Raw genomic sequence first — 57,671 nt, 5'->3', positions numbered from 1 at the left:
TCGACATTGAAGTGGTATCAATTTCAAAAGCATCAGATGCTTTTTTTAATGGGGATATCTTTCGATGGGAATCCTTATAATCCCGTTCCTCAATATCTTTTTTAAGTTTATTGAGACTAACCGAAATTCCCTTTGCTTGATCCTCTTTATATCTCCGCTCAGCTCGCTCCGTAACACTGGCAATTAAAAAGACCTTTACATCTGCCTTTGGTAGAACCGTCGTGCCAATGTCTCTACCATCCATAACGATTCCACCATCTTTTGCCAAATCCTGTTGTCTTTTAACTAATTCGAAACGAATTGATCCAAGTGCTGAAACTGCTGAAACATTGCTAGTTACCTGAGGACTGCGAATATCATTTGTAACTTCTTTACCGTCAACAAAGACCTTTTGAACTGGATCACCCGGTTCAAAAGTAATCGTGGTTTTTTTTAAAAGATCAAGAAGGGTCTTCTCATCATTTAAATCTAATCCTAGTCTAATTGCTTTTAACGTAATTGATCGATACATTGCACCGGTATCACAATATATGTAATGAAATTTTTTTGCAACTAGTTTAGCTACCGTGCTTTTACCCGCTGAAGCAGGCCCATCGATTGCAACTTGTAAGCCGTTCTTACCCAAATGTAATCAATCCTTATCATTTATTTGTAATTATTTAACCCTTAAACTTTGTCCTGGATGAATCTGGCTGGATGAACTAAGTCCATTTAATTTTAATAACTGTTGCATACTAATACCCGCATTAGTAGCTACGCGATAAACTCCCTGACCTTTTTGAACCTTAACGTAATCATTACTACCAGCATTATCAGTGCCATTCGTTGTTTGGGCTGGTTTTTGTTGCTGCGAGTTATTAGCAGTAGATGATGAATCCCTACTTGGAGTCGTACTACTTTGGTTACTTCCCATTTCGTTTTGAACGGATGAAGATGAAGCCTCTTCAGATCCAGCACCAGATGAAACAGTATTATCATTTGTAGTATCCTCACTTTGAACACTACTTGAGTTTGCTTTCGGTTTCTTTGATTTCTGATCTTTATTCTTTTTGGGTTTTTCGTGGTGCATCTTACTACTCTGTGTCTTTTGACTGGCACTCCCATTTCCAACCGCACGTTCCTTAGAAAGCCCAAAAACAAGTGCAACAAGGGCAATAATTACAATAACAGAAACCAGCATAATCACGACTAATGAATTACTACGATGGTGCTTACGATACTCGGTTCTTGAAAGATTTCCATCTGGATCGGTATCATCTGAAAATGAATCATCCCATGGATCATTTTTTTTGTTATCTTTATGTTTGTCGTCCCTCATAAATACATCCCTCCAAAACTTCTATGGTGATTATATCATTTTTTGCGCCTAATTATTATTAAAAAAGTTTGTCCAAAATCTCATACCAAGTACCAGCTAAATTGGACTTTTCACTATTAACGTCTTTTAACAAACCAAGACTCATTAAATCAAACTTTTCACTTCCAAAGTCACAACAATCATCAGTGTGGTCATCAAAGTTCACATCAAATAAAGAAAGCAGAAGTTTTCGCCGACAGCCAGTATGATTAATGTACCGGACAACTTGCTTTAAACTTTGATCCTTTTTAAGGGTGACCTCAGAAAAAATCTGTTTGACGTCATCATTACCATACCCATGATTTAAATAGAACTGAAGGAGTCTCTTATTCTGCTCGCTCATTTTAGCTTTGGGATTTGAAAAGAAATTATCAATCTGTTGATCATTAGGAATGGACCTAACAATTAAGCTCTGTGCAATTTGTTCATCACCATTAGAGTAAAGTAACACTGCGATACTCTGTTTACCGTCTCTTCCAGCTCTGCCAATTTCTTGAACATAACTTTCCATATCAGTCGGCATATGATAATGGACTACAAATCGGATGTCTGATTTGTCAATCCCCATTCCAAAGGCGCTGGTTGCACAGATGACCTGAAGCTCATTATCCATAAATTGATGCTGAATCCGATACCGATCATCGTTACTAAGACCGGCATGATAAGCTGCCACTTTGATATCAGTTTGTTCTCTAAGTTTAAAAGCAACTTTCGAAGCCTTATCTCGGCTAGAGAAATAAATTATACCGGGATACTTGAGTTTCTCAATTAAATTAAAAAGATAGGCTTGCTTATCTTTTTCACTTGAACTTTTATGAACCGCAAGGAAAACGTTAGGCCGATCCACATTTTCAATTATTTCTTGAACGTCAGTTAACTTCAAATAATTAATGATATCTCTTTGAACTTTTTTTGAAGCAGTTGCCGTTAGCATTAGCGTTTGCGGATGTCCTAACGTACGAATCACCTGTCTTAATGACAGGTAATCAGGACGAAAATCAAGCCCCCACTTAGAGATACAATGTGCTTCATCAATCACCAATAAGCCAATTTTCAATTGCTTAATGCGGTTAAGCACATCAGAATTAGATAATAGTTCTGGAGAAACAAAAATATAACGAAACTGATCAAGATGATTCAATAGCCGGTGTCGCTTCGACCAATCGTTCATTGAATTTAAAGCACACACCCGCTTTTCTCCCATAAAGTTCATTCGACCAACCTGATCTTCCATAAGAGAAATAAGTGGCGAAACAATCACAACCGGCCGCTTAACTAAATACCCATATAACTGGTATATTAATGATTTACCTGCCCCAGTTGGCATGACTGAAAGAACATTTGCGCCATTTAATAGTGCAGAAATGGTCTTATCTTGACCAGGCTTAAAATCACTAAAGCCAAACTTGTTTTTTAATATTTGTTTAGCAAGTTTCATCTTGTTCATTATTAATTCCCTGTTTTGTCCGTTTGATTTCAAGTAATCTAAATTGAAAAAAACTAAACTGCTCTAAAACATCAGTTGGTAATTGATGATAGTCCCAGTCATCGACGTCCGTTCCAAGTAGAATACGCCTAACTTTTCTTTCCATTTGAAGGGAAATGAAATTTCGATAAGGAAACTTGTCATAATCAACGTAAATTGCAACTTCCAGAAGATGTTCTAGGACAGTTGACTCTCGTAGATTTCGCAGTTGTTCAACCTTTTTTATATTACCCAATCGTTCATATTCATCAAAAGTCCTTTTAGCACTACCAGAAATTGGATTTTTGAAAAGACCATTAAGTAATGGAACCATTACAGATTGATCACTTTGCTCAACAAAGTTCGCCAATTTTGCATAATTGATAAAATCAGCAATATAACTTTTGACTAACGATTGGTTTAAATTATGTGCAATCTGCTGGATTGTGAATCCATTAGTACTAAATCCAACTAATCCTTGAGCAAATAAATCAGCGTCATTTAGATCGAGTAAGGATAAAAATCGTTTCAACTCTTTCTTTAAATCTGTGCCAACTTGCTTGCGATCAATCAGTCGATAATATTTTTTAATAAAATCTTTATTCACTCCATCAACATTGACTGGATAATAGTGTCTAACGTTATGGACATGCTCTGAGATAATCTGAACAAACAACTGCAATCGTTGCTTAAAACTAACTAAATCAATCCTTTGAAAAGTATGTAATGAAAAAGAAAGATTAGAATCATCAATCATTTTAACTAATTCTGCTCTTTCTTTTTCTCCTTCAGACGTTAATTTAAACTGACCATGTTCAACTTCTTCCAGCAAGTTCGCACTAATCAGAGACTTAACATCTAATTCGTTTTTATTAAAATATCGTCCAACTCCAAGAAGGTCTAAAAGACCATATCTCATCGCCCAGTATAAGGTGGCTACCGTTTTCTTGCCTAACAGTAAGTTTTCAATTAATCGAGCCCTCCGTTTTTGGGTTGCACTAAAAACGAAAAGACCAAGAGCTTCATTTGTATTATTAATCATTTTTGATAAGATCGCTTATTAATCCATTTCTGCATTTGTTTTGCAATAATCACAAAAATCAATCCAATCACAATACCCTTGATTAAGTTAAAGGGAACTACTCCGTAAAGAATCGTTTTGGCAAGCGAAAAATCTAACTTTAAATTTGTTAGTTTCACATACAGTGGAGTACTAATGAACAAATTGGTAATACTCATGACAATTGTTAACGCCAGCGTTTCAACCAAAACAATCAAAAAGTCAATCCAGTGACTTTTAAATAAATATTTTCTCAAAAAGTAAAACACCAAAATCATTGTTAATGAGGCTAAAAGAGAGGTGGTCAACCCAATTAACTCAAGTGGTGAAAAACCCATCACCATCCAGTAAATAAATAGTTTAAGTATCACAGCTTCAATGGCTGCACCCGGTCCCAATAATAACAAACAAATCAAAATTGGAATATCCGAAAAATCCAATTTCAAATAACTCATGTATGGGATGATTGGAAATGAAATCAACATTAACAAAAATGAGATCGCACCAATCACGGCAGTTATAGTAATTCTTTTAATTCGATCGTTTTTAGCTATCATCACAATTCCTCCAATTAAACGTTCTTCAAAGTCAATTAGGGTAAATTGCGCCATAAAAAAACTCATCTTCTTTATACCAGACTTTACTGTCGGCAATGGGATTTCACCATCTCAACCAATTTTCATTGGGTAGTGGGCTGTAACCACCGATTGGGAATTTCACCCGACCTTGAAGACGTTTTATTAATTATTTAGTTAAAGCATACAAATCTCGTATTTCTCTTTTTCGGAGCCTACGAAACTCACCAGGTTGTAAGTTTTCTAAACCGATCCCAGCAAACTCTTCCCGTTTTAATTTTTCAACAGGATGACCAACTGCTTTCAGCATATCTTTAACTTCATGATTCTTACCCTCGTGAATCGTCAAACGTAGCACCGAATTATTCTTTGAATTACCAGCCTTATAAATCACCTCAACTTCCGCGGGTGCACTCTTATACTTGCCATTAATTAAAACACCCTTTCGAATTTTATTCAACTCATTGTGATCGAGTTTCCCAATCACCTTAACTAAGTACGTCTTTTTTACTTCATATTTAGGATGAGTTAACTGGAAATCAAGCGTTCCGTCGTTAGTTAAAATAATTATCCCACTCGTATCATAATCTAATCGTCCAACCGGGTATATTCGTTCAGGAACCTTTTTAAAAAAGTTCAAAACGGTCTTTCGATCCCTTTCATCCCTCACAGAAGAAATTACCCCACGTGGCTTATACAGGGCAAAATATACTAGATCTTCTTTTCTTAACGATGTTCCATCCACCTCAATCTTGTCAGTGGGTTCAACTTTTATCCCTAACTGATTAACAATCTTACCATTAACCTTCACATGTCCAGTACTAATAAGTTCCTCAGACTTTCGTCTCGAAGCCACCCCATCATGCGCCATAACTTTTTGTAATCTTTCACTCATTTCGCTGATCCTCCAATGGTTTCATTTTATCATCAAACATCTGACCATAATCTTTTGGATCTCTTTCTGCGTCTAAAGCTGGTAAATCATTAATGCTTTTAAGGTTAAAAGCGTTTAAAAAAAGGTCGGTAGTAACATATAGCTTAGGTTTGCCTGGTTCATCACGCTCACCCTTGATGGTAATTAAATTTTGTGCCAAAAGATTTCTAATTGAAATCAAACTATTTACGCCCCTCACTTCATCAACCTCAACGCGCGTTATTGGCTGTTTATACGCAATAATCGTAAGCGTCTCAAGTGCCGACTGCGTTAACAACTCTTCATCGGATTTAACAAACTTTTGAATTACTTTTGAATAATCCTTTTTAGTTGTCATATGGATAATGTCACCATTTTGTAAAATGCAGATGCCAAATCGATCACTTGAATAACGCTCACTCAACGAAGCAATACAGCTCCGAATGGTGGAATCATTTGCGGAAGTTAATTTTTTCAACCGTTCAATTGTCATTCCAGACTCTCCCGAAACATACAAGAGAGCTTCAATTTCTGCCATTAAATTCATTAATTAGATTTCCTTAATAAGATTTCTCCGTCATTACTGGTTTGCACAACCATAATACGATGATGTTTAACCATTTCCAAAAGTGCCAAAAAATCGGTCACTAATTCTTCTAAAGGAGAATTGGCCTCAAATAACTTGGAAAAATAGATTTCATGACTACTAGCTCTATTTATTCGTCTCATAATTACTTCACTTTGCTCATTAACACTAAAATTCCATTCTGAAACTTGTTGAACTGGCGGTTTAGAAGTTAACTGATATCGTTTAATGATCTTATTCCATGCTTGTTCCAACAAGCTAATTTCAAACTCATTTTCACCAATTGCAATCTCCGACTTATTAAAAGAACGAATCCTAGAATGATAATGATTTCGTTCTACTTCTTTTTTTTGCAACTTTTTCGACGCTTTTTTATACCGATTATATTCAACCAACTGATCAACCAGATCATCCCGTGGATCATCATCTAATTCATCATCAGTTTCTTTAGCTAACAACATTTTAGATTTAATTCGCATCAAATTAGCCGCCATTACAAAGAAATCACCAGCAATATCAAAATTTAAACGTTTCATTTTATTTAAATATTTAAAATATTGCTCAGTAATATCCTTAATGTCAATATCATAAATATCCATCTTTGCTTGTTTGATTAGATGCAGTAAAAGCTCTAGTGGACCATCAAAGTCATTAACGTGAATCTGTAGATTGTCTCTGTTCATGACCTAACTCCCATTTACTAATGACATCTTGCGTATTAAACGTTCCCATGATTTTTTTGTCGGGATATTCATTTTCAACACTATCAAGAATTCGAAATTCATTAAAAATATTGTTAGCATCTGGCGTAAGGGTAATCCTTCTAACAACCACGTTTTTCGGGTTGGTTTCAACTCCTACAATTCCAGCCCAATTTCCAAATCGATCCTTCCAAAGAAAAATGTCACGATTGTCAGCATTTCGATACCAATTCATTTCTTCCACAAGATGTTTCGTTTTATCGTTACTTTTAGAAAGTGACAACATCCCCATCACAATCTTTTCATAATCATTTCGATACCTGAATAGCATCGACATCACCTCAATTACTTGCTGTCATTACTCCATCTCATTTTATGCTCTTGGATGATATTTATCATACACCTGACTTAACCGCTCGTGGGAAATATGAGTGTAAATTTGCGTCGTGGAAATATCAGAATGTCCAAGTAATTCCTGCACAGTTCTAAGATCGGCTCCATTTTCTAAAATGTGCGTTGCAAAAGAATGTCGTAATGTATGTGGAGTAACGTTCTTTTTAATGCCAGCTAAACTAACGTAACGTTTAATCTTTTCCCAAATGCTTTGTCGACTAATTCGTCCACCATGCGCATTCAAAAAAACGTACGGAGATGTCCGGTGCTTAAGTAACTGTAATCGACTATCATTTAAATACTTAAATAGCCAATTCTGAGCAACTTCTCCAATTGGAACAATTCGTTCCTTATCTCCCTTTCCGATGGTCTGAATCAGATTCATTTCTAAATGAAGATCAGATAACTTTAAATTAATCAATTCAGATACTCGAAGCCCAGTAGCATACATCACTTCTAAAATGGTTCGATCTCTTACCCCATACTTGGTGTTCACATCCGGCATTTTAAGTAATCGATCAACTTCATTAACGGATAAAACATCGGGTAAGTGCTTGCCCTTTTTAGGAGTATCAATCTTGTTCATGGGGTTCTTTTTAATCACCTTAAATTCCATTAAATATTGAAAAAATTTACGAAGCGTTGATACAAATCGAATGATTGTATTACGAGACTTACCACTATTTTTCATTGTTTCCATGTAATTTAAAATTGCATACTGGTCGACATCTTTAAACGAACTGATGTGATTTTTTTTTAAATCCAACTCAAATTCCCTTAAATCTTGTCGATAACTTTTAATGGTATTGTCAGATAATCCTCTTTCTACTAGTAAATAGTGGAGATAATCTTCAATTTGATCATTCACTTACTTTCATCTCGTTTCAGTTAATTTAATTCCATCTGGGGTTTCGGAAATAACATGAGCCTTTAATAAATGCCCCAGGGCTCGTTTAAACTGAGATTTGCTGATTCCAAAGTAATCCTTAATTACTTGAGGGTCACTTTTATCGTTATAAGGTAATTCATTATTAGGCTTATGCTCAAGAATTGTCTGAATCATCTTGGCGTCCTCACCAATCACTTCATAAGATCGTGGTCTAAGTGATAAATAAAGCGTTTTATTGGGTCGGATTCCAATAATCCTAGCGTTTACTTTCTCTCCTAGTCGTGGTTGTTCTTCCTCTTCTGATTTGTCAATGAACCCTAAATTATAGTGATCCGTTATTACTTGCGTTCCCATCAGTTTAGGGTTAATGACCCAAGCATTAACATCCCGATTTTTCAATTTTGGATCATTAACTGGTTGGGAAATCGCTTTATATATCTGAGGATCAGCTAATTTACCCCAGATTCGATTCTTACTATCCTTTTTTAAAGCAATTAAAAGTTGGTCACCAACTTCTGGCCATAATGACTTAATATCCGGCAAATCATCAAGAGAAACAGCAACATCCTTATCTGGTAAACCGATGTCAACAAAGATTCCCAATCCAAATTTAATTCCAATCACTTTTCCCCATGCATAGCTGTCAATTCCAACATCCGGAACGTTTCGCGTGATTTTCATTTGATGCTTTTCATTTTCGTAGACAAATCCCTTAAAATTTCCACCTAATTTAATTGGCTTTTTTAACTCGCCCTTGTTTAAAGAATAGGTAATTCCGTTATTTTGAATGAAATACTCCTTATCGTTTTCATCAGTGACTTTTCCCGTAATTACGGTTCCCAAATCTTCATTCATATTAATTCTCCATCCCAGTGCTTTTAATGAATATTATACCAAATAAAAAAAGCATCCGATAATAATCGGGTGCTTCATTCTTAATAATTATTATTTAGCTTTTGATTGGTTACCAGCGTAAACAACACCGCGACGACCATCAACAGTAACTAATTGACCATCTTTGATGTTTTCAACTGCATCAGTAGCACCAACAATTACTGGAATATTAAGGGAGATACCAACGACAGCAGCGTATGAGGTCAAACCACCGTTTTCAACCACGATTGCACTTGACTTCTTCATTGCTGGTAAGTAGTCCTTGTTTGTATCCTTAACAACTAGAACGCCACCATCAACGGCTTTATCGTTAGCTTCCTTAGCATCTTTAGCAACTACTGTCTTGCCAATGACAGTTTCACCACCAACACCTTGACCTTGAGCTAATTTAGTACCAATCAACTTAACACGAATTGTGTTAGTAGTCCCTTGATCACCTAATGGTACACCTGAAGTAATCAAGATCATGTCGCCTTCCTTAGCAAGTCCAGTTTCAACTGCCTTTTTAGCAGCCAATTCGAACATTTCATCTGGATTTGATGGTTTATCAACTAAGATTGGTTGAACACCATAGTTAACCGTCAAGCCACGACGAACACGATCGTTAAACGTTAAAGCAAGAATATCAGCGTCTGGATGATATTTTGAAATCATTCTTGCAGTGTAACCTGAACCGGTTGCAGCTACAATTGTGTGAATTCCCATATCCTTAGCAATCCGTGCAACTGCTTCACCAAGTGACTCAGTGACGTCACCAGTACCGAACTTAGGACGTGGAGTACCAAATTCAAAGAAGTGTTTGTCAGCTTCGATATCAATCTTGCTCATCATTGCAACTGACTTAACTGGGTAATCACCGTTAGCACTTTCACCTGAAAGCATAGTTGCATCAGTACCATCATAAACAGCATTAGCAACATCAGATACTTCGGCACGAGTAGGTCTTGGTTCTTCTTGCATGGAATCAAGCATTTGAGTAGCAGTGATAACTGGTTTACCTAAATCATTACAGATCTTGATTAAATGTTTTTGAACGGTTGGGACATTTTCTGGTGGAATTTCAACTCCCATGTCACCTCTGGCAACCATCAAACCATCAGATACTTTGATGATTTCGTTAAAGTTGTCGATTCCTTCTTGTGATTCAATCTTAGGAAAAATTTGAACGTCTTCCATATTCTTGCTTTCAAGTAAGGCACGGATATCTAGGACATCTTGTGGCTTTCTAACAAATGAAGCAGAGATATAGTTAATACCATGGTCACATCCGAAAAGGATATCATCAGTATCTTTTTCAGTAATACCAGGTAAGTTAATTGAAACTCCTGGAGCATTAACACCCTTACGTGAGCCCAAGACCCCGTTATTTTGGGCAGTAACCACTAACTCTTTGTTGGCATCATCTTTTTTGTCAATCTTGGTATCCAAAAGACCGTCATCAAAAAGAACATGTCCGCCAACTTTAACGTCGTCATACAAGCCTGGGTAAGAAACAGCAATCTTGTCTTTGGTTCCCTCAAGGTTCCCATCCATTGAAATTCTAAATTGATCACCAGTGTGGTATTCAATCTTTCCGTCTTTTTGTACCGTGGTTCTGATTTCAGCACCCTTAGTATCTAAGACAATTCCAACAACCTTACCAGTTTTCTTTTCCGCTTCTTTCACTTTATTCATACGGTCTAAATGTTCCGCATGGTCTCCGTGTGAAAAATTGAAACGAAAAACGTTTGCTCCTGCTTCAATAAGCTTAGTGATGGTATCAACATCAGTACTTGCAGGACCAAGTGTACTTACGATCTTTGTTCTCTTCATAAGTAAAGCCTCTCCTTTTTGCATGGCACACATCTGCGTACCAAGCATTATTTGATTTCAAGTGTATTGTATCACTTTTTATAAGGATTGTCGTTAGTTTCACAGGCAAAATTTATCATTGTGTAACAACGTTTCCCACTCCTAAAATGTCGCGTAAATCATGCATTAAATCAGAATTAATGGCCACGTTATATGCTTTATCTAATAGTTGCTTTCGATCATCGGAAGCTCGATAAAGCAAAATTGGTGTTGAACCAGGATATCTTTTTATTATCCGGATTAAATCTTGATAGATTGAATCTCGATCATGATCTAACGCAATCTTTAAATAAAGCTTTTTTTGATGATCAACTTTTTTTAAAGACTGATGAACGACATTAGCAGCTGGTTCAATTGAATTTGCCACTAATTGAAGTCCCCGTTGAACCTCAATGTTTCCAGACACCAAAACCACTATTCCACTTTTTATCCATCCACTAATTTTAGCGTAAAGATTAGGAAAAATGGTCACATCAATATCACCAAACTGATCATTACCATCTATGAAAGCCATAAGTTGCCCTTTTTTCGTTCGGATCGTCTTTACATGAGATACAAACAAAATCATTTTCACGTTTTTACTGGGCTCATGAATATCATTAGTAGTTAAAGCATGCACTTGTTCTTGTAAATCAGTATAGTGACCAACTGGATGCCCGGTTAAATAAGTTCCAAGGTACTCATTTTCCTTGTTTAGTTTCTCCCAATCAGAAAAATCATCAGTTCTTTTAATTTTGGGAGCCAACGCTTGAATTAATTCAATTGAGTTCCCACTTAATTCAGTAGAACTAATAAATTCTGGAATGGCATTAATTAATTCTTTTCGGTTATACCCAAAACCATCAAGCGCCCCTGAATAAGCAAGTGCATTTAAAAGATCAATTTTTCTAAACCTGGGATCGATTCGACTGATTAATTCCTGTAAATCATGAAAATTACCATTTTGTTTTCGTTCTTCCTCAACATTCTTAATAAAATCGGTTCGTAATCCTTTGATGGTACGAAGTCCAAACCTGATTTTACCATCCTGATAAGTATAAACATCTTTACTCTCATTGATATCAGGACGCTCAACTTGAATATCTGATTCTTTGGCTTCTTGAACGTAATTCTTGGTCTTACGTGAATTACCGATCACCGAATTTAGCAACGATGTAAAAAATGGACCAGGAAAATGAACTTTTAAATAGGCCAACTGAAACGCCATTTTGCTATATGCAACTGCGTGAGACTTATTAAATCCATAGTCGGCAAATCGTTCCATATAGTCAAACGTTGTCTTTGAAACGTCTTTAGAATATCCTTTTTTACTAGCGCCATCAATGAACTGGATCTTCATGTTATCCATTTCTTTTTTATGCTTTTTGCTCATCGCACGGCGCAAAATATCAGCTTGTCCCAGTGTAAAACCACCCATTGCCGATGCAAGTTGCATAACTTGTTCCTGATAAACAATAATGCCAAAGGTTGAACCCAAAATGTTTTTAATGGTTTCATTTGGATAGTTAACCGTCTGAGTCCCATTCTTTCTGGCAATAAACATATCAATATTCTTAATGGGACCGGGTCGATACAAAGCATTCACGGCTGCCACCATATCAAAATCATTTGGTTTTAATTTACGTAACACGTTTTGAATCCCAGATGATTCAAATTGAAAAACCCCATTAGTCTTACCAGATTGAAAAAGCTTCAAAGTATCCTGATCATTTAAATTGATGTCAGTTATTTCAAAATTACGATCAACTTTTGAATGAATAATTTCTAAAATGTTAGCCATTGTAGAGAGGTTTCTCAAACCCAAAAAATCAATCTTTAAGAGCCCCACGCTTTCAACATAATACTTGGAGTACTGGGTCATCAACAATCCATCATTTCCGGATTGAAGTGGAGCACGATCAACGATGGGATCTTCACTTAAAATTAAACCAGCAGCGTGAGTGGAAAAATGGCGTGGTAGTCCCTCTAGTTTTTCAGCAATATCAAATAGCAACCGATTGGTTTTACTATCAGCTAATAAATTTCTTAATTTCTGTGATTCTGATTCGGCCTTAGCCAGGGATTCATGAAGCTGATTTGGAATTGCAGATGACCACTTTGCCATTTGAGTTGGAGTCATTCCAAATACCCTGCCAACATCTCGAAGAGCTTGTTTGGCAGCTAACGTTCCAAAAGTCACAATTTGAGCAACATGTTCATTTCCATATTTTTGATGAACATACTGTAAAATATCATCACGCCGATTATCGGGAATATCTAAATCAATATCCGGCATCTGTGCTCGTTCTTCGTTTAAAAATCGTTCAAATAGCAAATTATACTTAATCGGATCCACATCGGTAATTTTTAAAGTGTACGCAACTAATGATCCCGCTGAAGATCCCCGACCAGGTCCAGTTATAATTCCTTGGTGATGAGCAAAATTTAAAACATCCCATACAATCAAGAAATAATCATCAAATCCCATCCGATTAATAACTTTTAGTTCAGAATCTAACCGGTCCTGATACTCACTACGATTAAGATGCGATTGATCCTTCAATCTTTCCTTTAAACCAAGTTCACATAATTGACGTAAATAGTCCTTTGAAGAAAGATTATCTGGAGCTTTAAACGTCGGTAGTTTAGGTTGCTCTTTGGGAATCGCTACGTCAACTTCATCAACCATTTTCTGGTTATTTAAAACCGCTTGATCAAGCCCTAGATTGTGATACTGAGTCTCAATATTATGACGATCCTTCAACCATTTTGTTCCAACCTGGTGCCGTTCTTCCATTGGATTTTTGATCACATCACCAGTTCCAATCGACTTTAAAACTTCATTTGAAAAATAATCATCTGCGTCAAGATATTCAACCGAATTAAGCGCCACTAAATCAACATCAGCTTGGACCCCTAGGTTCTTAAGCTCATTTATAATTATCTTAGTTCGATTTAAGCTAATTCCAACTTTTACTGCATTTGAATCGCTAACGCTCTTTACTTTAGCAATTAAGGTTTTAACCTCGCTCATTCTTCCTACTTCAATTAGTTTATTTAACTCACTATTCTCTGGAAAAATGACAAATAGATGGTGGAGTTTATCCTTGATTTTTTCAATAACATTAGTTTGATCATTACTCATCAAAAGTGATGAAATTTTCATCAAATTCTTGTACCCATCCTGATCTTTAGCAATCAAAATCAATTCGGACTTGTTTTCTTTAAAAAACATCCCGTCCAAAACTGCCGTTAAACCAATAATTGGCTTAATACCCTGCTTTTTTGCCTCATTATAAAAAGCTACCGACCCATACATCACATTCCGATCAGTTAGAGCCACACTTTGATAACCACGCGCACGAGCTTTTTCAATTAACTTAGGAACCGTATTGGTACTTTGAAGCAAACTATACGATGTGATGTTTTGTAACGGATTGTATCCCAAAATTTGTCATCTCCTTTCTTAATTCATATTCATTATAGCAAATGGACCCGATAAATTTTATTCGAAGTTTGTAATTGATTTTTTCTACTGTAGTGATAAACTACTGGTATTGAGAGGTGTTAATTATGAAGACGTTTGCTGCTAACTTAACTGGTGCTTTCTGGGGATTTGTATATGGCGAAATTATTGGTTATATTGGATCGGCCTTGGTTGGCGCACCTTATAATTGGATTCAAGTTGGAGTAATCGGCGCTGTTGTTGCCCTTATTGCCTTCAACGGAATTAAACTAATTAGTCGTTAATTAGAAATAAAAATAACCTGCAGGTTCAACCTGCAGGTTATTTTTTTAGTCTTTTGAAACATCCTCTGAAATCTTAATAATTAAATCGACAGCCTTTTCCATCGTTTGAAGCGACACATATTCAAAGCGGCCATGCATGTTTTCTGGTCCAGCAAATAGGTTGGGAGTTGGAATCCCAAGAAAAGAAATCTTAGAACCATCAGTACCACCACGAACCGGATAAATATTTGGCTTAATGTTAACTTCATTCATGGCATCCTTAGCAATGTTGACGGGTGTCATATCTTTCTTAATGATTTCCGCCATGTTGTAATATTCATCATGCATCTCAAGTTCAACTCTCCCATCACCATATTTATCATTAAACTTATTAACTAAGTTTTGAATGAATTGCTTGCGTTCGTTGAACTTACTCTTATCATGATCACGAATGATGTAATCTAATTTAGCATGATCAGTTACCCCATCAATCGCAAGCAGATAATAAAAGCCCTGACGATCTTTGGTATTTTCCGGTCGTTGGTCCTTTGGTAATTGATTATGAAAATCAATCGCAAGCTGAGAGGCATTTACCATCACACCATAGGCGTCACCAGGATGAACATCAGTTCCGTTGAATTTTATTGTGGCAGCCGCCGCATTAAACGTTTCGTACTCTAAGTCTCCAAGTGGACCACCATCAACCGTGTATGCAAAATCAGCACCAAAATCAGTAACGTCAAATTGATCGGCTCCGGTACCAATCTCCTCATCTGGTCCAAACCCAACTACGATATCGCCATGCTTAATTTCGGGATGATCAACTAAGTATTTCATTGCCGTCATAATTTCAGCCACTCCCGCCTTATCGTCAGCTCCTAAGAGAGTTGAACCATCGGTAGTAATTAAAGTTTGACCAGCATACTTTTTAAGGGTTGGAAATACGCTCGGATCCAGCTGGTATTTGCCATCTTTATCAAGTTTAATAATCGATTTTCCATCGTAATTTTTAACTACTTGTGGATTGACGTGTTCTGAATTAAAGTCTGCAGTGTCTATATGAGAGATAAATCCAATCTTAGGAACTTTTTGCTTAACATTACTTGGTAAATCAGCAAAAACATAACCACTTTTTTCATTGGTTCGTACGTTTTCCATCCCAATATCCTTTAATTCATAAGAAAGTTCGTTTAAAAAATCAACTTCTTTAGGATCAGACGGAATTGTGTCAGAATTCGGATTAGATCTCGTATTCACCTTCACATATTTCAAAAAGCGATCCAGTAACTGCTTGCTATCAGTCATAACTATTCCTCCTATATAAACTCAAACGGATCCGTGTTTAGTTGCGATGCAAATACATTGATATCCCAACGATTTTCATCAGACCAGCGCGTAAACATTTCAGCTAACTTATTTTTACATATACTTTCAATATGGTGCCCGGGATCAATCGCAGACAGACCACTTGAAAGCATCTCTTGAGAAGTATGATAATACAAATCGCCAGTAATATAAACTTGAACGCCTTGTTCAATCGCTTGTCGATAGAACTTGCCACCGTCTCCACCTAAGATAGCAATCCGCTTAACACGCTCTTGATCATCATTTGTTACTATTCGTAAACCGCTAATTCCAAACACTTGTTTACATAGTCGACCTAAATCAATGATTTTCATTGATTGTTTCAAGTTGCCAACGCGTCCCATCGAATAATTAGTAGGAAAACCATTAGTATCCAAATGGGGTACCAGTCCAACGGTATTTTGAAGACCGATCGCATCTGCTAGCCAGTCATTCATTCCACCATTTGCATTATCCAAGTTCGTATGAGCCGCATAAACGGTAATATTATGTTTCAAAATATTAGCGTACATTTGATTTTGGGGATCAGCTAAATCTAAATTCTTTGCAGGATGAAACATCACGGGATGATGGGCAAAAATAAAATCAACGTTCTTGTTGATCGCTTCATCAACCACTTCAGGTCTAACGTCTAAAGTGGTCATGACGTTTTTAATACTTCGCTTTTTAGAACCAATTTGAAATCCAGTTGGGTCTTTTGGTTCAGCAAGTGAAAGTGGTGCGAATCGTTCAAATCTAGTAATTAAGTCATTAACGGTTGTCATCTAAAATCTCCTCTAATTCTTCGTTAATCTTTTGGATGTGTTGAATTTTTTCAAGAGGTGGATTAGTAGCATTATGCAGATTATCCAAAACAATCTTATTTTTCCGCATCCGATCAGTCCATTTTGCAATAAATGCTTGTTTTTGTTGTTTTAAAAGAATCGGTCCAAACCTTAGTTCCTGATTAGAATACTTAACCGGATTCGTTGATGGAGTTGCCAAGATCATTTCATAAAAATGACCAGCATCAAAAACAATGTTTTCAATATCAATCTTATACTGATTTGTAACTAACCAACTTCTTACTCGAATTTCATCAACGTTTGGTTGCAGAATTAGGGCCGTTTGTTTAGAAAGTTTCTCTTTGCCACGTTCAAGGATCTGAGTGATTAATTCACCACCCATCCCAGCAATCACAATTGCATTCACGTGGTCACTTGATTTAATCACATTAAGTCCATCTCCCAACCGGGTCACCATTTTATCACCTAAGTGTTGTTCTTCCATTTCCGATGTTGCGTTATGCAGTGGTCCAGGAGCAACCTCACCGGCAATCGCAAACTTAATCAAATTCCGTTTTAACAAATAAGCCGGAACATAAGCGTGATCCGAACCGATATCAGCTATTGTTGCCCCATTAGGAACTAAATCAGAAACTGCTTGTAAACGTGGCGATAACTTTTTTGCCGTCATCGTTTCCCTCCTAATCCAATAAAAAAGCAGCGATCCAGTTGGATCTCTGCCACATCTTTAATCTAAGAAATCTTTTAATTGTTTACTGCGTGATGGATGTCTCAGTTTTCTTAATGCTTTAGCTTCAATCTGTCGAATTCGTTCTCTAGTGACACCAAAGACTTTTCCAACCTCTTCTAAGGTTCGAGTTCTTCCATCATCTAACCCAAACCTAAGTCGTAAAACGTTCTCTTCACGGTCAGTTAACGTATCTAGGACACTTTCAAGTTGTTCTTTTAAAAGCTCATAAGCAGCATGATCAGCAGGACTAGTGGCATCTTCATCTTCAATAAAGTCACCTAAGTGGGAGTCATCTTCTTCACCAATTGGAGTTTCAAGTGAAACTGGTTCCTGAGCAATCTTAAGGATCTCTCTAACCTTTGAAGTTGGCATATCCATCTCAGCACCAATCTCAGATGGTAACGGTTCTCTGCCAAGGTCTTGGAGTAATTGACGCTGAATTCGAATCAGTTTATTGATGGTTTCAACCATATGAACGGGAATTCGAATGGTTCGAGCCTGATCCGCAATGGCTCGAGTAATTGCTTGTCTAATCCACCACGTAGCGTACGTTGAAAACTTAAATCCTTTACGGTAATCAAACTTCTCAACGGCCTTCATTAAACCCATGTTCCCTTCTTGAATCAAATCAAGAAATTGCATGCCACGGCCAACGTAACGCTTGGCAATTGAAACAACTAATCGCAAGTTTGCTTCAGCTAATTCTTGTTTAGCTGTTTCATCACCCTGCTCGATTCTGAGAGCTAATTGTACCTCTTGATCAGCGGTAAGTAATGGAACTCGACCAATTTCCTTTAGGTACATTCTGACCGGATCATTAATTTTAACTCCCTTTGAACTGGAAGCATTTTTTAGTTCTTTTTGAGTAACTTTTTTAGCTGCTTTTAAAGCTCTGGGATCTGGTTCGCCACTTTCATCAACAATACTTATTCCTGAGTCTTCAACCTTTTCCATCAATTCGTTCATTTGTTTTTTATTCAAACTAAATGGAACCTGGAGTTCTTCCTCTAAGACCCCATAGGTGATGTGACCAACCTTCTTGTGCTTCTTTACAACGGCGTCAAAAACCTTCTTATATCCAGTTTTATCAAATTTTTCTTTACTCGTTGTCTTCTTTGCTCTAGTTGCCTTAGTTTTAGTCGTTTTCTTTGCAGTAGTCTTTTTAGTGCTCTTATTTTTAGGAGCACCGCTCTTTTTGGGAGCTGCTTTCGCAGTCTTATTTGTGGAATTTACTTCATTTTTCTTAATGTCTTTTTCTGCCATAAAAATTGCCTCCCATTACTGTATTCTTATTGATACTTCTTTTGCAGGTCCTGGTATTCTTTACCCAATTGGGCAGCCTTATCAGTATCACCAAGTTTAACTGCATCTAACATTTCTTGATACTTTGATTTAAGGGATACCCCACCAGTTAAAGCCTGCTTTATTATTTTAACACAATCGTCAACTTCTTTTTCACTTGGCTCATTAGATAAAGCAGCCATTTCAATATTAGCGAAAGTTGATTGCAAATCAGATTCCTTCAAAAAGTCACTAAATTCAGCAGGAACGTACTCGTCATGCGACTGAAAATAATGTTGTGCAAGTAAATAAATCGTTTGATACCCATCATGAACAAAACTAAAATCAGGATCATCGGTCACCTTTAGCCAAACATCATGATTATTCAACATTCGTGACAAAAGTAACCGCTCCGCACTTTCAACTTTAGTAATCTTCTTTGGATTTCGATTCAAAACTTCAGGAGATGAGTCAGTCTTCAACCTACGAATTTGTTTTCTTTGCTGTTTATTGATGAAGGTCGAACGAATTTGTTTACATTGAACCGACAAAGCATTGATATCCAAGTCAAACTCATCAGCTAAATGTTTTAAATAAACACTACGTTCAACGGGTTTGTCAATTTTTGCAATCACATTAACGGCTTCATCTACATAATTTAGTTTTTCTTCATCATTACTTAAATCATACTGCGTTTTAAGAAAATGCAATTCAAAGGAAGTTGTGGTTTCTCGAGCACTTTTGATAGCATCTTTAAACTTGTCATTTCCATTTTTTCGTCGATACTCATCAGGATCAACCCCGTTGGGCATTTGAATCACGCCAACTTTAAACTTACCTTCACTACTTAAAAGGCTAATCGCTCGCTTAGTAGCCTTCTGTCCAGGTTCATCGCCATCATAACAAACGTATATCTGATTCGTTAACTGATTGAACTGATAAATTTGTTCGTTCGTCAAACTCGTTCCCATTGAAGCAACGCCGTTTTTAACCCCGGCCTGAAAAGCAGAAATAACGTCCATAAAACCCTCAAACAGAATTAAATTTTGCTCATTTCGAATACTAGACTTGGCAAGATCGAGATTATAAATAATCCTTCGTTTATTAAAGATGCTAGTTTCAGGACTATTTAAATATTTTGGAAGATCAGGATCTCGATGTAAGATTCTACCGGAAAATCCAATGGTCTTAGAATTAGGATCCCTGATAGGATACATGATCCGATTCGAAAATCGATCATTCAATTCACCACTCGAATTTTCAACAAACAATCCCGATTTTCGTAAAAGTTGAAAATCAGTTTTTTTGTTCTTAAAGAACGGTTTTAAGAGTCTTTGGCTAGGGGCAAATCCTAAGTTAAAAGTTTCAATCATTTCATCCGTTATTTTTCGTTCATGCAGATATTTTAATGCGGGAACTCCAAGCTCAGTGTTAACCAATACATGATGATAGAGTTTACTGGCTTCCTCATGAAGATTAATGAGGCTGTTCTTTTCTGAATTTACTGGAGATTTACTATTATCATTTTGAACTGAGTCAGGAAGAGTAATTCCCTCATCTTCTGCCACAGCAATAACAGCTTCTGGAAAGGAAATTCCTTGCAAATCCATGAGGAATTTAAAAACATTTCCACCGCGTCCACAACTAAAACAATGAAAAATCTGTTTACTTTCTGACACAGAAAAGGATGGTGTTCTTTCCTCATGGAACGGACACAAACCGAATAAATTATTTCCTGACTTCTTTAGATTGACATACTTACTAACAACGTCAGTAATGTTAGTCTTACTTAAGACATCATCAATTACCGTTTCAGGAATTTTTGCCATGAGATCACCATCCTTTCTCGGAAATCTATTCTAATATTAATTTTTTTATTTAACAATTATTTCGTCGACATCAGCAAAGTGATCAATCATTCTTGCTAAATTAGCCAATTCTGCCAGACGATTATTGCGAACTTTCGTGTCGTCTGCCATTACCATGGTTTTATCAAAATATTCATCAATGAGTGGCTTTAAAGAAGTTAATTCATTAAAAGCTTGGTTAGCATTCAATTCATTAAAGTTTGGGCTGATAAGTTTGATTTTATCATTAAGGACTTTCTCTGAATCATTTTCAAACAACTTTTCATCAACTTTAACACTACCAGCTGGAAAATGACCTTTTTGAGCAATCCGAACCACTCGTGTCAGTGCTTCAATTGATTCTTTAAAATTAGGATCATCTTTATGATCATTTAATGTCATTGCGGTTTCAACGTTAAAGTAAATATCACTGTCAGTTGATCCCACCGCCGCATCAATTAGATCATAGCGAATATCTTTCGACTTGAGTTGTCGTTTAATTCTTTCTTTAATAAACGCAACCACGTCAGAAACAATCTTAGTTTGATCTACTTTTGGTAAGACCGCTTTAGCTTTCTCTTCAGCAATCACTTGATTCATTAATGGCATAAGTGGTACTCGCCACTTTTCACTAACAACAATTCTAACAATTCCAGCTGCCTGCCTTCTTAATGCATACGGATCATTTGAACCACTAGGAATCATATCTGCAGCAAAGAAGGTCATCACACTGTCAAGTTTATCTGCCACTGACAAAGCAGCACCTACTTTAGTTTTGGGAAGTTCCCCGTCGGATGAAATGGGAAGATAATGTTCACGAATTGCAGTAGCAACTTCTGGATCTTCACCCGCAAGCAATGCGTATTTTTCACCCATTACTCCTTGTAATTCAGCAAACTCTCCAACCATCCCGGTAACTAAATCAAATTTATAAATTTCTGAAGCACGTTGTAAGTGTTTTAATTGAGTTTCATCTAATCCAACATCTTTCCCAATTATCTGGGAAATAACTTGAACCCGTTGCATTTTATCGTATTCAGAAGAAATCTTATCGTGAAAGCTAACTGTTTTGAGCTTATTAACATAATCGTCAATTGATTGCTGTTGATCCTCATTATAGAAGAAATCAGCATCATCAAGTCTAGCAGTCAAAACTTTCTCGTTTCCGGCAACCACGTTATCAAGATGATTCTCATCCCCATTTCTAACGGAGACAAAATAAGGTAAAAGATTACCATCCTGATCTTCAACGTAGAAGAATCGTTGGTGGTTTCTCATTGAAGTAATCAATACTTCACGTGGAATTTTTAAGAAACGGTCGTCAAATTTTCCAGCAAAACTAGTTGGCCATTCCACTAAATTATTAACCTCTTCAAGAAGATCATTATCAATATTGACCTTCCAATTGTTCTTTTTAGCAATTGCTTCAATCTGTTTACGAATTAAATCTTTTCGCTTGTTAGCATCGGCAATCACGTGTTGGCTGGTTAAAGCTTCTTCATAATCATCGGCATTTTTTAACTCGACGTCTTTTCCAAGAAAGCGGTGTCCCCAGGTGGTCCGTCCAGAATGAACATCAACAATCTGCATTGGGATCACTTCATCGTCCAGTAAAGCCACAATCCATTTAATGGGGCGAATAAATTCAAACTTGTTGGTTCCCCACTTCATTAACGTTGGAAAAGTCATTGATTTTACAACATCATTAAGACCACTTAATACTTCTTGAACTGGTTTTCCCGCTACGTGTTTTTCAACAAAAGCATACTTAGTTCCCTTAACATCCTTAAAGACGATATCATCAGGCGTTAATCCTTGTCCTTTAGTAAAACCAATTGCCGCCTTACTCCAATTGCCATCTTTGTCCTTTGCAATCTTTTCGGCCGGACCTCGAACCTCTTTATCAACATCTGGTTGTTTGTTAACTAAGCCAGTAATTTGAATTGCCAGTCTTCTAGGAGTAGAGAATTTTTTAATTTGGTCATAAGAAATTCTTTGATCTTTTAAATACTGAGCCGCTTTTTCTGCCAATTGATTAACACTTGGCGTCACGACATGAGCGGGCATTTCTTCTAATCCAATCTCCAACAAAAATGTCTTAGCCATCTACTTATCCCCCTTGCCATCATGATGCTTTTTGTTTTTCTTCTTACTATTTTTTGAATCATCTTTTAAAAGCTCTTGTCGTTTTTGCTCATCCTTAATAAGTGGAAAACCACGCTTTTTACGCTCAGCAACAAATGCTTTGGCGATCGCGTGTGCCATTTTTCGAATTCGTGAAAGGTAACCAGCACGTTCAGTGACAGATACGGCTCCTCTTGCATCTAGTAGATTAAAAGTATGACTACATTTCAAAATATAATCATAGGCTGGGTGAACTAGTCCAAGTGATATTAATCGTTTGGCCTCTTTCTCGTAAGCATCAAACATTTCGTGCAACATTTTTTGGTCTGATTCTTCAAAACTATACTTAGAATGCTCATATTCGGGCTCTTTAAAGATGTCACCATACTTAACTCCGTTACCCCATTCCAGGTCAAAAACATTGTTGACGTCTTGAATGTACGAAGAAAGCCGTTCCAATCCATAGGTGATTTCAACCGCAACTGGATCCATGGTTAATCCACCGACAACCTGAAAATAAGTAAACTGGGTTACTTCCATGCCATCAAGCCATACTTCCCATCCAACACCGGCACATCCCATTGATGGATTTTCCCAGTTATCCTCAACAAACCGAATATCATGTTCAAGTGGATTAATTCCTAGTTGTTCAAGCGAATTAATGTACAATTCCTGGATGTTGTCCGGAGATGGCTTCATTAATACCTGAAACTGATGATGCTGATAAAGCCGATTAGGATTTTCTCCATACCTACCATCAGCTGGACGTCTTGATGGTTCAACGTAACAAACATTCCATGGCTCTGGTCCAATCGCACGCAAAAAAGTGTACGGACTCATTGTTCCCGCACCTTTCTCAGTATCATATGATTGCATCCGCATGCAACCAAGCGAACTCCAATATGACTCTAGAGTACTGATAATATCTTGGACTGATAGTTTTTCTGTCATTAACTTCTCCTCCTAATCAACAAGCAAATAAAAAAACCTATGCAAAAGTACAATGACTTTCACATAGGGACGATTTATTCGCGGTTCCACCCTACTTCTGAACTTAATCAGCAACTCGAGATTAAATGGCTCCGAAAGTGCCAATTTATACCCACATTAACCATTTCCCACTAACATGGTTTCACTGAAATGTGATAAGCATAAAACTTCTTTCATCAACACCAATTATTTAACTACTATGATTATAAAATCATCACACAAAACAGTCAACGGTTAACCATCAATTAAGGTTGATTTTCCAATTGTTCATCTGATCTAAAAATTTTTTACTCTTTAAATTTAGTCCAACAGAACTATCGTAAATTTTATCAATCACACTGCGAATTTTCTTTTTAGTTTTGCTATTAACCTGAATGTTACCAATCTTTTTTAAGTTAACCGCAGAAAATAAGCGAAGATAGTAAATTGTTTTTTGATCGAGATGCATTCGATGAGGATCAAGATGAAAATGATCCTCACAAATAATTCCTCCATACTCTTCTGAATAATCAAACTTTTTATTGGTTTGATGACAAATAACACAGGATTTAAATTCAGGTGCTACCCCAAAAGCAGGAAGAAGTTGAATCTCAATGATATTGGTAATTACTTCAGCATCAAAACCACTGTTAATCATATTTAAAGCATAGTATAAACGATTAAACCAATCGTTTATCTTAACTCCCTCAGGAAATGCCGCATCCACTAACGTCATAATGTAAGTAGCATATGCATCTAAATAAATATCATTTGCAATCTGTTCAAAATGCTTAACCTCATTACCACTACTAATGTACGACAATCCTTCTGATTTGAGCGTGCCCTCATACGTACCAAAGCTAAATGGCAAAATATCACCTGCCATTTTAAAGTTCGCTTTATTGGCTCCTCTAATAAAAAACATTTTGAGCCCAGCTTCTGCCGTCAAAAATTTCACCAACATATCGTGCTCGCGATAGTTCTTACGATACAATAAAATTCCATGAAAAGTTTGACTCCTTGGATTTACTGACAAAATATCACCTAGTAACTATCTTTTCGGTATCCTAATTGTCTTAAAGCTGATTCTTTTTCACGCCAACTTGGTTGAATTTTTACCCACAATTCAAGATAAACTTTGCTTCCAAGTAGAGTTTCAATCTCTTTTCTGGCCAACGTCCCAATCCTTTTCAGCATTCCACCATTTTTTCCAATTAAAATTCCACGTTGTCCTTTTCGTTCAACAATAATATTAGCGTCAATATGAACGTTTCCATTATCTTGGGTCTTCATTTTTTCAACTTCAACTGCAACAGAATGTGGAATTTCTTGCCTCGTTAGTTCTAAAACTTTTTCGCGAATTAATTCGGAAACGATGAAACGTTCGGGATGATCGGTAATTTCATCGTCAGGATAATACTGCGGTCCTTCTGGCAACTTAGAAACCAAAGTAGTCAGTAATTCATCAACATTGTTCCCTTGAAGAGCAGAAATAGGAAACACATCACCCCATTTATAGGCTCGTTTGTACGTGTCCATGATTGGTAATAAACTGTTCGGATTGATTTCATCAATCTTATTGATAACTAAGTAAACCGGACAATCCACTTTTTTTAATTGATCGATGATGTAATTATCACCAGCACCACGAGTTTCAGTAGCACTAACCATAAAAAGGACTGCATCGACCTCCTTTAAAGAAGAGAGAGCAGCGTCGTCCATATAATCATCCAACTTGTTTTTTGGTTTATGAATTCCGGGAGTATCAATGAAAATAATTTGTGCATCATCAGTGGTATAAATTCCCTGAATTTTGTTACGAGTGGTTTGTGCCTTGTCAGACATAATCGCAACCTTTTGCCCAATCACTCGATTCAAAAAGGTTGATTTCCCAACATTTGGACGTCCTACAATTGCTACAAATCCTGACTTATACTGTGCCTTTTCTGCCATATTTTCCCCTTTAGCTCATTAATTCAATAATTTTTGGAACGAAAACAATTAAACCTACAATGATCGCAAAAATTGCCGTTAAAATAACGCCACCAGCCGCAACGTCTTTAATTACCTTAACTCGTTCGTCGTAATGATGGTCCGCCATAAAATCCATGATCCTCTCAACAACGGTGTTAAGAATCTCACCCACAAGAACTAAAATAATTGCGGTAAACAGCCACATAAATTGTTCCAAACTAATTTTCAAAAGAAACCCAATTATTAGGGTAATAATGGCACTAGTTATATCAAACTTAAAGTTTCGTTCATGAACAAAAACCCATTTAATGCCATCAAACGCATGTCCAAAAGCCTGAAATATATTTTTATTTTTCCCAGTCTGTTTATTATTTTGTAAGTCCATAAGAGTCCATAATCTTTCTTTGAAGTGGGAACATGATGGCTTCATCCTCAGGCTTCATATGGTCATAACCATTTAGATGCAAAAATCCATGTACAACTAAAAAACCAAGTTCTCGATCATTTGAATGATTTAAAAAATCAGCCTGTTCAGCAACTTTATCAACACACACAAAAATATCCCCAATATTTTCAGGAATATCTTTTTTCATTTCATCATTCATGATTACGGGAAAATCATCATCACTCTGATCTTCAATCGCAAAACTAATCACATCAGTGGCCCGATCTACACCACGGTAGTCCCGGTTAATTTCCTTGATGCGATCATTGTTGACCAAAGTAACCGACATTTCGGTATTATTCTTTAAATCAATATACTTAGCGGCATAATTTAGAATATCTCTAATCAAATCAATTTTTTGGGGGTCGACCCCATCCTTAGTTTGATCATATATTTCCAGATCCATATCTATTCCCCATTATCATTTTTTTCGTAGGCATTAATGATTTTAGCCACAACTGGATGTCTAACTACATCATCAGCACTAAAGTTTACAAAATTAATATCATCAATATTTCTCAGGATTTTAGGAGCGGTGACTAATCCACTCCGGATTCTTCCGTTTAAATCAATTTGAGAAATATCACCATTAACAATCATTTTAGAACCAAAACCCAACCGGGTTAGAAACATTTTCATCTGAGCATTAGTAGTGTTTTGAGCTTCGTCTAAAATAACAAAAGAATTATCGAGGGTCCGACCACGCATATAAGCTAATGGCGCAATTTCGATAACGCCACGATCCATTAGCCTTTCAGTGTGATCAGATCCAAGGGTCGAATTCAGTGCATCGTACAGTGGTCGTAAATATGGATCAACTTTTTCTTTTAGGTCGCCAGGTAAAAAGCCTAAACTCTCACCCGCTTCAACAGCTGGTCTGGTTAAGACAATCTTATCAACGTCACCCTTTTTTAAAGCGGCAACTGCCATTACAACTGCTAGATAAGTCTTTCCCGTCCCAGCAGGTCCGATTCCAAAGGTAACATCATTATGCTTGATGGACTGAACGTACTGACGCTGCCCAAAATTCTTAACTCGAACTGGCTTCCCCTTATTATCCTTTAAAAGGACTTGATTATATAATTCTGGGAGAAAACCTAGAGTCCCTTTCTCAGCCATCTTCATTGCCGAAACAAAATCACTACCATTCAAAGTGATCCCAGAATGAACAAGTTCAAGCATTCCATTTAAAATATCAATGGTATTTTGAACCGCTTTCTGAGTGTCACCTTCAACCGTAATCTTACCACCAGAATGGCGAATAGAAGTTTCCATCCCCTGTTCTAGAATATCTAAAAAGGCATCTTGAGCTCCAAATAAAGCTGATTCATCATTTGGATTCTTTAACGTTAATTCTTTTTTAAATTCAAAATTATCTGTCAATCAAACAGGTTCCTTTCATATCAACTCAACTTTTACTTAAAATACTAGCATATAATTTGCCACTTACAAAGTAAAAGAACAAAAAGAACCCATTGACCATTCAATGAGTTCCCTTCTTAACTAAGCGCTTTATTAACAAGTTTATTAACAGTGTTGCCATCGGCTTGTCCTTTAACTTTACCCATGACAGCACCCATTACTTTGCCAAAATCGCTCTTGTTTGCCGCACCAAGTTGCTTAACCGTTTCGTTAACAATTTTTTCAAGATCAGCTTCTGACATTTGCTTTGGGGCATAATTTTCAAGAATCTTTAGCTCATCTTCTTGCTCCTTCACCAAATCATCCCTGCCACCATCTTTAAACTCAGCAATCGAATCTTTGTGTTGTTTAACTTCTCGATTAACAACAGCCGCTTCTTCACTATCAGAAAGATCATGACCTAATTTAATCTTTTCATTCATTAAGTTCGACTTAAGCATTCTGACAATTGTCAGCTTAGTCTTATCATGATTCTTCATTGCATCTTTTAGATCATTATTTAATTCATTTGATAAAGTCATATTGGACCTCTTTTCGTCAATATAAAAAACGCTCCTGATCAGGGGCGTTTAATATTAGAAGCTGCGACGCTTCTTTTTCTTATTGTTACGTTTACGAGCTGCTTCTGATTTTAATTTACGTTTTACGCTAGGTTTTTCGTAAAATTCACGTTTACGGAATTCCTGAAGGGTACCGCTTTTTGAAACCGTGCGCTTAAAGCGTCGAAGAGCATCATCAAGAGATTCGTTTTTACGAACGACAGTTTTTGACATGATAAAATCCCTCCCTCCGAGCTTAAATGATACCGTCTGTAATCCTTAACGGTCAATATTAATTATACATTATGGCACGGAGCCCGTCAACGAGTCTGAACAAGAAATATGATAAAATGTTAACAAAGTAGGAGGTAATATTATGGCAACTAATTTTAATGCATTTATCATTTCTGATTCAAGTGGTGCCACGGCAACTTCGATCGCCCGAACCGCTGCTTCTCAATTTCCAGAAGCAAACGCTAATTTTAAACGATACCCATTTACTCAAACGCAATCCATGCTCGATGGAATACTCAAACTTGCTAAAAAACAGGACGCCATCATTTTTCACACTTTAGTTGATCCGGGCCTGAGTAAAATGGTATCTCAATTTGCACTAGAAAATAACCTGTATAGTTTTGACTGCATTCAAAAACCCATTCAAATCATTTCTAAAAAACTCCATGAATCGGCTGCAGAAGTACCTGGCCTAGTTCACAACTTAAATGAAGACTACTTCAAACGGATCTCAGCAATCGAATTTGCGGTAGCTAATGATGACGGAAAACGACCTAATGACCTCAAAAAAGCTGATATCGTTCTTTTAGGAATATCAAGAACATCTAAAACGCCATTATCGCTATACCTTGCCAATCAAAACTTCTTGGTAGCAAACGTCCCAATCGGTCCTACCATCCAATTACCAGAAGAGGTTTATCAGATCGACCACAATAAAATATTTGGTTTAACCAATTCAGTTACCAATCTAAAAAAGATTCGGCAAGAACGGATGATTGCTTATGGGTTAGACCCAAACACTCCATACTCGGACTCAAATCAAATAAAAAAAGAGCTTGACTATGCCAAGCAACTTTATCGAAAACTAAATTGTCTTCAAATTAACGTGTATAACAAGTCAATTGAAGAAACAGCTACCATCATAACTCAAAGTCTTAATATTAACGAACAAGATCATTAATCTTTTTAGCTTGATAATCTTCTTTAATATCCTCAATCATATCAGGATTAAATTTCTGTTCTTTTAACATTTTAATTTCATATTGATGAGGATTAATTTTAACATCCCCAATCTTAACAACCGGCGTCTCTAAAATCTTAGGAACTTGATCAAACTTGGGATACCGGGCTACATAATTTAAAGCATCAAATCCAATGGTCCCGAAACCAATGTTAGTATGACGGTCTTTATGGGATCCCATCGGATTTTTAGAATCATTTAAATGAATCACTTTGATTCGATTAATACCAATAACTTGATCGAACTCTTCCATAACCCCATCAAAATCATTTTTAATGTCATAACCAGCGTCGCTAGTATGACAGGTATCAAAGGTAACCGATAACTTATCATTCAAATTAACACCGTCAATAATCTCAGCAAGTTGTTCAAAAGTCGACCCGATTTCAGTCCCTTTTCCTGCCATTGTTTCAAGTGCAATTTGAATCTTTTGTTCTGGGGTGATTACTTCATTTAACCCTTTAATGATCTGCTTAATTCCGGCTTCAACGCCAGCACCAACATGTGCACCGGGATGCAAAACAATTTGATCAGCTCCCATTGCTTCAGATCGATCAATCTCTTGTTTAAGAAAATCAACCGCAAAGTGGAAACTTTGTGGCTTTTTTGTGTTACCTAAGTTAATGATGTAAGGTGCATGAACTACCACCTCACGTAAATCATGATCAGCCATGTAGTCGTGTGCTTGATCAATTTTAAGATTTGCAATCGGGGTCCTTTTTGAGCTCTGAGGAGCACCAGTGTATAACATAAAGACATTCTCACCATCGCGTTCGGCTTCTTTTGCGGATCCTAACATCATCTCTGGCTTTTTCATTGCAACATGTGAACCAATCAAAAATTCATCATTACTCATGTTTATCCCCCATTACTTTAACAACTTGATTAGAAGCATCTCCATGCTCCCAACTACAAAACTTACCATAAAATTTCTTCATTTTTTGATGATACCCAGCAAACTTACCATTTTCATTAAAATTAGACAACTCTTCATAAAAAGAATTTTGATTTTGAACAATTGGACCAGGAGCATCGCTTAGAAAATCAAAATAAAACCCACGTAGTTCATCCTTATAATGCTTTAAGTCGTAAGTATAAAATAACATTGGCCGTTTTAGATTGGCATAATCAAACATTACTGAAGAATAGTCAGTAATGAGTAAATCTGAAATTAAGTATAACTCATTAATATCACGATCAGCTTCAATGTAAACTCGCTTTTCATACCCAGAAATATCAATTTGGTCCTTGACTAAGTAATGCGGACGAATAATTAAAGTAGTGTCAATAGATACATGCTTAAAGAAACCTTTTAAAGAAAACGGTAACTCAAAGTTATAATTGCCCTTCTTTTGATAATCATCATCACGCCAAGTTGGTGCATACAAAATAACTTTAGAAGTCGAGTCACCAATAATTTTTTCTTTTAATTTTTTAATCTCACCTGAAGTATTTTTATGATATAAGACATCGTTTCTGGGATAACCAATTCGTAACGGAATATTTCTAAAATCAAAGGCGTGATCAAAGATTCGTTCTGAATACTGATTAGGCATAATTAAATAGTCCCACCGCTTGGCTTCTTTGACAAAATCATTATGGTATTGATTAGTGGAAATACCTGGTATCGCAACGTGTTTGATATCAATTCCTAATTTTTTTAACGGGGTTCCATGCCATGTTTGGATATAGGTAGTCCGCTTATTCTTTTTCCACCACTTCGGAAATCGGGAATTAAAAACCCAAAAGTCTGCCCTAGCAATGTGCCAAACCCACCTTGGAAAAAAACGCCGTAAAATCTTTATGTTGGGATACTTTTCGTGTAATTGTTTGTATTTGGAAGCTTTGACACCAAAATAGGCCTTTTTAGCATCATGAGGATGTTGCTTCACCCACGCAAGGTAAATGGCGGCTGGATTATCGTTTATATCCCTACCATTAAAACTTTCAAACATTACTTCATTTTTTTTAGTTGGTAAACAAATAAACCCATCGTTTAAAACGATGAGCCCAGTGCGAATAGTCAACTTAATCCCATTAATTAACTTGTTTTTAATTTGTTTTCCATTCATGTTATTTTTACCTATACTAAATCAACAAAATGCGATCTAAATTTAAAGTGAAGATGAGATCCAATTAAAAAGAAAAATAACGTCATCAACCAAAAAATCACGGTTAACAGTGGCTTCTCCCAAAACCAGCTACTCGATAACATTGAATCCCTGAATCCTTGAACAATATAAAAAAATGGATTCAACTCCAAAATTCTGATTAAAAATGGTGGGAATGACGCAGACGATTCAAAGTTAAATAGAACTCCTGAAATGTAGAACAGCATTCTCATAAACGATTGCAACATAACATGATAATCTCGCACCAAAACAGTAATGGTCGAATTAAAAATGCCAAAGGCAATTAACCAGGCAATCATGGCAATAAAGTAATAAATCCACTGGAACCAGAACAAACTCGGCCGAACTCCATAAAGATAACCAATTACAATTGAAAACGCCAACATTGTCCAAAAAGAACTCAAGTTACTGACTAACTTAATCGAAGGTAAGATGCTAATTGGAAACTTCATCTTTGAAACTAATCCCGCTCGTTGATAAATACTCTTAGAGGCGTCTAGTGTAACTCGGTTCATAAAAAACCAAGGAGTAATCCCAATGACCATCCATGGGAGATAACTGCCGTTGTGTCCGGTACTACCCTTTAACCCCACACCAAAGACTAACCAGTAAATTGCAATTTGAATCAGCGGATAAAGATACTCCCAGACTAAGCCCAAATAATGACTTTGATACGTAGCCTTATCTTCATACTTTGAAATTCGAAAAATAATGCCCAAATTTTCAAATTGTTCCTTAAGTAAGGCCCAAACTTCCTTCAAGCTCAGCACTCTCCCTTTTCTGTTTATCTAATTATTTTGTAAAACATACTTTTTAATAACCCGTTCGGTTGCATACCCATCATTATAAGTGTTCCAGTGTTTATTAAAATTAGTAAAATCAATTTTTTGATTATCCACAATGGCTTTATTCAACTGATCAACCTTAGTGATTGGTTTAGATGGTAACCACTGTAAGAAATCCTTTTGAATTCCTGGGTCTTTTTCGTATTGTTCTAAATCAAACATAAAGAAAATCATTGATCGTGCTTGTGGCAATAAACTAAAATCAAAGGCAACTGAAGAATAGTCCGTTACAAGTGTGTCACAAACTGAAAGTAAATCAGACGTTGAAAGTTGATTATAAAAACGAATATTTCCGTTTGAAAACTTTCTAATACGTGCTTCCTGATCCCTGAGTAAGGGATGAAGTTTAACCACTGTAATCGCATTTGGATCAGCGGTCAATGCTTCGCCAATACTTTTTGGAGGTTCAAACTCTAGACCATCCCGATATGTTGGAGCATACAAAATGACCCTTTTACCCTTTAATTCTGGAGCAACCTGATAAACACGATGTCTGGCAACTCTTCTCCAGCGTTCCTTAAACAATCGATCCGAACGTGGATAGCCTAAATATTTCATTTTACTAGGAACTTCATGATAACTGCGTTCAAAGATCTTTCCCATCGCTTTTGAAGCTACCACAAAGTCATCAAAATGATTGTATACACTTTGAAATCTAAGTCTATCGAAAAACGATCTTTTCTTGGTCGTGGGATCTTCCCATCCAAAACATTTAATGGCACCATCAGCATGCCACAATTGAACAATTCTCATCTTACTCTTTGGTCGTACTAAACCAGCCAAAAATGGGAAGTAATTATCACAGAACAAAACTCGAGCTGACATTAATTGAGGAACGGTAAATAACGCAAATTTAGCGTTTTCATTAAAGGGAATCGTCTTGATTCCAAATGCACTCAAATCAGTTGCTGCAGCTTCAATTTCGGGTTCGTATAATACGACTAATTCTTGTCCAATGGGCGTGTTAGCGGCAATCTGTTTAATCAACCTAAGGTTATTATCGAAACTCATAACATAATATATATTTTTCTTTGGTCGAAAATAAAAAATCGCAGAAACTATTTTAATTAACCATGTATACATGACTTTCACTTAAACCACCATTTTCAATAATTACAATGAGACATTATATCATAAAGAAAAAACCGGGACACTCTAACTTAATAAGCTATTTTCGCTTCTTTTCATAGAAATTCCCTAGTACCTTATCAACATCCACAACCACTCCAAATGAATCTGGATCAGATTCATTTAAAGCCGCTTCAAATTCGGTCATTTCATATCGTGAAATTGAGGTGAACAAAACCGACTTTTTTTTATGGTTATAGGCTCCCTCAGCATTATGAATAATCGTAATACCTCTCCTAAGGTGATTTTGAATACTATCAACCACCGTCTTAGGACGATCAGTAACTACCATTACTTGCACGATTTGTTGCCTTGTATATGCCAGATCCATCGCTTTCGCGTTAACTAGGACTCCAATTGCTGAATAAAAGGCATATGGCCAACCATAAAAGAATCCCGCTGATAAGATGATAAAAGTATTGAATATCAGATTAATTGTCCCAATTGATTTACCGGTTTTACGTTGGATAACAATTCCTAAGATATCTAACCCACCAGTAGAAATCCCATTTTTAAGCGACAGACCCACTCCAAATCCGTTAATGGCACCACCAAAGATAGCACAAATCAATGGATCCGTTGTCAGAGTCAGTGGCTGTAATATTTTGATCATAACACTGGCAACCACAACGGAAACGAACGTAAACATGGTAAACTGATGACCAATTTGTTTCCAAGACAAAATAAACATTGGAATGTTCAGTAAGAAAAGTCCCAAGGCAGCTGAAATTGTAAATGGAAAATACCGTTCTGTAAGAGTATCCAATAGCTGTGCAAAACCGGTAACTCCTGAAGAATAAATGTGTCCGGGAGTCCAAAAGAAATTCATCGCAATTGAAACCATGATTCCGTACACGAAGGCGGTCGAGAACTTAGATATGTACTGATGTCGCTTTAAAATTTTTTGTACGTCGTCCATTTAAGTAGCCCCTGATCATTTAGAAATTCATAACTAGTATACCATTCCAAAATTTAAAAAAAATAAAAAGTTGTGGGGTTACCACAACTTTTAGCTAATATTTAATTATCCTTTTTATCGACTGAAATGCCTAATTCATCTAACTGTTTGTCAGAAACAGGTGTAGGAGCACCAGTCAATGGTTCAACTGCCTTTGAATTCTTAGGGAAGGCAATTACATCTCGAATATTACCACGATGTGCTAATAACCTAGCAAAACGATCTAATCCAATTGCCAAACCACCATGTGGTGGAAAACCATAATCTAATGCTCTAAGGAAATACCCAAATTGATTCTCCGCACTTTCCTTAGTAAATCCGAGGGCTTTAAACATCTTTTCTTGAAGATCACGGGTATGAATACGAATTGATCCTCCACCAAGCTCCAGTCCATTCAGAATAATATCATAACTTTGAGCATGCGCTTTGTGGGGATCTTCTCCATCATTTAGGTAATGTTCGTCACCTACATTTGGCATCGTAAATGGATGGTGAGCAGCAACCCAACGCCCAGCACCCTCATCATATTCAAATAGTGGCCAATCAACAATCCAAAGGAAATTATACTTGTCTTCTGGAATCATATTTAACTCATTGGCAATGGCAACCCGGAGGTATCCTAAAGTATCAGCCACTACCTTACTCCGATCAGCAGCAAATAATAACAAGTCACCGTCTTTTGCCCCAGTGGCTTTTTTAATTTTACTTACCATTTCTGGATCTTTAAAGAATTTAGCGATTGGGCCAGAGAATCCATCATCAGTGACTTTCATCCATGCAAGTCCCTTAGCGCCAAAACGCTTTACGTATTCACCGTACTTATCAATATCTTTTCTTGAGAATTTTGCTGCACCACCAGGAATAGCAATGGCTTTAACCTGACCACCATCTTTAATTGCTGAATCAAATACCTTAAAGTCGGACCCAGTAACTACGTCCGAAAGATCCTTTAATTCCATCCCAAAGCGAGTATCCGGTTGATCTGTACCAAATCGGTCCATTGATTCCTGCCAAGTAATCCTCTCAAAGGGCAAATTAACATCAACGTCAACCGTATCTTTCATGACTTTTTTAATTAATCCTTCTGTGATTTCCTGAATTTCTTCAGCAGAAAGAAATGAAGTCTCCATATCAATCTGGGTAAATTCTGGTTGACGATCACCCCGTAAGTCTTCATCTCTGAAGCACCGTGCAATTTGATAATAGCGATCAAATCCAGCTCCCATCAGTAACTGTTTAAACTGCTGCGGAGACTGAGGTAATGCATAAAATGATCCCGGATATACTCTTGATGGGACTAGGTAGTCTCTTGCTCCCTCTGGAGTTGAAACCGTTAGATCTGGGGTTTCAATATCGATAAATCCATTCTCGTCAAAATACTTGTGAGTAGACTGTAAGATCCGATTTCGGATCAATAATCCCTTTTGCATCACTGGACGTCTAAGATCAAGATAACGATACTTTAATCTTAAGTCATCAGACGCATTGATATCATTTTTGATTTCAAATGGGGTTTGCTTGGAGGTGCTTAAAACCTTAGCGTCAGAAACATCAACTTCAACTTTTCCGGTATGGATATCCGGATTAATTTCTTTTTCTGCTCTAGCAACCACTCTTCCTTTAATCTGGATAACATACTCATTTTTAACTGATTCGGCTACTTTAAGGGCTTCTTTGCCATTTTTTTCATTAAAAACCAACTGAACGATCCCAGCACGATCACGTAAGTCAATAAAAATAAGACTTCCCAAGTTACGCTTTTTAGCAACCCATCCATCTAAGACTACTTCTTGATCTAAATAATCCTCGTTAACGTTTCCAGCATACGTTGTTCGCTTCATGTACTAATCTTCCTCTCATTTAATTGAGTCAAAAGCATAAAAAAAGCGCACCATGTAATTACAAGGGCGCAATTAGCACGGTACCACCTTTTTTAGTTTCTTTTGTTTATTCATTTTACCTCGATGCGTCTTTACCATTTTTAGGACACGCCCTCTCAGCACCTGGACGTTCTCTTCAGACCACTAAACGGTTACTATTCATCGTCAACAGTATTTTAAATCACTTTAAGACTAATAAAACCCACATAAATTGTCAAGATTCTAGTGAGTATTTTTATTATATGCTTAAACAAAAAGACAAAAAAGTTATACTATTATGAGTAATCGTATCATTAATGAGGTCGAAAAGATGAATATAAATTTATACATAAAAAATAAACGCGGTTTTTACACTACTTTGATAATTGTGGGCGTAACCTTGATTATCCTTTTAGTTATGTTAATAAAAAATAATGTCAGTATTGGCTTTAATAACCTGGACATAAAATCCGGTCCAGGGATTGAATATCGTACGGTCAAAACCATTAATCGAGGAACTAGACTTCAAATTCTAAGTGAAAAAGACAACTGGTACAGAGTTGTATATCAAAACCAAAAAATTGGTTGGGTACCTACTTGGTTAGTCAATAATCGTAAGCTTAATAAAGCCACTAAACTATCAGAAACAACCATCGTCTTAGACCCTGGTCATGGAGGAAGTGACTCGGGTGCACTATCAACCAGCGGGCAAAAAGAAAAAAACTACACCCTTAAACTAGCCCAACAAGTCGCAAATAAGCTGCGTAATCGTGGTGCGCATGTTATCATGACAAGGGATTCAGATAAGACGGTTAGTCTATACAAACGACCCGATTTTTCAACTGATAATCATGCCAATTTATTCGTGAGTTTCCATTTTGATTCATCCAGTACCGATAATACCGCAAGTGGATTTACCAGCTACTACTATCATTCAGGAAAATCAAAACAATTGGCATCTGACATCAATTCCAATATGGATGATGTTCCCCTTAATAATCGTGGTGTCCAAGTTGGTAACTATTTAGTGATTAGGGATGTCTCAATCCCATCGGTTTTACTCGAAATGGGGTACATTAATAATGACCATGACTTTAGTAAGATTAAAAATGCTAGTTACCAAAATCTCGTTGCAAATGATGTAACCAATGGAATCAATAATTATGTAAACAAGACTTATTAGAAGGGAGTTTACTATGAAAAAATTAAATCAAGATTGGATTACTCAATTACCATTAAAGAACGTTGAATCGTTAACTCCGGTTTCAGGCGGAGACATCAATGACTCATATCAAGTTAAAACTCCAGATAAAACTTACTTTATGAAGGTCCAGCCTAATCGTGGAAAAGTATTCTTTGATCATGAAGTTGAAGGAATTCACTTGTTATCGAAAGCGGCCAACGTACCAACGGTAGTAGCATCTGGTGAAATTGATGGTGACGGCTTTTTAATCCTAGACTGGATTGACGTTGGTTCTGGAAACCAATACGATCTTGGCAAAATGGTCGCAAACATTCATAAAATTCATAACGATCAGTTTGGATTAGACCAAAACTTCGATGCTGGAAAAATACCAAAAAATAACACCTGGCAAGACACTTGGCAAAAATTCTACGTCGAACAACGAATTGATCCGTTGGTAAAAATAGCAAAAGAAAAAGGCCGCTGGAATGATTCCAGAGACCAACATTATCAAGTTATGAGACAACAAATTATTGACTACTACACAAAACATCCCAGTACCCCAAGCTTGCTTCATGGAGACCTCTGGTCTGGAAATGCTATTTTTACAGCTAATCATGAGCCGATGTTAATTGATCCAGACGTTTATTTCGGCGATCGTGAATACGACCTTGGTGTAACAACCGTCTTTGGTGGATTTAACCGCGATTTCTACCGCGGTTACAATGACACCTATCCAATTGAACCGGGTTTTGAAAACCGGGTCGGTTGGTACCGCTTCTATTACTCACTAATGCACGTTGTATTATTTGGGGAGACATTTGGACCCTTATTAGACGGCGTGCTAAGCTCATTTAATTAAACTTAACATATCGTTAAAATCATGAACTACGTAATCTGGGTCTCCTGATTCAGCAATTACGTAGTCAGGATCGAAAAGGATGGTTTTAATTCCGACATTATGACCTGCATCAACATCCAAACGTCGATCACCAATCATAAGAGTATCAGATCGATCTAAATTCATCTTTTCAATTAAATAGTTCAAAGACTCTGGATCAGGTTTCCTTTTAAAAGACTGTTTGCTGGTAACAAAACCAGTAAACAGTCTTTTTAAGTCAAAATGATCAAGTAGAGTTAATGCTTGGTCATCTCTATGAGTTAAAAGTCCGTTCTTTCCATCCGTTTTTAAAACTTTTAACAAAACATATTGAACCCCTTTAAATGGCTTTGCTAACATAACTTCATCAACTTCAAACTTTTTATAGTCTTTTAGAAATTGATCTCGATTAAGATTAAATTCAGCGCAATATTTGGTCTCAGCTGAGCCCAATGAATGAACTCGCATATCTTCATAGATTGACTCAGGATCAAAGTTAACATCACTCACTCCATTCTCAGCTAACGCCTTACAAAACGAAGTCACCATGTACGGGTAAGTATTAAAAAGTGTTCCATCAAAATCCCAAACTGCATTTGTCATGTTAAATCTTTCCTTTTTTCTGATAATTCAAAATAAATGTGGCAGGACCATGGTTCTCTAAATCAACGTTCATATCGGCACCAAACACGCCAGTTTCAACTTTCAATCCGATCTCTCTGAGTGCGTCATTAAACTTTTCGTAAATGAGTTTAGCGTGCTCAGGATTACCAGCTCCAGTGAAAGTTGGGCGATTTCCCTTTTTGGTGTCAGCAAGTAATGTAAATTGCGAAACAGAAAGAATTGAGCCGTTAACTTGCTGGATGTTTAAATTCATCTTGCCATGCTCATCTTCAAAAATCCTTAGATGAGCAACCTTATGAACAAGATGATTAATTTCATCTTGTGCATCGGAATCTGTAACCCCAACTAAGATCATATATCCGTTACCTATTTTCCCGTTTATTTTACCATCAATACTTACGCTTGCATGATTAACTCGTTGAATCACTAATTTCAATCTTCCTCATCCTTCCGTTCGTTTAACTTCATAAACATCAGGAACAGCACTCACACTATCAATAATGCGATTTAGTTGTTGAATATTTCTTACGCCCACAGAGACTCGGATAGAAACAAGGTCTTCGTGAATGACCTTTCCTTCAACTGAATTCAAATTCTTAGTAGCAGAATTAACTCGTTTTAAGATATCGTTTAAAAGACCACTTCGGTTGTACCCTTGAATCTCTAAATCACTACTATAAGTAATGACATTATTATCAGTTTTACGCCAACTAAGATTAATAATTCGATTATTACCATTCTTTGCTTGAATTAAGTTAGGACAATTACTTCTATGAACTGAGATACCATTTCCCATTGTGATGTATCCTTCAATGTCATCTCCTGGAACCGGATCACAACAACGACTGATATGAACTAATAGGTTGTCAACGCCTTGAATCTTGATGTTATCTTCTGGTTTCTTTCCTTGTTCTGCGTCCTCACTCTCATGTGAGATGGTTTTATGACCTTCTAATACATCACGTTCGGCATCTTTTTGTCGTTTCTTCTCAATTTCATCTTTTTCTGGTTCTAGTAAACGATTAACAACTCCGTTAGGTTGAATATCACCAAACCCAATGGCTGCATATAAATTATCGATACTTGTATAATGCATTTCATTGATAACACGGGATAAATTATCATCAGTTAAAATGGTAGCCGGATCAAATCCAGAATCGACAATTTCTTTTTCAAGTATTTCTCTTCCAGAATTAATGTCATCATCGTGACTACTCCGTTTGAAAAATTGCTTAATCTTATGCTTAGCACGACGCGTTTTAACCATGCCCATCCAGTTTTTGCCAGGACCGTCGGAGCTACTGGAAGTGATAATATCAACAATATCTCCATTTTTAATTTCATAATCTAGGGGAACTAATTTACCATTAACTCGTGCCCCTGTGGTTGAATTACCAACATCCGTATGAATTGAGTAAGCCATATCAATCGGAATTGACCCCTTGGGTAATTCAATAACATCACCTGATGGAGTAAAGGCATAAACTCGGTCGCTAAATAAATCCCCTTGGACACTATCCATGAAATCAGAGGCGTCCTCTGACTCCTCTTGAATTTCAATGATCTTTTTAAAAAGATTGAGTTGAACATTGTTTTTATTACTTTCAACCTCGTCCTTTTTACCTTCTTTGTAAGCCCAGTGAGCAGCAACACCGTATTCAGCAATTCGATGCATTTCCTCAGTTCGAATTTGAATTTCAAGTGGTTTGCCTTCAGGACCAACAACTGTAGTATGCAACGATTGATACATATTAGGTTTGGGCATTGCAATGTAATCTTTAAACCGATCTGGAAACGGTTTCCATTCAGTGTGGATCGCACCTAAAACTGCATAACAATCCTTTACTGATTTCACAATCACCCGAACAGCCAGTAGATCATAGATTTCTTTAAAATCTTTATGTTTGTCATGCATCTTCCGATAAATGGAGTAGATATGTTTAGGCCTTCCATAGACTTCTCCCTTGATTCCCAGTCCTTTTATCGCTTGTTGCACCTTTTTTACAGCGTTATCAACATAGGCCACTCGCTCATTCCGCTTAGAATTCATCAAATCAACAATTTGATAGTAATCATCAGGCTTTAAGTAACGCAAAGAAAGATCTTCTAATTCCCACTTAATCGTTCCAATTCCGAGCCGATCGGCTAAAGGGGCATAGATATCTAAAGTTTCTTGAGCAATTCGCTTTTGCTTATCTGGGCGAAGAGCATCTAACGTTTCCATGTTATGCAATCGATCTGCTAATTTAACAATCATTACTCGAATGTCTTTGCACATTGCTAGTAATAGTTTCCGGTGATTTTCAGCAAGTTGTTCTTTACTCGATTTATACTTAATCTTACTAAGCTTTGAAACTCCATCAACGATTAATGAAACGTGTTTACCAAAAAGTTCAGTAACATCTTCAATCGTTGCACCGGTGTCTTCAACCACATCATGAAGAAAACCAGCCGTGATCGTTTCTGCATCCATATGAAGATCAGTTAAAATGCCTGCCACCTCAACAGGATGATTAATATAAGGCTGCCCAGAAGCACGTTCTTGCCCCTCATGAGCAATTTTGGCAAATTTATATGCTTTTTTTATCATTTGAACATCACTATCATCAAGATACTCAGAAGCATCACGAAAGATTTCTTGTGGTGTCCATTCTTTAATTTTCGACATTATATCCTACTCACCTTGTTTTAATTCTAATATAGTTGAAACGGCTGATAAAAAATATAAAGGTGCTGATTCAGTTCGCAAAATCCTCGGCCCCAATCCGACGGGCACAAAACCATCTTGCTTTAATTGTTCGATTTCTTTAAGTGAAATTCCACCTTCAGGTCCAAAAAAAGCGGTCAAGCTTTTGCCAGGCTTCATTTCCGACACACATTCATACAATTTACTGTTTTCACCCTGTTTAGCCGATTCCTCATAGGCCACAACTTTTTGATCACTACTAAGTTTTTTTACCTTAGTGATTGAATCGGTGTACTTCACCATTGGAATAACATTTCGGTGAGATTGTTCGGCAGCACTTTGAGCAATTTTTTGAAGTCTCTTAATCTTCTTAGGTGCCCTATTCCCCCATTTAGCAATTGACCACTCAGTAGGCACAAAAATAATCTCACTGACCCCCATTTCGGTTGCCTTTTGCGTGATGAGGTCGGCTTTGCTCGCCTTCGGAATTCCACAAATAATCGTTACTTTAACCGGAAGTTCAGTATTTTGACTAGTTACATCAACAATCTTAATTGTTGAGGCCGTTTCATCAACTAATTCCCCAATATAAATAATATTTTGACTAGAAACAAACTCCGCCTTGGTTCCAGCTTTTGCTCTCATAACCCCAACAAAATGATGTGCCACATCGTTTGGAAGTTTAACAATTTGACCCACTTTTAGTGGCTTATCTAAAAAGTAGTGTTGCAATTAATTAACCTCAATATCTTTCTTTGCAATTACTGATCGCCAATCATCCATACTTAAAACTTGATCAACCTTAAAATGATGTTTTTTTAGCGCGTCAATCACTAGCTCTAATTTATCGGCAATAATACCGGAAGTAATGAACACGCCACCTTCATTTAAACATTGTTCTGCTTGCGGGATTAACGGAATGATAATCTCAGCTAAAATATTAGCTACCACAATATCTGCTTTTTCATCGATTCCATTTAACAAATTATTAACACTAACGTTGATTCCCTTCATCCCAGAATTTAATTCAATGTTTTTTTCAGCTGATTTAACGGCCACCTTATCGACATCATAAGCATTTATATTGCCAGCACCAAGTTTCCTCGCTGCAATACATAGCACTCCAGATCCAGTTCCAACGTCAAACACTCTTTCGTTTCCTCTAATAACAATCTCAAGTGCTTGCATGGCAAGTTTAGTAGTAGGATGGGTGCCGGTTCCAAATGCCATTCCAGGGTCTAATTTTACCATCAACTCGTCAGAGCTTTTGACATCATAGTCTTCCCAACTTGGGACAACGGTTAAAAATCGTGTCACCCGTTCTGGATGATAATACTTTTCCCAAGATGTCGCCCAATCCTCATCTTTTACATCATGAACATTTATCACATTTTTACCAGGATTCAAACCGAACCGCGTTAAATCAGCAACTTTTTCATGAATCTTTTTTACGGTCGCATCTACCTCAATATCATCCTGAAAATAAGCACTTACTTTAGCGTTAACTAGATCGTTATCAGCTTTAGAATCTCCCAATTCATACTGATCCCAATTAGATTCTCGTTTTAAAACCTCATAATCATTTCTATCATTAATCTGAACTCCATTTGCTCCAAAGTCCATTAAAATATTAGCGACCGCATCAACTGCTTCGTGACTGGTTTCAACTGAAATCTCGACTAAGTTCATTGTTATCCCTCATTCTTTTTATAAAAAAAGCACCCGTTAATTGGATGCATTATTTTTATTGTCCTCAATTTTTTTAAGCTTCTGCTCGTGTTGTTTCAAATGACCAGCCAAATACTTAAGCAATCCTCGTTCTGTCTTAAAAATCCGAGGATGCTTTTGTTTATGCAATCGAAGATCAATTTCCTTAATTCTTTGTCGCCCTGTCCATCCATGGCCATAACGAATAATGAGCCGATTATTTAAATTATCTTTACCGAAGCGAAATACATAGACGTTATCTGGAGTAATTAACGGTCTGATATATGTTTTTTTGTAATGATATCCTTGATCGCGCAAAAATCTTTTAGTTTGATCTAACATATTCATCCTCCTCTCATATTTTTAATAAAACTCGTTCTTAAAACCTTTAGTCTATATCATAATGGAGATATATTTAATTGGCAAGCATCTAACTTCCAGCAAACAAAAAGACGTGTATCGCCACGTCTTAATATAAACATTCAAACTATAAACTAAACAATTTGACAGAATTCAATTTTTTCGTGGTTAGGCCCATAAATGTTAAAGAAACGGATTCCCTTATCCCAGAATGGACGAGTATCAATTTCATCTTCCTGAACATCTAAGCCCATTTTCTTAGCTTCTTTAAACGCTGCGTCAGCATCAGTAGTGTTTAATGAGATATGGTTAATAGCGCCATCTTTATCAGCAACTGGATCGCCCTCCCATGTCTCAATCATTAAATTGCCATACTTCATAAAAGCACAACGATTTCCTTGATACATGAATTGACCAGCTTTATCAAAACCTAACTTCTTATAAAAATCAATCGTTTCATCTAAATCTTTTGCTGGAATACCAACATGTTGGATGCCGGTAAAGTAATTACTAAGTGCCATAATAATTCTCCTTATGATATATTTTTCACCATATGTGAAATCTCTAACAACTACATTGTAAGACATTAACGATAAATAATAAAGCCATCATCCTAGTTTATTTTATTAATTTAGCACTCACAATTTCATTCCATTTAAGAATTTGGTCTCCCACAATTACTAAGTTCTTATAATACCCTTTCATCCTACCGATAATTTGTTCCACTTTTAGTTCGTTTTTGTCATAATAAGCATACTGTAGTTCCACTTTCAGTCGACTGACAAATGATTTTTGCAGAATTTCATCAATTTTTGAGTGATCCATCTGATCATCTAATTTTCTGGTTTGCTCATTATCCTTTTCTTTCTTTATTTGATTTAGTTTACTGGTATGATCTGATAAAAAATAACCCTGCCATTTTTTAATCCCACGATCATGATAATCAAACTTAAAAAAATCATGTACAGCTTCTTCGTTCATAACGTTCTCCTAACTTTAAGTTAATCTTGAATTTTCTTCTGTGAATCAGGCCAAACCATGTCATCAAAATTACGATAATAAATGGTTAACAGGTTATATTCAGTTACATAATTAACTACCCTTTCTAAAAGTTCTAAGTCATAATCAGAAATAACATAGATTGGCTGCGATCGTTCCTGTTGATACTTCTTCTTAGAACTCAAAAACCAATCGTACTCTTTATCAAAGGTGTTATTAACAATCATCATCCAGTAGCGGGTCTTAGGAATTCGCAAAAATAGATGATTAATATGGGATAAAACTTGATTCCCAATAAAAATCACATCATTACTCATAAGAATTGCCTCCATTGTGTCCGCCAACCAAATTAGATCTTGAAATTGCGGTAGCACCGACACACAAACTATTGGCATTTAATAAAGCCGTGTTACCAAACCGTTTTCGAATTTGATCACCGGTTTTATTTAACACATTTTGTTTAATCATATTTTGATTATCCTTAAATAGGTTTAATTGTTCTCCGCCCTTATTTGAGAGATGACTGTAGTAAACTCCAATATTTCGCACAACTTCACCGTGCCAGTTCCTTTCAAACAATTCAATTAAATAACGACCAAGGTCATGATCATCATCTGTTGGTTCAACTTTCATTGACTGAGAAAAACCATTGCTACCAGTAAGCTGTTTTATTGAAAAAGAAAAGCCAACCCATAACGTCACACATCCGACTTGTAGTCCATGATTACGAATTCGTGAAGCAACCTGACTCGCAATTTCTCTAATAACAACTTCAATCTCATCCCGTTTAACGTAATCACGTGGAAGTACCTGAGAATTACTGTAACTTTTTTCTTTAGTATGCAGGGGTTGTCTCAAGTTACTTCGATCAATTCCCCATGCAGTGGCAAATAGCTGTAATCCAATGACTCCCATTTTTTCTTTCAACAGATACGGGTTAGCATGCGCCAATTCATATATATTATTAATATGAAGTCGCTTTAGATGGACTTTGGTTCTTTTTCCAATTCCCCAAACATCCGTTAGTCTATTGATATTCCAAATCTTATCAGGAACATCTTCGTAATGAATCTCACCAATCAGGTCGTAATCATGCTTTGCATAAACGTCTAACGCTAGCTTAGCTTGAACGGGATTGTCACCAATCCCAACCGTTGTATACAGTCCTAAACGGCTTCTGACCTCCTCTTGAATTTTAAGAGCCACTTCCCTCAAACTACTACCAAACAATCTCCAAGTATGAGTCATATCCAATAATGACTCGTCAATTGAGTATGGCAAAATGTCATGTTCATCAGTAAATTCAGCAAAAATATCATTAATTTGTAGATTCTTTTTAATGTATAAGTTCATTCGTGGAGGAACAATCAACAACCTTTCATCATCAGGAAGATCACGCTGACGACTAACGTTGCTAATCCCAAATAACTTTTTTGCCATAGGAGAAGCTGCCAGTATTAATCCGCCATTTGTATTAGCTTGTTCCGACATAACCACCAAAATCGAACGAAGTGGATTAAGTCCACGTTTAACACTCTCACAACTTGCATAAAAAGACTTGTTATCAATGAAAAAGTAAACACCATGAGGTTCATCATCATAATTCAAAATATCACCTACCGAACATCTGTTCGTATTAAATATTACTATCTTTCATTTGCTTTGTAAATATAATTTTTTGCTTTTATTTTTTATGATATTCTAATTGTATTAAGTAGAAACGGAGCATAATAACCATGCATCGAATCAAGAAAGCAATAATATTAATCGGCTGTACCTCATTACTGTTCACTACTCCGGCAGTAATTCTGTCTGCTTCAAAATCTAGTAGATCAGAATTAATTTCCCAGAAAAAAGCACTCATTGAACAGAATCAACAACTATCAAAACAAATCAATCATACGGAAAATGATCTAAACAGTAGATATGTATCGATTAACCCAGTCTCAAATGTCAAAACAAACGACTCCGATACCTTAAAAACAAAACCTACACCAAATCATCAAGATCAAAGTAATAGCAATGACATCAATACTTCAAACGCTCAGCGAATCGTTGGAAATAAAAATTCACACATTTATCATGTCCCTGGCCAAACGGGTTACAAAATTAACAGCCAAAACGTCATCTACTTTAATTCGGAGGCAGACGCACAAGCAGCTGGATATCGGAGGGCTAAACGATGAAAAAGTTCCTGCTATTTCCAATCATGGTATTATCCTTATTACTTGCTGGATGTTCACAACAAACCAATTCAAAAGAACATAAAAGCCCCCATGATAATGAAAGTACCCAGCAACTTGAAAAAAGCATTAATCAACTTCAAGGGCAAGTTGATACTAAAAGATCAAAGCTTAAAAAACTTCAATACCAATTGAAGCATGCACCAGATTTAAAATTAAGTGACTTAAATTACGACGGAAATCAAGAAGTAGAAGTTGATCACAATAATCCTAATTTTTCTACTGAAGAATTGCGTAATGAACACCCCTGGTTACGATTTAGTAACCTTGATCATCTTAACCGAGCCACCGATGCTAACGGTATGTTAAACGTTAAAACAATGCCCACTAAGAAACGTGAACCACTTACCTTTAATCCCACTGGATGGCACAATAAACACACCAACAGTGGTTGGTTATATAACCGAAGTCATCTGATTGGTTACCAACTATGTGGTGAAAACAATAATCCCAAAAACTTAATAACTGGGACAAGGACGTTAAATTCCCCATTAATGCTTTATCATGAGGATGATATTGCTACTTATCTAAAAGAAAATCCAAATAACTACGTTAGATATCAGGTCACTCCGATTTATCGAAATAATGAATTACTTAGTCGTGGTGTCCAAATGAGAGCCCAATCAGTCGGAAGTAATCAAATTCACTTTAACGTGTACATTTTTAACGTCGAGCCAGGATACAATATTAATTATCAAACTGGATACAGTACCAAATCATAAAAAAAGGACAGTGACCATCTAGTCACTGTCCTTTCAATTTAAATATTAATGATTGGTTGGTTTCGTATGGAACCATGCAATGTTTTTGTCAAAAAAGCTTAACAAGTCATTACATAAGTACAAAATGTAAGTTAAGAATAACGTCCAATTGGCACCACCCTGATATGCAGTAATGCCCCACAGAATAATCGAGAAAATCCCCTGGGCAAGCCAGAAATAATAAGTATCCCGAAACCTTAAAGTCGTAAGTAAAGCACCAGTAATTCCAATTGTGGCCGCAAAACTATCTACAAAAGGACGAGGGCTATCACTGTATCCATGCTCCCAGGCATATAAAGCTCCTAATACTACAACAAAGAAAAGAGCTGTCAACCCCCAATTCATAAACGTTTTTTTAAGGTTACCCTTAACAGTCAATTTCTTAATATGTTCATCAACATTAGTAGCCCAACTAGGAATTAACAAGACCGGAATATCCAAAAGTACAATGTATGTAGTTTGGAGAATAATATCATTGTAATTCTTAGCAGTGAATGCAACATAGATATAAATCAAAGCACTAATCAAACCAAAAATTCCATTTAATGGTTTCGTATTAGTAATTGAAATGGTAGTAGTAAATCCGAGCATCCCCGCTAACATCGTCATAATCGCAATAAACGAAAGTGGTTGTGTGACAGTTGATCCAGCAATGACTCCCAAACCAAATAGGAGCAACAAATAGCTTTTAAAGCTCCAACCTTTCATCTGATTGACATACCAATTAGGCTTTAATATGTCATAAGCCGCAACGTTGTTTTTCTCTGACATAAATAATCATCCCTTCGACAAATTTGAATTCACTTTTCATCATTACACACTTATAATCTCTAAACAAATTTGCTAACAACCCTAACTTTTATAAATTGGCCCAACATTGGTCCATAAAAAAATTTTTTTATTTTTATAGCTTCATTTTTTATTCGATCATAAGAGAGAAATTGATAAAAAAATTCAAAGTGTGACAAATTAAGATAAATGTATCATTTATAAAATATAAAAGATATTGTAAATGCAAACAAAAAATATGTATAATGAATAATGAAGTATAAAGGAGGAAATAACATGCTAGTAAATGTCCCATTTGCAATCAAAGCCGATGGAGTTCATGATCTTAGAAAAGTTACCGTAAAAATGCCATCTGGTGAAAAAGTAGAATTAGACGCCGTCACCCTTGACGATATTGATCGTGATCATGAACATCTTTTAACCATTACAAAAGACGCTAAACATGAATTGGGAGCTCCTGGTGAAAGTATTTCCTTTGATGAATTCGGTGAAAAGAACTCATTCCCATCAAATAATACGGTTGTGTTCATGGCAATTCCAAAATAAAAAGAAGTACTACCTAACAGATAGTACTTCTTTGGTAAATAAGCATCATAATTATGAGAATTCCCTGGTAAAATTTCGTAAAGTGTGATTAAATATAGAGTGTAGATTAGAGAGGTAATAAATTTCTGTCACATTCTCAACATTCACATCAGCTAAGGCTTTCCACTCCTACTGCTTATTAGTCTTAGACACGTGTGCTCTTTTATTTCATAGATCTTTACTTATTAGATTGTTACTTCTCATAACTATGCTACAGTTCTTGAACCTCTCTAATCGTAGAAAGCACTCTATTTGAGTGCTTTTTTTGTACATTCAAATCCCCTGGCGTGAATTCTTTAATCTTTACCTTACTTTTACAGTATATTATATTAGCTGTTACTAATCAAGTATATAAGTAAAAAATATCAAAATATACTCCTTATAAGAGAACACAAAGACTAATCATAAAGCAATTTTTATCTTATAAAAAATTTTTCTAAGAAATTTTTACAATTATATTGTTTCCCATATCACATATCTTAACACCCATGACAACGGGATTAATAGTGGCAATTCATAATTAAAAACAAAGAACCCTTTCGTTTGATAGTTGGAAAAGTTAGTCATATCACTTCATTAGTGTACTCAATCCAATTGTGTAATCCATAACATTAACTAATGATTTTCATAATCATAATACCGGCATTTCATGAAATTTATTAACAATTAACGGAAAGAATAATATCATTTAAACTAAAAAACCACTATTCTATAATAGTGGTTTTTAGTACTAAATAAAATAATAAATTTTAATTTTTAAAATATCATAATTATTATTTAAAAAGCGGTTCGTGGGCCATATTTACATGTTCAACATTTCCCTCAATGAAAACTTCTCCTTCTGGTCGAAAGCCAAATGAAGCATATAAATTTTCAACGTATTTTTGTGCCTCAATAATAATCTCTTTATGAGGATATTTTTCTTTAATAACCCTCATCACTCTCTGAACTAATTTTGTTCCCAAATGTTTCCCACGTTGTTCGGCAGAAACAGCAATTCTTCCAAAAGTTATATAGTAATCTTGTTTATATATTCGACCATAAGCAATAACGTGATTTTGATCGTTAAGCAAAAAAACATGCCATGCCTTCTTGTCATTATCATCAATATCCTGCAAAGTAATCTTTTGTTCTACTACAAACACCTCGCATCTCAGTTGATAAATATCAAATAATTCGTTCAAAGTTAATTGATCAAATGACTTTACCATCCACATATATTCACTTCCAATCATCAAATTTAACTTATTATAACCCATAATTGTTAGTATCAAAAAAGCGGCAACTACTATTTGTCGCTTTTTTGGTCTTCATCAGTTTGTAAGACAGCCATGAAGGCTTCTTGGGGAATATCAACCTTTCCAACCGCTTTCATCCGCTTTTTCCCACGTTTTTGCTTCTCAAGTAACTTCGCTCTTCGATCAGGGTCACCAGTATGAATTCTAGATGTCACATCTTTTCGATAAGCTTTAATATTAGTCCTAGCAATAATGGTAGCGCCAATTGCTGCTTGAATTGGAATTTCAAAATTTTGTCTTGGGATAATACTCTTGAGTTTTTTAACAATTTCACGACTTCGGCCGGCAGCAAACTGTTTATGGGAAATAAAACTTAAAGCATCGACCTTATCACCGTTCAATAGAATATCCACTTTAACTAGATCACTTTGTCGATACTCAGATAATTCATAGTCAAGTGATGCATAACCATGCGTACTTGATTTTAATTTGTCGAAAAAATTAAAAATAATTTCTGATAAGGGCATTTGATAAATGACATTCACTCTGGCATCGTCTAGATACTCCATCGTGACAAACTGACCACGTCGATCTTGACACATTTCCATCACAGCACCAACATAATCGTTTGGCACCATGATACTAGCCTTAACAAATGGTTCCTTAATATCCTTAATTGCTGATACATCTGGCATTTCAGATGGATTTTCAACTTCAAGTGTACTTCCATCATTTAAATCCACATGATAAGTTACTGACGGAGCCGTAGTAATTAAATCCAGCCCAAACTCGCGTTCCAGACGTTCCTGAACCACGTCCATGTGAAGTAATCCAAGGAACCCACAACGAAATCCAAAGCCCAGTGCTTCAGACGATTCCGGCTCAAATTCAAGTGAAGCATCGTTTAGTTTAAGTTTTTCAAGTGCTTCCCTTAAATCACCAAACTTCGCATTATCAGTTGGATACAATCCAGCATAAACCATGGGAATCATTTCACGGTATCCTGGTAGAGCTTTATCAGTTGGATTGTTTGCGTCAGTAACTGTATCGCCAACTCGCGTTTTAGTGATATCTTTAATGCTGGCAGTAATGTATCCCACATCCCCAGCCATTAAGTACTTTCGTTGAAGTGGCTTCGGCGAGTTAACACCAACTTCTGTGACTTCATATTCACTTCCACTGTTCATCAAGCGAATTTGATCTCCAGGCTTTACGACTCCATCATACAAACGAACACTTAGTACTACGCCACGATAATCATCGTAAACTGAATCAAAAACCAACGCCTTAAGCGGACCCTCAATATTTCCCTTTGGAGCAGGAATCTTTTTAACAATTTCCTCTAATAAGTTCTCAACCCCGAGTCCAGTCTTGGCACTAATCTCAACCGCATCAGAGGTATCCAATCCAATCACATCTTCAATCTCTTTTTTAGTTTTCTCGGGCTCTGCTGAAGGCAAATCAATTTTATTAATGACAGGAATAATTTCAAGATCATCATCCAAAGCCAAATAAACGTTAGCTAAGGTTTGGGCTTGAACTCCTTGAGTGGCATCAACAACCAGTAAAGCACCCTCACAAGCAGCCAGACTTCTAGAAACTTCATAAGAAAAGTCTACGTGTCCGGGAGTATCAATCAAATGAAATACATAATCAATCCCATCCTTACCATGATAAGTTAACTCAACCGCATTTAACTTGATGGTAATTCCACGTTCCCGTTCCAAATCCATATTATCCAAAATTTGATCTTGCATGTCCCTTTTAGAAACAGTGTCAGTCAACTCCAAAATTCGGTCGGCTAAAGTTGACTTACCGTGATCAATATGAGCAACAATAGCAAAATTTCTCGTCCGGCGTTGCTTTTCCTTCATTTTTTTATAATCCACGATATTTTCCTACTTTCATTATTAATTCGTCCAAGTCGTTACTATTATTATAACAACCCGATATATGTATAACAAACAAATAAAGGAGCGGTCTTTAAACCGCTCCTTTATTTGTTTATTTAAAAGCATCTTTCATTTTATCAAAGAAATTCTTGCCTTCTTCAACATTAGTATCACCACTAGCTTCAGCTAAGGCTTGTAAAGCAACTTTTTGTTTAGAGTTAAGTTTCTTTGGCGTCTGAACCTTAACTTTTACCATTTCATCACCATTACCATTTCCATGAAGTTTAGGCGCACCTTTCCCTCTTAAACGGAAGACCGTCCCAGTCTGGGTGCCTGCAGGAATTTTCAAATCAACGTCACCATGAACGGTTTTAACTTTAATTTCTCCACCTAAACCAGCAGTGGCAAATGAAATTGGTTGATCAAAGTAGATAGTAGATCCGTCTCTTCTAAAGTACTTGCTTTGAAGAACTCTAAAGATCACGTACAAGTCACCATAAGGACCGCCATTTTCACCGGCATCACCTTGACCCTGCATGTGCATTTGCTGTCCCTCTTCGACACCAGCAGGGACCGTAACTTCAAGAGAATGTTGTTTCTCAACTTTTCCAGTACCACCGCAGGTTGGGCACTTCTCTTTAATTACTTTTCCAGTGCCGCCACAAACTGGACATGGTTCCTGGGTCTGCATCTGACCGAGCGGGGTATTAACCGTTTTAGTAACATAACCGCTTCCATGACAGTTAGAACAAGTCTCTGGTTTAGTCCCAGGCTTAGCCCCAGTGCCATGGCAGGTCGGACAAGTTTCTTCACGATTATACTTAATGGTCTTTTTAGTCCCAAAAACAGCTTCATCAAATGTAAGTGTCATCTGATATTGCAAATCTCGTCCACGACGCGGTGCAGTTGGGTCAGCTTGACGACGTCTTCCGCCACCACCAAAAATATCATTGAAAATATCAGAAAAGTCACCAAATCCGGCATCTTGTCCGCCTGCACCAGCACCGGCTCCGCCACCAAAGCCTCCAAATCCTTGGGGACCATCAGCTGAACCATACTGGTCATAATTGGCTCGTTTCTTTTTGTCACCTAAAACTTCATATGCTTCGGTTATTTCCTTAAACTTTGCCTCTGCATCTGGAGCTTTATTAATATCTGGATGGTATTTTTTTGATAATTTTCGATAGGCATGCTTAATGTCATCTTCACTGGCGCTTTTGTCCACGCCTAATACTTTGTAATAATCTTTATTAGCCATTAGTTCGCCTCCAAGCTCAAATAATACAACAAAAAGCCAAAGCCCATCAAACTGACTTTAGCTTTTCATCAATTGTTAATAGCCTCAATTGCCACAATTATTTGTTGTCATCATCATGGACTTCATGGTAGTCACCATTAACAGTATTATCATCATTTCCATTAGATGATCCACCGTTAGAGTTATTTCCACCTTGTTGTCCTTGATCAGCTTGGCCTTGGTTTTGTTGATACAATTTAACTGCTAATGCTTGAACCTTTTCGTTCAAAGCATCCTTTTTAGTCTTCATTGCATCAGTATCGCCATCTTCTTTAGCTTTTTTGAGTTCGTCTTCAGCATCCTGAGCGGCTTTAATCTCATCATCTGAAACTTTGCCTTTAACATCTTTCAATGTCTTATCAGTCTGGAAGATCAATTGGTCAACTTCATTATCTAGATCAACCTTGTTCTTCTTTTCCTTGTCGGCATCTTCATTTGCTTCGGCTTCTTTCATCATCTTATCGATTTCGTCGTCTGATAGACCATTGGAATCTTTGATGGTGATTTTTTGTTGTTTTCCAGTTCCCTTATCTTTAGCAGAAACATTTACAATTCCGTTTTTATCGATATCAAAGGTAACTTCGATTTGAGGAACACCTCTTGGCGCTGCAGGAATATCAGTTAATTGGAATCGACCTAATGATTTATCATCAGCGGCCATTGGACGTTCACCTTGCAAAACATGAATGTCAACGGCCGTTTGATTATCAGCAGCAGTTGAGAAAGTCTGTGACTTGGAAGTTGGGATGGTTGTATTTCTATCGATTAACTTAGTGAATACACCACCCATCGTTTCAATACCAAGTGATAGTGGAGTAACATCAAGTAAAACAACATCCTTAACGTCACCAGTAATTACTCCACCCTGAATAGCTGCACCTAAAGCAACAGCTTCATCGGGGTTGATTGAATGACTTGGTTCTTTACCAGTCCACTTTTGAACTTCCTCTTGAACAGCAGGAATTCTAGTTGAACCACCATTAAGAATTACTTGGTCAATATCACTAGCTGAAAGTCCAGCATCCTTCAAAGCATTGTCTAAAGGAGCCTTAGTCTTTTCAACTAAGTCAGAAGTTAATTCGTTAAACTTAGCACGTGTAAGCGTGGTTTGTAAATGAAGCGGACCATTTTCACCAGAAGAAATGAATGGAAGTGAGATTTCAGTTTGAGTTACACCTGACAAGTCTTTCTTAGCTTTTTCAGCAGCGTCTTTCAAACGTTGTAAAGCCATCTTATCTTTCGAAAGGTCAACCCCATTTTCCTTCTTGAAGTTATCGATTAACCAGTCCATGATTCTCTTATCAAAGTCATCCCCACCTAAGTGAGTATCACCATTAGTTGAAAGAACTTGGAAGACACCGTCACCTAATTCAAGGACGGAAACATCAAAAGTACCTCCACCTAAATCATAAACCAAGATTTTTTCATCTTTATCTTTTTTGTCTAAACCATATGCAAGTGAAGCAGCCGTTGGTTCGTTGATAATTCTTTTAACATCAAGCCCAGCAATTTTACCAGCGTCTTTAGTAGCTTGACGTTGTGCATCATTAAAGTAAGCAGGAACGGTAATAACAGCTTCACTAACAGTGTCACCAATGTAATCTTCAGCATAGCCTTTAATGTATTGAAGGATCATAGCTGAAATTTGTTGTGGGGTATATTCTTTTCCGTTTGCCTTTACTTTGTAACCTTGCTCACCCATGTGACTCTTAATTGATACAACAGTATCTGGGTTAGTAATTTCTTGACGCTTAGCAACTTCACCAACTTGAATCTCGCCATCTTTAAAAGCAACTACTGATGGGGTCGTTCTTGATCCCTCTGGGTTGGTAATAATTTTTGGTTCATTACCTTCCATAACGGCTGCAGCTGAATTAGTTGTTCCTAAATCAATTCCAATAACTTTATTACTTGCCATAACTTAAACCTTCTTTTTATATATTTAATAACTATTTAATTACTGTGCCACTACTACCATTGCTGGTCTTAAGACCCGATCAGCAATTTTATAACCGCTTTGAAGTACTGATACTACGGTTCCCTTTGGATGTTCATTACTTGGAGCAACCGTTTGAACAGCTTGATGAAAACTAGGATCAAATTCCACTCCATTAGCATTAATTTCCGAAATATCATTATCCTTCAGAGCTTTTTCAAGATGTTGTTGGACCATTTCGATCCCTTTTTTGAGTTGCTTACCGTTTTCGTCAGAAACGTCAACGTCAAGAGCTCTTTTTAAATCATCCATCACAGGCACAACGTCTTTAGCAAGATCTTGTGCACCATACTTTGCTAAATCAGCACGCTCTTTTTTGTTTCGATTTTGAATGTTCTGAATCTCAGCTTCTGCTCGTAAGTAGTTGTCTTGAACTGAATCTAGTTGTTGATTTAGTTCATCAATCTTTTTTGCAGAATCATCTTTCTCGTCTGTTTTGACTTCTTGCTCTGACTTACTCGATTCATCAACATTTTCCGTTTTATCATCTAAATCTTTACTTTGCTTTTCCTTATCGCTCGCCATTTTGAACCTCCTTTTTATTTATCATAATTATCATAGTATCCATTGATTCGTTTCTGAAGTTCATCTTTAAACGCATCAACTAGACCCAAAACCTTAGGATAAGACATTCTGGTAGGGCCAATTACAGCAATCCTACCAACACCATGAATCCCAACATCATAAGTTCCAGAGATAATACTATAATTTTTCAATAAATCATTTCGTAGCTCAGAACCAATCATAACTGAAATGGGTTTGGATTCATTATCTAAAATTTTTGCCATATTCGAGTTATTTCCAAACATTGAATAAAGTGGCTTAATATTTTTTAGATCGTTCTTATCATCCATTGTATCCAATAAATTCATTCTTCCACTAACAAAGAAATGGTCTTTAAGCGATTTATTAATGACGTATTCAAAGGCTCCAACAAAGTTTTCTGAAGAAGTTAAATAGTGTCTAATTTCGTCAGGAATTGTACTTTTAAGTGCCTCTAAAACTTCCGGAATTGTCTTACCAAAAAGCTTGTCATTAACCAAATTAGTTACTTGAAGTAACTTATCTTCATCAATTTGGTGATTAGTTATAAAGGGCTGACTTTCAACTTGCCCATCATTCATCACCATAATTGCCATCACTTGGTGATCGGCTAACTTAATTAGTTGAAAATGTTGTAAAGTTTCGGTATTAGTCTGTTCTGGACTCAAAGTCATCGCGGTATAATCGGTCAAGCTGGACAAAATATCAGCAGATTGTTTAACAATATCATCAATTTGTTGAAATGTTCCTCCCAGAGCATTATGAATCACACTTTTTTCTTCATTGCCAACCAGTACAGGATTAACCAAATTATCAATGTAATATCGATATCCTTCATTTGAAGGAACTCTTCCAGACGAAGTATGAACTTTTTGAATCAAATTTTGACCACTTAAAACTGCCATCTCATTACGAATGGTAGCCGAACTAACATTCATTGGGAGTTGATCAGCCAAGCGTTTTGATCCAATTGGAACACCATTGTTAGTATAGTCATCAACAATGTACTTTAGAATCATATCTTGTCTCTTTGTGAGCATTCTTACCACCTCTTTTAGCACTCTTTATTATCAAGTGCTAACGTACATTTATACCTTACCAAAGGTATTAAAGAACGTCAAGAAATAAGTTTACTGGTGAGAATTAATGTATTTCTTAAAATAAGATCGGGTGTTACTTTCATCAATTTTTAATTGATCAATCAACGGTTTCCGCCCCTGATATTTGACCTCGTCTCTCATTTTCGATAACCATCTAACTCTGACGTGATTACCATAGATATTTTGATCGAAATCCAAAATATTAATTTCTAAAGTAACTGGATTATCATTTCCAAACGTCTCATTTTTGCCAATTGATGCCATCGCTTTGTACCACGTACCATTAACTTCAAGCTGGACCACATACACCCCAAGTTTGGGCAACTGCTGTTTTGCCGAATACTCAACGTTAGCAGTGGGAAAACCTAATTCACGACCACGAGCAAATCCATGAACAACCACTCCGTCATTTTCGAATTCATATCCCAAAAGATCGTTAACCGTCCGGATGTGTCCCTGTTCAAGATTTCGACGAATCCTAGTAGAACTAACCTTCTTGTCGTCCATTTCATCAGCGGCCACACTGACTACATCAAATCGCTCCCTGGCATATTGAGGGAGTTCTTTCATGCCCGCATTTTGTTCTCCATAAGTATGATCAAATCCTGCTATAACCGTATCAGCATTCAATCCAATCAAATAATTATCAACGAATTCTTGGGGATTTTGATTTTGAAAAGCAAAGTTGTAATTGATGACATAGACCACATCAACCCCCAGTTGCTCAAATAAATGTAA

Annotated in this window: 58 protein-coding genes and 1 riboswitch (2 of these 59 cut by a window edge); of the genes, 7 read left to right on the top strand and 51 right to left on the bottom strand. The window is 36.5% G+C overall.

The window, feature by feature from the left end; genetic code table 11:
- The 13 genes from cmk to dnaE all read right to left on the bottom strand — a co-directional run.
- Positions 1-625, bottom strand: partial view of a (d)CMP kinase gene (gene cmk, locus AC6UD1_RS00945; protein WP_500696668.1) — the 5' portion only. The gene continues 77 nt to the left of window position 1, outside the view; only the first 625 of its 702 coding nucleotides appear in the window; it begins with the start codon at positions 623-625; the stop codon falls past the left edge of the window.
- Positions 626-655: 30 nt separating this feature from the next.
- Positions 656-1,318 carry a LysM peptidoglycan-binding domain-containing protein gene (locus AC6UD1_RS00940; RefSeq protein WP_500696667.1) on the bottom strand — a complete coding sequence of 221 codons (663 nt, stop codon included), beginning with the start codon at positions 1,316-1,318 and terminating at the stop codon, positions 656-658.
- Positions 1,319-1,376: 58 nt separating this feature from the next.
- Positions 1,377-2,804, bottom strand: coding sequence for a RecQ family ATP-dependent DNA helicase (locus tag AC6UD1_RS00935; protein WP_500696666.1), 1,428 nt, complete (start codon positions 2,802-2,804; stop codon positions 1,377-1,379).
- Entirely contained in the window at positions 2,782-3,864 is a 1,083-nt protein-coding gene (locus AC6UD1_RS00930) for a helix-turn-helix domain-containing protein (RefSeq protein WP_500696665.1), read from the bottom strand. The genes AC6UD1_RS00935 and AC6UD1_RS00930 overlap by 23 nt, the downstream gene beginning before the upstream one ends.
- The gene (locus tag AC6UD1_RS00925) at positions 3,861-4,505 is read right to left on the bottom strand and encodes an ECF transporter S component (RefSeq protein WP_500696664.1); all 645 of its coding nucleotides are present in this window, start codon (positions 4,503-4,505) and stop codon (positions 3,861-3,863) included. Before AC6UD1_RS00925 ends, AC6UD1_RS00930 begins: the two co-directional genes overlap by 4 nt.
- Positions 4,500-4,620, bottom strand: a riboswitch (FMN riboswitch). (Overlaps the previous gene by 6 nt.)
- 6 nt (positions 4,621-4,626) lie before the next feature.
- Positions 4,627-5,352 carry a pseudouridine synthase gene (locus AC6UD1_RS00920; RefSeq protein ID WP_500696663.1) on the bottom strand — a complete coding sequence of 242 codons (726 nt, stop codon included), beginning with the start codon at positions 5,350-5,352 and terminating at the stop codon, positions 4,627-4,629.
- Positions 5,345-5,908 (bottom strand): SMC-Scp complex subunit ScpB, encoded by a 564-nt coding sequence (gene scpB / locus AC6UD1_RS00915; RefSeq protein WP_500707092.1) that lies wholly within the window; start codon positions 5,906-5,908, stop codon positions 5,345-5,347. Before scpB ends, AC6UD1_RS00920 begins: the two co-directional genes overlap by 8 nt.
- A gap of 8 nt (positions 5,909-5,916) precedes the next feature.
- Positions 5,917-6,639, bottom strand: a complete 723-nt coding sequence (locus AC6UD1_RS00910) for a segregation and condensation protein A (RefSeq protein WP_500696659.1) — start codon at positions 6,637-6,639, stop codon at positions 5,917-5,919.
- Positions 6,608-6,988, bottom strand: a complete 381-nt coding sequence (locus AC6UD1_RS00905; protein ID WP_500695617.1) for a riboflavin biosynthesis protein RibT — start codon at positions 6,986-6,988, stop codon at positions 6,608-6,610. The genes AC6UD1_RS00910 and AC6UD1_RS00905 overlap by 32 nt, the downstream gene beginning before the upstream one ends.
- 42 nt (positions 6,989-7,030) lie before the next feature.
- Positions 7,031-7,918, bottom strand: coding sequence for a site-specific tyrosine recombinase XerD (xerD, locus tag AC6UD1_RS00900; protein WP_500693790.1), 888 nt, complete (start codon positions 7,916-7,918; stop codon positions 7,031-7,033).
- Between the two features lie 6 nt (positions 7,919-7,924).
- The gene (locus AC6UD1_RS00895; RefSeq protein WP_500707091.1) at positions 7,925-8,794 is read right to left on the bottom strand and encodes a CvfB family protein; all 870 of its coding nucleotides are present in this window, start codon (positions 8,792-8,794) and stop codon (positions 7,925-7,927) included.
- Between the two features lie 90 nt (positions 8,795-8,884).
- Positions 8,885-10,645: a pyruvate kinase gene (gene pyk, locus AC6UD1_RS00890; protein WP_500695614.1), complete on the bottom strand. Its 1,761-nt coding sequence runs from the start codon at positions 10,643-10,645 to the stop codon at positions 8,885-8,887.
- Between the two features lie 115 nt (positions 10,646-10,760).
- On the bottom strand, positions 10,761-14,111 hold the full coding sequence (gene dnaE, locus AC6UD1_RS00885; RefSeq protein ID WP_500693793.1) for a DNA polymerase III subunit alpha: 3,351 nt from the start codon (positions 14,109-14,111) through the stop codon (positions 10,761-10,763).
- Between the two features lie 125 nt (positions 14,112-14,236).
- On the opposite strand from dnaE, the gene AC6UD1_RS00880 reads away from it, so the two are divergent.
- The gene (locus tag AC6UD1_RS00880) at positions 14,237-14,413 is read left to right on the top strand and encodes a YjzD family protein (protein ID WP_500693794.1); all 177 of its coding nucleotides are present in this window, start codon (positions 14,237-14,239) and stop codon (positions 14,411-14,413) included.
- Positions 14,414-14,458: 45 nt separating this feature from the next.
- On the opposite strand, the gene pepT is transcribed toward AC6UD1_RS00880, so the two are convergent.
- The 14 genes from pepT to rpsU form a co-directional block, all read right to left on the bottom strand.
- Positions 14,459-15,697 carry a peptidase T gene (gene pepT / locus AC6UD1_RS00875; RefSeq protein WP_500707090.1) on the bottom strand — a complete coding sequence of 413 codons (1,239 nt, stop codon included), beginning with the start codon at positions 15,695-15,697 and terminating at the stop codon, positions 14,459-14,461.
- Positions 15,698-15,708: 11 nt separating this feature from the next.
- Positions 15,709-16,521, bottom strand: coding sequence for a Nif3-like dinuclear metal center hexameric protein (locus tag AC6UD1_RS00870; RefSeq protein ID WP_500707089.1), 813 nt, complete (start codon positions 16,519-16,521; stop codon positions 15,709-15,711).
- A complete protein-coding gene (locus AC6UD1_RS00865) occupies positions 16,508-17,212 on the bottom strand; it encodes a tRNA (adenine(22)-N(1))-methyltransferase (protein ID WP_500707088.1) in 705 nt (234 codons plus the stop codon). Before AC6UD1_RS00865 ends, AC6UD1_RS00870 begins: the two co-directional genes overlap by 14 nt.
- A 57-nt stretch (positions 17,213-17,269) precedes the next feature.
- Positions 17,270-18,535 (bottom strand): RNA polymerase sigma factor RpoD, encoded by a 1,266-nt coding sequence (gene rpoD / locus AC6UD1_RS00860; RefSeq protein WP_500693798.1) that lies wholly within the window; start codon positions 18,533-18,535, stop codon positions 17,270-17,272.
- 26 nt (positions 18,536-18,561) lie between these two features.
- Positions 18,562-20,382: a DNA primase gene (gene dnaG, locus AC6UD1_RS00855; RefSeq protein WP_500706438.1), complete on the bottom strand. Its 1,821-nt coding sequence runs from the start codon at positions 20,380-20,382 to the stop codon at positions 18,562-18,564.
- A 45-nt stretch (positions 20,383-20,427) separates the two neighbouring features.
- Positions 20,428-22,506 carry a glycine--tRNA ligase subunit beta gene (glyS, locus tag AC6UD1_RS00850; protein WP_500707087.1) on the bottom strand — a complete coding sequence of 693 codons (2,079 nt, stop codon included), beginning with the start codon at positions 22,504-22,506 and terminating at the stop codon, positions 20,428-20,430.
- Entirely contained in the window at positions 22,507-23,475 is a 969-nt protein-coding gene (glyQ, locus tag AC6UD1_RS00845) for a glycine--tRNA ligase subunit alpha (RefSeq protein WP_500696652.1), read from the bottom strand. It abuts the gene before it with no gap.
- 280 nt (positions 23,476-23,755) lie between these two features.
- Positions 23,756-24,529 carry a DNA repair protein RecO gene (gene recO, locus AC6UD1_RS00840; protein WP_500696651.1) on the bottom strand — a complete coding sequence of 258 codons (774 nt, stop codon included), beginning with the start codon at positions 24,527-24,529 and terminating at the stop codon, positions 23,756-23,758.
- An 8-nt stretch (positions 24,530-24,537) separates the two neighbouring features.
- The gene (era, locus tag AC6UD1_RS00835; protein ID WP_500707086.1) at positions 24,538-25,446 is read right to left on the bottom strand and encodes a GTPase Era; all 909 of its coding nucleotides are present in this window, start codon (positions 25,444-25,446) and stop codon (positions 24,538-24,540) included.
- A gap of 10 nt (positions 25,447-25,456) precedes the next feature.
- Positions 25,457-25,852, bottom strand: coding sequence for a diacylglycerol kinase family protein (locus tag AC6UD1_RS00830; RefSeq protein WP_500707085.1), 396 nt, complete (start codon positions 25,850-25,852; stop codon positions 25,457-25,459).
- Entirely contained in the window at positions 25,836-26,318 is a 483-nt protein-coding gene (gene ybeY, locus AC6UD1_RS00825; protein ID WP_500696650.1) for an rRNA maturation RNase YbeY, read from the bottom strand. The genes AC6UD1_RS00830 and ybeY overlap by 17 nt, the downstream gene beginning before the upstream one ends.
- A 2-nt stretch (positions 26,319-26,320) precedes the next feature.
- Entirely contained in the window at positions 26,321-27,295 is a 975-nt protein-coding gene (locus AC6UD1_RS00820) for a PhoH family protein (RefSeq protein ID WP_500693806.1), read from the bottom strand.
- A 116-nt stretch (positions 27,296-27,411) separates the two neighbouring features.
- Entirely contained in the window at positions 27,412-27,855 is a 444-nt protein-coding gene (locus tag AC6UD1_RS00815) for a GatB/YqeY domain-containing protein (RefSeq protein ID WP_500695606.1), read from the bottom strand.
- A gap of 54 nt (positions 27,856-27,909) precedes the next feature.
- Complete coding sequence (gene rpsU, locus AC6UD1_RS00810; protein ID WP_039142968.1) at positions 27,910-28,107, bottom strand: 30S ribosomal protein S21; 198 nt, start codon at positions 28,105-28,107, stop codon at positions 27,910-27,912.
- Positions 28,108-28,249: 142 nt separating this feature from the next.
- Here rpsU and AC6UD1_RS00805 point away from each other — a divergent pair, with 142 nt between their 5' ends.
- Positions 28,250-29,068 carry a pyruvate, water dikinase regulatory protein gene (locus tag AC6UD1_RS00805; protein ID WP_500693808.1) on the top strand — a complete coding sequence of 273 codons (819 nt, stop codon included), beginning with the start codon at positions 28,250-28,252 and terminating at the stop codon, positions 29,066-29,068.
- On the opposite strand, the gene AC6UD1_RS00800 is transcribed toward AC6UD1_RS00805, so the two are convergent.
- The 6 genes from AC6UD1_RS00800 to aspS form a co-directional block, all read right to left on the bottom strand.
- Entirely contained in the window at positions 29,049-29,984 is a 936-nt protein-coding gene (locus AC6UD1_RS00800) for a deoxyribonuclease IV (protein ID WP_500693809.1), read from the bottom strand. The two genes, AC6UD1_RS00805 and AC6UD1_RS00800, sit on opposite strands and share 20 nt — an antisense overlap.
- Entirely contained in the window at positions 29,977-31,200 is a 1,224-nt protein-coding gene (locus tag AC6UD1_RS00795) for a CDP-glycerol glycerophosphotransferase family protein (protein ID WP_500707084.1), read from the bottom strand. Before AC6UD1_RS00795 ends, AC6UD1_RS00800 begins: the two co-directional genes overlap by 8 nt.
- Before the next feature lie 11 nt (positions 31,201-31,211).
- Positions 31,212-32,021, bottom strand: a complete 810-nt coding sequence (locus AC6UD1_RS00790) for an ABC transporter permease (RefSeq protein ID WP_500693811.1) — start codon at positions 32,019-32,021, stop codon at positions 31,212-31,214.
- A 27-nt stretch (positions 32,022-32,048) separates the two neighbouring features.
- On the bottom strand, positions 32,049-33,116 hold the full coding sequence (locus AC6UD1_RS00785; protein WP_500707083.1) for a CDP-glycerol glycerophosphotransferase family protein: 1,068 nt from the start codon (positions 33,114-33,116) through the stop codon (positions 32,049-32,051).
- A gap of 157 nt (positions 33,117-33,273) precedes the next feature.
- The gene (locus AC6UD1_RS00780; protein ID WP_500696644.1) at positions 33,274-34,152 is read right to left on the bottom strand and encodes a YitT family protein; all 879 of its coding nucleotides are present in this window, start codon (positions 34,150-34,152) and stop codon (positions 33,274-33,276) included.
- 101 nt (positions 34,153-34,253) lie between these two features.
- Complete coding sequence (gene aspS / locus AC6UD1_RS00775) at positions 34,254-36,032, bottom strand: aspartate--tRNA ligase (protein WP_500707082.1); 1,779 nt, start codon at positions 36,030-36,032, stop codon at positions 34,254-34,256.
- A 349-nt stretch (positions 36,033-36,381) separates the two neighbouring features.
- Here aspS and AC6UD1_RS00770 point away from each other — a divergent pair, with 349 nt between their 5' ends.
- On the top strand, positions 36,382-37,233 hold the full coding sequence (locus AC6UD1_RS00770) for an N-acetylmuramoyl-L-alanine amidase family protein (RefSeq protein WP_500696642.1): 852 nt from the start codon (positions 36,382-36,384) through the stop codon (positions 37,231-37,233).
- Between the two features lie 13 nt (positions 37,234-37,246).
- On the top strand, positions 37,247-38,095 hold the full coding sequence (locus AC6UD1_RS00765; protein WP_500696641.1) for a fructosamine kinase family protein: 849 nt from the start codon (positions 37,247-37,249) through the stop codon (positions 38,093-38,095).
- Here AC6UD1_RS00765 and AC6UD1_RS00760 read toward each other — a convergent pair.
- The 10 genes from AC6UD1_RS00760 to AC6UD1_RS00715 all read right to left on the bottom strand — a co-directional run bounded on the left by AC6UD1_RS00760 (position 38,084) and on the right by AC6UD1_RS00715 (position 46,097).
- Positions 38,084-38,716 carry an HAD-IA family hydrolase gene (locus AC6UD1_RS00760; protein ID WP_500707081.1) on the bottom strand — a complete coding sequence of 211 codons (633 nt, stop codon included), beginning with the start codon at positions 38,714-38,716 and terminating at the stop codon, positions 38,084-38,086. The genes AC6UD1_RS00765 and AC6UD1_RS00760 overlap by 12 nt on opposite strands.
- A gap of 1 nt (position 38,717) precedes the next feature.
- Complete coding sequence (gene dtd / locus AC6UD1_RS00755; protein ID WP_500707080.1) at positions 38,718-39,173, bottom strand: D-aminoacyl-tRNA deacylase; 456 nt, start codon at positions 39,171-39,173, stop codon at positions 38,718-38,720.
- A gap of 6 nt (positions 39,174-39,179) precedes the next feature.
- A complete protein-coding gene (locus AC6UD1_RS00750; protein WP_500706419.1) occupies positions 39,180-41,405 on the bottom strand; it encodes a RelA/SpoT family protein in 2,226 nt (741 codons plus the stop codon).
- 6 nt (positions 41,406-41,411) lie between these two features.
- Positions 41,412-42,155, bottom strand: a complete 744-nt coding sequence (locus tag AC6UD1_RS00745) for an RsmE family RNA methyltransferase (protein WP_500707079.1) — start codon at positions 42,153-42,155, stop codon at positions 41,412-41,414.
- The gene (gene prmA, locus AC6UD1_RS00740) at positions 42,156-43,112 is read right to left on the bottom strand and encodes a 50S ribosomal protein L11 methyltransferase (protein WP_500707078.1); all 957 of its coding nucleotides are present in this window, start codon (positions 43,110-43,112) and stop codon (positions 42,156-42,158) included.
- 36 nt (positions 43,113-43,148) lie between these two features.
- The gene (locus AC6UD1_RS00735) at positions 43,149-43,472 is read right to left on the bottom strand and encodes a hypothetical protein (protein WP_500695594.1); all 324 of its coding nucleotides are present in this window, start codon (positions 43,470-43,472) and stop codon (positions 43,149-43,151) included.
- 152 nt (positions 43,473-43,624) lie between these two features.
- The gene (locus AC6UD1_RS00730) at positions 43,625-44,011 is read right to left on the bottom strand and encodes a VOC family protein (protein WP_500693823.1); all 387 of its coding nucleotides are present in this window, start codon (positions 44,009-44,011) and stop codon (positions 43,625-43,627) included.
- A gap of 97 nt (positions 44,012-44,108) precedes the next feature.
- Positions 44,109-44,471 (bottom strand): hypothetical protein, encoded by a 363-nt coding sequence (locus AC6UD1_RS00725; protein ID WP_500707077.1) that lies wholly within the window; start codon positions 44,469-44,471, stop codon positions 44,109-44,111.
- Between the two features lie 20 nt (positions 44,472-44,491).
- Positions 44,492-44,806, bottom strand: a complete 315-nt coding sequence (locus AC6UD1_RS00720; protein ID WP_500707076.1) for an acetyl-CoA carboxylase — start codon at positions 44,804-44,806, stop codon at positions 44,492-44,494.
- Positions 44,799-46,097, bottom strand: coding sequence for a Y-family DNA polymerase (locus AC6UD1_RS00715; protein ID WP_500707075.1), 1,299 nt, complete (start codon positions 46,095-46,097; stop codon positions 44,799-44,801). The genes AC6UD1_RS00720 and AC6UD1_RS00715 overlap by 8 nt, the downstream gene beginning before the upstream one ends.
- 128 nt (positions 46,098-46,225) lie before the next feature.
- Between AC6UD1_RS00715 and AC6UD1_RS00710 the strand changes: the two genes are divergently transcribed.
- Both AC6UD1_RS00710 and AC6UD1_RS00705 read left to right on the top strand, forming a co-directional pair.
- Entirely contained in the window at positions 46,226-46,675 is a 450-nt protein-coding gene (locus tag AC6UD1_RS00710; protein ID WP_500695590.1) for a sunset domain-containing protein, read from the top strand.
- Complete coding sequence (locus tag AC6UD1_RS00705) at positions 46,672-47,454, top strand: DNA/RNA non-specific endonuclease (RefSeq protein WP_500707074.1); 783 nt, start codon at positions 46,672-46,674, stop codon at positions 47,452-47,454. The genes AC6UD1_RS00710 and AC6UD1_RS00705 overlap by 4 nt, the downstream gene beginning before the upstream one ends.
- A gap of 45 nt (positions 47,455-47,499) precedes the next feature.
- On the opposite strand, the gene pnuC is transcribed toward AC6UD1_RS00705, so the two are convergent.
- Positions 47,500-48,264, bottom strand: coding sequence for a nicotinamide riboside transporter PnuC (gene pnuC / locus AC6UD1_RS00700; RefSeq protein ID WP_500707073.1), 765 nt, complete (start codon positions 48,262-48,264; stop codon positions 47,500-47,502).
- A 294-nt stretch (positions 48,265-48,558) separates the two neighbouring features.
- On the opposite strand from pnuC, the gene AC6UD1_RS00695 reads away from it, so the two are divergent.
- Complete coding sequence (locus AC6UD1_RS00695) at positions 48,559-48,828, top strand: hypothetical protein (RefSeq protein ID WP_500696632.1); 270 nt, start codon at positions 48,559-48,561, stop codon at positions 48,826-48,828.
- A gap of 812 nt (positions 48,829-49,640) precedes the next feature.
- Here AC6UD1_RS00695 and AC6UD1_RS00690 read toward each other — a convergent pair.
- From AC6UD1_RS00690 to ribF, 7 genes are all read right to left on the bottom strand, one after another.
- A complete protein-coding gene (locus AC6UD1_RS00690; protein WP_500707072.1) occupies positions 49,641-50,126 on the bottom strand; it encodes a GNAT family N-acetyltransferase in 486 nt (161 codons plus the stop codon).
- A 29-nt stretch (positions 50,127-50,155) separates the two neighbouring features.
- Entirely contained in the window at positions 50,156-51,994 is a 1,839-nt protein-coding gene (gene lepA / locus AC6UD1_RS00685) for a translation elongation factor 4 (protein ID WP_500693832.1), read from the bottom strand.
- A gap of 115 nt (positions 51,995-52,109) precedes the next feature.
- The gene (gene dnaJ, locus AC6UD1_RS00680) at positions 52,110-53,255 is read right to left on the bottom strand and encodes a molecular chaperone DnaJ (RefSeq protein ID WP_500707071.1); all 1,146 of its coding nucleotides are present in this window, start codon (positions 53,253-53,255) and stop codon (positions 52,110-52,112) included.
- A 97-nt stretch (positions 53,256-53,352) separates the two neighbouring features.
- Positions 53,353-55,212, bottom strand: coding sequence for a molecular chaperone DnaK (dnaK, locus tag AC6UD1_RS00675; RefSeq protein ID WP_500707070.1), 1,860 nt, complete (start codon positions 55,210-55,212; stop codon positions 53,353-53,355).
- A 39-nt stretch (positions 55,213-55,251) separates the two neighbouring features.
- The gene (gene grpE, locus AC6UD1_RS00670; RefSeq protein WP_500707166.1) at positions 55,252-55,833 is read right to left on the bottom strand and encodes a nucleotide exchange factor GrpE; all 582 of its coding nucleotides are present in this window, start codon (positions 55,831-55,833) and stop codon (positions 55,252-55,254) included.
- Entirely contained in the window at positions 55,830-56,873 is a 1,044-nt protein-coding gene (gene hrcA / locus AC6UD1_RS00665; RefSeq protein ID WP_500707069.1) for a heat-inducible transcriptional repressor HrcA, read from the bottom strand. The genes grpE and hrcA overlap by 4 nt, the downstream gene beginning before the upstream one ends.
- A gap of 90 nt (positions 56,874-56,963) precedes the next feature.
- Positions 56,964-57,671, bottom strand: partial view of a riboflavin biosynthesis protein RibF gene (gene ribF / locus AC6UD1_RS00660; RefSeq protein WP_500707068.1) — the 3' portion only. 243 nt of this gene lie beyond the right edge of the window; the window shows 708 of its 951 coding nt (coding positions 244-951); its start codon lies beyond the right edge, outside the window; the stop codon is at positions 56,964-56,966.

The organism is Fructilactobacillus sp. X8R1C1, assembly GCF_059900945.1.
Note: the sequence above shows the minus strand (reverse complement) of the source record. Positions and strands in the feature narration are given on the sequence as shown.

What these genes read in the sequence shown, in the direction of transcription:
- AC6UD1_RS00800 (WP_500693809.1), bottom strand. Translation starts at nt 29,984, where the DNA reads ATGAGTAATGATGAATTTTTGATTGGTTCACATGTTGCAATGAAAAAG.
- hrcA (WP_500707069.1), bottom strand. Translation starts at nt 56,873, where the DNA reads ATGCTCACAAAGAGACAAGATATGATTCTAAAGTACATTGTTGATGAC.
- dnaG (WP_500706438.1), bottom strand. Translation starts at nt 20,382, where the DNA reads ATGGCAAAAATTCCTGAAACGGTAATTGATGATGTCTTAAGTAAGACT.
- AC6UD1_RS00920 (WP_500696663.1), bottom strand. Translation starts at nt 5,352, where the DNA reads ATGAGTGAAAGATTACAAAAAGTTATGGCGCATGATGGGGTGGCTTCG.
- AC6UD1_RS00805 (WP_500693808.1), top strand. Translation starts at nt 28,250, where the DNA reads ATGGCAACTAATTTTAATGCATTTATCATTTCTGATTCAAGTGGTGCC.
- AC6UD1_RS00765 (WP_500696641.1), top strand. Translation starts at nt 37,247, where the DNA reads ATGAAAAAATTAAATCAAGATTGGATTACTCAATTACCATTAAAGAAC.
- rpoD (WP_500693798.1), bottom strand. Translation starts at nt 18,535, where the DNA reads ATGGCAGAAAAAGACATTAAGAAAAATGAAGTAAATTCCACAAATAAG.
- aspS (WP_500707082.1), bottom strand. Translation starts at nt 36,032, where the DNA reads ATGAAGCGAACAACGTATGCTGGAAACGTTAACGAGGATTATTTAGAT.
- prmA (WP_500707078.1), bottom strand. Translation starts at nt 43,112, where the DNA reads ATGAACTTAGTCGAGATTTCAGTTGAAACCAGTCACGAAGCAGTTGAT.
- dnaK (WP_500707070.1), bottom strand. Translation starts at nt 55,212, where the DNA reads ATGGCAAGTAATAAAGTTATTGGAATTGATTTAGGAACAACTAATTCA.
- scpB (WP_500707092.1), bottom strand. Translation starts at nt 5,908, where the DNA reads ATGGCAGAAATTGAAGCTCTCTTGTATGTTTCGGGAGAGTCTGGAATG.
- AC6UD1_RS00770 (WP_500696642.1), top strand. Translation starts at nt 36,382, where the DNA reads ATGAATATAAATTTATACATAAAAAATAAACGCGGTTTTTACACTACT.
- pnuC (WP_500707073.1), bottom strand. Translation starts at nt 48,264, where the DNA reads ATGTCAGAGAAAAACAACGTTGCGGCTTATGACATATTAAAGCCTAAT.
- AC6UD1_RS00735 (WP_500695594.1), bottom strand. Translation starts at nt 43,472, where the DNA reads ATGTTAGATCAAACTAAAAGATTTTTGCGCGATCAAGGATATCATTAC.
- glyQ (WP_500696652.1), bottom strand. Translation starts at nt 23,475, where the DNA reads ATGACAGAAAAACTATCAGTCCAAGATATTATCAGTACTCTAGAGTCA.
- AC6UD1_RS00750 (WP_500706419.1), bottom strand. Translation starts at nt 41,405, where the DNA reads ATGTCGAAAATTAAAGAATGGACACCACAAGAAATCTTTCGTGATGCT.
- AC6UD1_RS00895 (WP_500707091.1), bottom strand. Translation starts at nt 8,794, where the DNA reads ATGAATGAAGATTTGGGAACCGTAATTACGGGAAAAGTCACTGATGAA.
- rpsU (WP_039142968.1), bottom strand. Translation starts at nt 28,107, where the DNA reads ATGTCAAAAACTGTCGTTCGTAAAAACGAATCTCTTGATGATGCTCTT.
- AC6UD1_RS00930 (WP_500696665.1), bottom strand. Translation starts at nt 3,864, where the DNA reads ATGATTAATAATACAAATGAAGCTCTTGGTCTTTTCGTTTTTAGTGCA.
- AC6UD1_RS00695 (WP_500696632.1), top strand. Translation starts at nt 48,559, where the DNA reads ATGCTAGTAAATGTCCCATTTGCAATCAAAGCCGATGGAGTTCATGAT.
- AC6UD1_RS00710 (WP_500695590.1), top strand. Translation starts at nt 46,226, where the DNA reads ATGCATCGAATCAAGAAAGCAATAATATTAATCGGCTGTACCTCATTA.
- AC6UD1_RS00785 (WP_500707083.1), bottom strand. Translation starts at nt 33,116, where the DNA reads ATGAGTTTCGATAATAACCTTAGGTTGATTAAACAGATTGCCGCTAAC.
- AC6UD1_RS00780 (WP_500696644.1), bottom strand. Translation starts at nt 34,152, where the DNA reads ATGGACGACGTACAAAAAATTTTAAAGCGACATCAGTACATATCTAAG.
- AC6UD1_RS00880 (WP_500693794.1), top strand. Translation starts at nt 14,237, where the DNA reads ATGAAGACGTTTGCTGCTAACTTAACTGGTGCTTTCTGGGGATTTGTA.
- AC6UD1_RS00795 (WP_500707084.1), bottom strand. Translation starts at nt 31,200, where the DNA reads ATGAATGGAAAACAAATTAAAAACAAGTTAATTAATGGGATTAAGTTG.
- AC6UD1_RS00865 (WP_500707088.1), bottom strand. Translation starts at nt 17,212, where the DNA reads ATGACGGCAAAAAAGTTATCGCCACGTTTACAAGCAGTTTCTGATTTA.
- AC6UD1_RS00725 (WP_500707077.1), bottom strand. Translation starts at nt 44,471, where the DNA reads ATGAACGAAGAAGCTGTACATGATTTTTTTAAGTTTGATTATCATGAT.
- dnaJ (WP_500707071.1), bottom strand. Translation starts at nt 53,255, where the DNA reads ATGGCTAATAAAGATTATTACAAAGTATTAGGCGTGGACAAAAGCGCC.
- AC6UD1_RS00815 (WP_500695606.1), bottom strand. Translation starts at nt 27,855, where the DNA reads ATGACTTTATCAAATGAATTAAATAATGATCTAAAAGATGCAATGAAG.
- AC6UD1_RS00935 (WP_500696666.1), bottom strand. Translation starts at nt 2,804, where the DNA reads ATGAACAAGATGAAACTTGCTAAACAAATATTAAAAAACAAGTTTGGC.
- AC6UD1_RS00905 (WP_500695617.1), bottom strand. Translation starts at nt 6,988, where the DNA reads ATGCTATTCAGGTATCGAAATGATTATGAAAAGATTGTGATGGGGATG.
- AC6UD1_RS00910 (WP_500696659.1), bottom strand. Translation starts at nt 6,639, where the DNA reads ATGAACAGAGACAATCTACAGATTCACGTTAATGACTTTGATGGTCCA.
- pepT (WP_500707090.1), bottom strand. Translation starts at nt 15,697, where the DNA reads ATGACTGATAGCAAGCAGTTACTGGATCGCTTTTTGAAATATGTGAAG.
- AC6UD1_RS00940 (WP_500696667.1), bottom strand. Translation starts at nt 1,318, where the DNA reads ATGAGGGACGACAAACATAAAGATAACAAAAAAAATGATCCATGGGAT.
- AC6UD1_RS00690 (WP_500707072.1), bottom strand. Translation starts at nt 50,126, where the DNA reads ATGGGTTATAATAAGTTAAATTTGATGATTGGAAGTGAATATATGTGG.
- pyk (WP_500695614.1), bottom strand. Translation starts at nt 10,645, where the DNA reads ATGAAGAGAACAAAGATCGTAAGTACACTTGGTCCTGCAAGTACTGAT.
- AC6UD1_RS00705 (WP_500707074.1), top strand. Translation starts at nt 46,672, where the DNA reads ATGAAAAAGTTCCTGCTATTTCCAATCATGGTATTATCCTTATTACTT.
- glyS (WP_500707087.1), bottom strand. Translation starts at nt 22,506, where the DNA reads ATGGCTAAGACATTTTTGTTGGAGATTGGATTAGAAGAAATGCCCGCT.
- AC6UD1_RS00760 (WP_500707081.1), bottom strand. Translation starts at nt 38,716, where the DNA reads ATGACAAATGCAGTTTGGGATTTTGATGGAACACTTTTTAATACTTAC.
- AC6UD1_RS00870 (WP_500707089.1), bottom strand. Translation starts at nt 16,521, where the DNA reads ATGACAACCGTTAATGACTTAATTACTAGATTTGAACGATTCGCACCA.
- ybeY (WP_500696650.1), bottom strand. Translation starts at nt 26,318, where the DNA reads ATGGATCTGGAAATATATGATCAAACTAAGGATGGGGTCGACCCCCAA.
- AC6UD1_RS00925 (WP_500696664.1), bottom strand. Translation starts at nt 4,505, where the DNA reads ATGAGTTTTTTTATGGCGCAATTTACCCTAATTGACTTTGAAGAACGT.
- AC6UD1_RS00730 (WP_500693823.1), bottom strand. Translation starts at nt 44,011, where the DNA reads ATGGCACTTAGTAATTACTTTACCGGCATCCAACATGTTGGTATTCCA.
- AC6UD1_RS00720 (WP_500707076.1), bottom strand. Translation starts at nt 44,806, where the DNA reads ATGAGTAATGATGTGATTTTTATTGGGAATCAAGTTTTATCCCATATT.
- era (WP_500707086.1), bottom strand. Translation starts at nt 25,446, where the DNA reads ATGGCAGAAAAGGCACAGTATAAGTCAGGATTTGTAGCAATTGTAGGA.
- AC6UD1_RS00830 (WP_500707085.1), bottom strand. Translation starts at nt 25,852, where the DNA reads ATGGACTTACAAAATAATAAACAGACTGGGAAAAATAAAAATATATTT.